Source organism: Roseococcus sp. SDR, from assembly GCF_019083995.1.
GTDB lineage: Bacteria > Pseudomonadota > Alphaproteobacteria > Acetobacterales > Acetobacteraceae > Roseococcus.
The window spans coordinates 165862-219879 of record NZ_JAHRCU010000001.1 but is presented as its reverse complement, the minus strand read 5'-3'; the positions used below and the strand labels follow the sequence as shown (position 1 = coordinate 219879).

At 71.0% G+C, this 54018-nt stretch carries 58 protein-coding genes (2 of these 58 cut by a window edge); 31 read left to right on the top strand and 27 right to left on the bottom strand.

All coding sequences use genetic code 11. From position 1 onward, the window contains the following. Positions 1–501 carry the 3' portion of a hypothetical protein gene (locus tag KTR66_RS01100; protein ID WP_249731755.1) on the top strand. The gene continues 804 nt to the left of window position 1, outside the view, so only the last 501 of its 1305 coding nucleotides appear in the window; the start codon falls outside the window, past its left edge; its stop codon occupies positions 499–501. 10 nt (positions 502–511) lie between these two features. Here KTR66_RS01100 and KTR66_RS01095 read toward each other — a convergent pair whose 3' ends face one another. From KTR66_RS01095 to dapA, 3 genes are read right to left on the bottom strand one after another with little or no spacing between them, the layout of a single operon-like run. Next, positions 512–1360 carry a S9 family peptidase gene (locus KTR66_RS01095; protein ID WP_213609478.1) on the bottom strand — a complete coding sequence of 283 codons (849 nt, stop codon included), beginning with the start codon at positions 1358–1360 and terminating at the stop codon, positions 512–514. Beyond that, a complete protein-coding gene (gene smpB, locus KTR66_RS01090; RefSeq protein WP_213609476.1) occupies positions 1360–1854 on the bottom strand; it encodes an SsrA-binding protein SmpB in 495 nt (164 codons plus the stop codon). The genes KTR66_RS01095 and smpB overlap by 1 nt, the downstream gene beginning before the upstream one ends. Continuing rightward, positions 1854–2750 (bottom strand): 4-hydroxy-tetrahydrodipicolinate synthase, encoded by an 897-nt coding sequence (gene dapA, locus KTR66_RS01085; protein WP_213609474.1) that lies wholly within the window; start codon positions 2748–2750, stop codon positions 1854–1856. Before dapA ends, smpB begins: the two co-directional genes overlap by 1 nt. A gap of 131 nt (positions 2751–2881) precedes the next feature. Between dapA and KTR66_RS01080 the strand changes: the two genes are divergently transcribed. From KTR66_RS01080 to KTR66_RS01065, 4 genes are read left to right on the top strand one after another with little or no spacing between them, the layout of a single operon-like run. After that, a complete protein-coding gene (locus KTR66_RS01080; protein ID WP_213609472.1) occupies positions 2882–4822 on the top strand; it encodes a lytic transglycosylase domain-containing protein in 1941 nt (646 codons plus the stop codon). Next, positions 4810–5268, top strand: a complete 459-nt coding sequence (locus KTR66_RS01075) for a phosphatidylglycerophosphatase A (RefSeq protein WP_213609470.1) — start codon at positions 4810–4812, stop codon at positions 5266–5268. Before KTR66_RS01080 ends, KTR66_RS01075 begins: the two co-directional genes overlap by 13 nt. Next, entirely contained in the window at positions 5268–5756 is a 489-nt protein-coding gene (locus tag KTR66_RS01070) for a CinA family protein (RefSeq protein ID WP_213609468.1), read from the top strand. Before KTR66_RS01075 ends, KTR66_RS01070 begins: the two co-directional genes overlap by 1 nt. A 37-nt stretch (positions 5757–5793) precedes the next feature. Further along, entirely contained in the window at positions 5794–6780 is a 987-nt protein-coding gene (locus tag KTR66_RS01065) for a S1C family serine protease (protein WP_213609466.1), read from the top strand. A gap of 439 nt (positions 6781–7219) precedes the next feature. On the opposite strand, the gene KTR66_RS01060 is transcribed toward KTR66_RS01065, so the two are convergent. Continuing rightward, positions 7220–7609, bottom strand: a complete 390-nt coding sequence (locus KTR66_RS01060) for a helix-turn-helix domain-containing protein (protein ID WP_213609464.1) — start codon at positions 7607–7609, stop codon at positions 7220–7222. A 781-nt stretch (positions 7610–8390) separates the two neighbouring features. Here KTR66_RS01060 and KTR66_RS25215 point away from each other — a divergent pair. The 4 genes from KTR66_RS25215 to KTR66_RS25210 all read left to right on the top strand — a co-directional run bounded on the left by KTR66_RS25215 (position 8391) and on the right by KTR66_RS25210 (position 13898). Then, the gene (locus KTR66_RS25215) at positions 8391–9107 is read left to right on the top strand and encodes a response regulator transcription factor (RefSeq protein WP_213609462.1); all 717 of its coding nucleotides are present in this window, start codon (positions 8391–8393) and stop codon (positions 9105–9107) included. Between the two features lie 4 nt (positions 9108–9111). Beyond that, a complete protein-coding gene (locus tag KTR66_RS01050) occupies positions 9112–11211 on the top strand; it encodes an ATP-binding protein (protein WP_213609460.1) in 2100 nt (699 codons plus the stop codon). Continuing rightward, a complete protein-coding gene (locus KTR66_RS01045; protein ID WP_213609458.1) occupies positions 11208–11630 on the top strand; it encodes a response regulator in 423 nt (140 codons plus the stop codon). The genes KTR66_RS01050 and KTR66_RS01045 overlap by 4 nt, the downstream gene beginning before the upstream one ends. A gap of 228 nt (positions 11631–11858) precedes the next feature. After that, complete coding sequence (locus tag KTR66_RS25210; protein WP_213609456.1) at positions 11859–13898, top strand: ATP-binding protein; 2040 nt, start codon at positions 11859–11861, stop codon at positions 13896–13898. Between the two features lie 20 nt (positions 13899–13918). On the opposite strand, the gene KTR66_RS01035 is transcribed toward KTR66_RS25210, so the two are convergent. Further along, positions 13919–14881, bottom strand: a complete 963-nt coding sequence (locus tag KTR66_RS01035; RefSeq protein ID WP_213609454.1) for a tripartite tricarboxylate transporter substrate binding protein — start codon at positions 14879–14881, stop codon at positions 13919–13921. A gap of 62 nt (positions 14882–14943) precedes the next feature. On the opposite strand from KTR66_RS01035, the gene KTR66_RS01030 reads away from it, so the two are divergent. The 6 genes from KTR66_RS01030 to KTR66_RS01005 all read left to right on the top strand — a co-directional run bounded on the left by KTR66_RS01030 (position 14944) and on the right by KTR66_RS01005 (position 18670). After that, on the top strand, positions 14944–15255 hold the full coding sequence (locus KTR66_RS01030) for a putative quinol monooxygenase (protein ID WP_213609453.1): 312 nt from the start codon (positions 14944–14946) through the stop codon (positions 15253–15255). A 54-nt stretch (positions 15256–15309) separates the two neighbouring features. After that, the gene (locus tag KTR66_RS01025) at positions 15310–15609 is read left to right on the top strand and encodes a putative quinol monooxygenase (protein WP_213609451.1); all 300 of its coding nucleotides are present in this window, start codon (positions 15310–15312) and stop codon (positions 15607–15609) included. Between the two features lie 63 nt (positions 15610–15672). After that, on the top strand, positions 15673–15963 hold the full coding sequence (locus KTR66_RS01020) for a YMGG-like glycine zipper-containing protein (protein WP_213609449.1): 291 nt from the start codon (positions 15673–15675) through the stop codon (positions 15961–15963). A 38-nt stretch (positions 15964–16001) separates the two neighbouring features. Further along, positions 16002–17072 (top strand): amidohydrolase family protein, encoded by a 1071-nt coding sequence (locus KTR66_RS01015; protein ID WP_213609447.1) that lies wholly within the window; start codon positions 16002–16004, stop codon positions 17070–17072. Continuing rightward, positions 17069–18172, top strand: coding sequence for an amidohydrolase family protein (locus tag KTR66_RS01010; protein ID WP_213609445.1), 1104 nt, complete (start codon positions 17069–17071; stop codon positions 18170–18172). Before KTR66_RS01015 ends, KTR66_RS01010 begins: the two co-directional genes overlap by 4 nt. A 102-nt stretch (positions 18173–18274) precedes the next feature. Next, positions 18275–18670: a Rieske (2Fe-2S) protein gene (locus tag KTR66_RS01005; protein ID WP_213609443.1), complete on the top strand. Its 396-nt coding sequence runs from the start codon at positions 18275–18277 to the stop codon at positions 18668–18670. 48 nt (positions 18671–18718) lie between these two features. Here KTR66_RS01005 and KTR66_RS01000 read toward each other — a convergent pair whose 3' ends face one another. From KTR66_RS01000 to KTR66_RS00990, 3 genes are all read right to left on the bottom strand, one after another. Further along, a complete protein-coding gene (locus tag KTR66_RS01000; RefSeq protein WP_213609441.1) occupies positions 18719–19882 on the bottom strand; it encodes an acyl-CoA dehydrogenase family protein in 1164 nt (387 codons plus the stop codon). Positions 19883–20035: 153 nt separating this feature from the next. Beyond that, entirely contained in the window at positions 20036–21379 is a 1344-nt protein-coding gene (locus tag KTR66_RS00995; RefSeq protein WP_213609439.1) for a HAMP domain-containing sensor histidine kinase, read from the bottom strand. Beyond that, entirely contained in the window at positions 21376–22032 is a 657-nt protein-coding gene (locus tag KTR66_RS00990; protein ID WP_213609437.1) for a response regulator transcription factor, read from the bottom strand. The genes KTR66_RS00995 and KTR66_RS00990 overlap by 4 nt, the downstream gene beginning before the upstream one ends. Before the next feature lie 102 nt (positions 22033–22134). On the opposite strand from KTR66_RS00990, the gene KTR66_RS00985 reads away from it, so the two are divergent. After that, positions 22135–23196: a bifunctional 2-polyprenyl-6-hydroxyphenol methylase/3-demethylubiquinol 3-O-methyltransferase UbiG gene (locus KTR66_RS00985; protein ID WP_213609435.1), complete on the top strand. Its 1062-nt coding sequence runs from the start codon at positions 22135–22137 to the stop codon at positions 23194–23196. Here KTR66_RS00985 and KTR66_RS00980 read toward each other — a convergent pair. Then, the gene (locus KTR66_RS00980; protein WP_213609433.1) at positions 23157–24305 is read right to left on the bottom strand and encodes a phosphoserine transaminase; all 1149 of its coding nucleotides are present in this window, start codon (positions 24303–24305) and stop codon (positions 23157–23159) included. The two genes, KTR66_RS00985 and KTR66_RS00980, sit on opposite strands and share 40 nt — an antisense overlap. A gap of 64 nt (positions 24306–24369) precedes the next feature. On the opposite strand from KTR66_RS00980, the gene KTR66_RS00975 reads away from it, so the two are divergent. The 4 genes from KTR66_RS00975 to KTR66_RS00960 all read left to right on the top strand — a co-directional run bounded on the left by KTR66_RS00975 (position 24370) and on the right by KTR66_RS00960 (position 28872). Next, positions 24370–25416, top strand: a complete 1047-nt coding sequence (locus tag KTR66_RS00975) for an adenosine deaminase (RefSeq protein WP_213609431.1) — start codon at positions 24370–24372, stop codon at positions 25414–25416. Continuing rightward, positions 25413–26381, top strand: a complete 969-nt coding sequence (locus KTR66_RS00970; RefSeq protein ID WP_213609429.1) for a tripartite tricarboxylate transporter substrate binding protein — start codon at positions 25413–25415, stop codon at positions 26379–26381. The genes KTR66_RS00975 and KTR66_RS00970 overlap by 4 nt, the downstream gene beginning before the upstream one ends. Before the next feature lie 77 nt (positions 26382–26458). Beyond that, the gene (locus tag KTR66_RS00965; RefSeq protein ID WP_213609427.1) at positions 26459–27733 is read left to right on the top strand and encodes a glycosyl hydrolase family 8; all 1275 of its coding nucleotides are present in this window, start codon (positions 26459–26461) and stop codon (positions 27731–27733) included. Continuing rightward, a complete protein-coding gene (locus tag KTR66_RS00960; RefSeq protein ID WP_213609425.1) occupies positions 27730–28872 on the top strand; it encodes an extracellular solute-binding protein in 1143 nt (380 codons plus the stop codon). Before KTR66_RS00965 ends, KTR66_RS00960 begins: the two co-directional genes overlap by 4 nt. Positions 28873–28876: 4 nt before the next feature. On the opposite strand, the gene KTR66_RS00955 is transcribed toward KTR66_RS00960, so the two are convergent. The 12 genes from KTR66_RS00955 to KTR66_RS00900 form a co-directional block, all read right to left on the bottom strand. Continuing rightward, the gene (locus KTR66_RS00955; protein ID WP_213609423.1) at positions 28877–29713 is read right to left on the bottom strand and encodes a metallophosphoesterase; all 837 of its coding nucleotides are present in this window, start codon (positions 29711–29713) and stop codon (positions 28877–28879) included. After that, positions 29710–30453 carry a phosphonate ABC transporter, permease protein PhnE gene (gene phnE, locus KTR66_RS00950; protein ID WP_213609421.1) on the bottom strand — a complete coding sequence of 248 codons (744 nt, stop codon included), beginning with the start codon at positions 30451–30453 and terminating at the stop codon, positions 29710–29712. Before phnE ends, KTR66_RS00955 begins: the two co-directional genes overlap by 4 nt. After that, positions 30450–31304, bottom strand: a complete 855-nt coding sequence (locus tag KTR66_RS00945; protein WP_213609419.1) for a phosphate/phosphite/phosphonate ABC transporter substrate-binding protein — start codon at positions 31302–31304, stop codon at positions 30450–30452. The genes phnE and KTR66_RS00945 overlap by 4 nt, the downstream gene beginning before the upstream one ends. Then, positions 31301–32059 carry a hypothetical protein gene (locus KTR66_RS00940; RefSeq protein ID WP_213609418.1) on the bottom strand — a complete coding sequence of 253 codons (759 nt, stop codon included), beginning with the start codon at positions 32057–32059 and terminating at the stop codon, positions 31301–31303. Before KTR66_RS00940 ends, KTR66_RS00945 begins: the two co-directional genes overlap by 4 nt. Then, positions 32059–33012, bottom strand: coding sequence for a radical SAM protein (locus KTR66_RS00935; RefSeq protein WP_213609416.1), 954 nt, complete (start codon positions 33010–33012; stop codon positions 32059–32061). The genes KTR66_RS00940 and KTR66_RS00935 overlap by 1 nt, the downstream gene beginning before the upstream one ends. Positions 33013–33030: 18 nt before the next feature. Next, a complete protein-coding gene (locus KTR66_RS00930; protein WP_213609414.1) occupies positions 33031–33810 on the bottom strand; it encodes a DUF547 domain-containing protein in 780 nt (259 codons plus the stop codon). Then, positions 33807–34508, bottom strand: a complete 702-nt coding sequence (locus KTR66_RS00925; RefSeq protein ID WP_213609412.1) for a TVP38/TMEM64 family protein — start codon at positions 34506–34508, stop codon at positions 33807–33809. The genes KTR66_RS00930 and KTR66_RS00925 overlap by 4 nt, the downstream gene beginning before the upstream one ends. Further along, a complete protein-coding gene (locus KTR66_RS00920; protein WP_213609410.1) occupies positions 34505–35962 on the bottom strand; it encodes an NAD(P)/FAD-dependent oxidoreductase in 1458 nt (485 codons plus the stop codon). Before KTR66_RS00920 ends, KTR66_RS00925 begins: the two co-directional genes overlap by 4 nt. Before the next feature lie 84 nt (positions 35963–36046). After that, positions 36047–36703 (bottom strand): DUF3047 domain-containing protein, encoded by a 657-nt coding sequence (locus KTR66_RS00915; protein ID WP_213609408.1) that lies wholly within the window; start codon positions 36701–36703, stop codon positions 36047–36049. Further along, positions 36700–37347, bottom strand: a complete 648-nt coding sequence (locus tag KTR66_RS00910; RefSeq protein ID WP_213609406.1) for an NrsF family protein — start codon at positions 37345–37347, stop codon at positions 36700–36702. Before KTR66_RS00910 ends, KTR66_RS00915 begins: the two co-directional genes overlap by 4 nt. Before the next feature lie 2 nt (positions 37348–37349). After that, on the bottom strand, positions 37350–38024 hold the full coding sequence (locus KTR66_RS00905; RefSeq protein ID WP_371818965.1) for an RNA polymerase sigma factor: 675 nt from the start codon (positions 38022–38024) through the stop codon (positions 37350–37352). A gap of 4 nt (positions 38025–38028) precedes the next feature. Further along, positions 38029–38580, bottom strand: coding sequence for a GNAT family N-acetyltransferase (locus tag KTR66_RS00900; RefSeq protein WP_213609404.1), 552 nt, complete (start codon positions 38578–38580; stop codon positions 38029–38031). 67 nt (positions 38581–38647) lie between these two features. On the opposite strand from KTR66_RS00900, the gene KTR66_RS00895 reads away from it, so the two are divergent. From KTR66_RS00895 to KTR66_RS00865, 7 genes are all read left to right on the top strand, one after another. Further along, the gene (locus tag KTR66_RS00895) at positions 38648–39655 is read left to right on the top strand and encodes an alpha/beta fold hydrolase (protein ID WP_213609402.1); all 1008 of its coding nucleotides are present in this window, start codon (positions 38648–38650) and stop codon (positions 39653–39655) included. A 40-nt stretch (positions 39656–39695) separates the two neighbouring features. Then, positions 39696–40517: a CoA transferase subunit A gene (locus tag KTR66_RS00890; protein ID WP_213609400.1), complete on the top strand. Its 822-nt coding sequence runs from the start codon at positions 39696–39698 to the stop codon at positions 40515–40517. Further along, entirely contained in the window at positions 40514–41254 is a 741-nt protein-coding gene (locus tag KTR66_RS00885) for a CoA synthetase (protein ID WP_213609398.1), read from the top strand. Before KTR66_RS00890 ends, KTR66_RS00885 begins: the two co-directional genes overlap by 4 nt. Positions 41255–41258: 4 nt before the next feature. Continuing rightward, the gene (locus KTR66_RS00880) at positions 41259–41936 is read left to right on the top strand and encodes a nitroreductase (RefSeq protein WP_213609396.1); all 678 of its coding nucleotides are present in this window, start codon (positions 41259–41261) and stop codon (positions 41934–41936) included. A gap of 275 nt (positions 41937–42211) precedes the next feature. Continuing rightward, a complete protein-coding gene (locus KTR66_RS00875; RefSeq protein WP_249731754.1) occupies positions 42212–43453 on the top strand; it encodes a CaiB/BaiF CoA-transferase family protein in 1242 nt (413 codons plus the stop codon). 10 nt (positions 43454–43463) lie between these two features. Then, positions 43464–44210, top strand: a complete 747-nt coding sequence (locus tag KTR66_RS00870; RefSeq protein WP_213609394.1) for a hypothetical protein — start codon at positions 43464–43466, stop codon at positions 44208–44210. An 8-nt stretch (positions 44211–44218) separates the two neighbouring features. After that, complete coding sequence (locus KTR66_RS00865; protein ID WP_213609392.1) at positions 44219–44563, top strand: hypothetical protein; 345 nt, start codon at positions 44219–44221, stop codon at positions 44561–44563. On the opposite strand, the gene KTR66_RS00860 is transcribed toward KTR66_RS00865, so the two are convergent. The 3 genes from KTR66_RS00860 to KTR66_RS00850 are packed head-to-tail and all read right to left on the bottom strand — an operon-like array spanning position 44547 to position 46496. Further along, entirely contained in the window at positions 44547–44936 is a 390-nt protein-coding gene (locus tag KTR66_RS00860; protein ID WP_213609390.1) for a hypothetical protein, read from the bottom strand. The two genes, KTR66_RS00865 and KTR66_RS00860, sit on opposite strands and share 17 nt — an antisense overlap. Positions 44937–44949: 13 nt before the next feature. Further along, the gene (locus KTR66_RS00855; protein WP_371818964.1) at positions 44950–45828 is read right to left on the bottom strand and encodes a phosphatidylcholine/phosphatidylserine synthase; all 879 of its coding nucleotides are present in this window, start codon (positions 45826–45828) and stop codon (positions 44950–44952) included. After that, positions 45825–46496 (bottom strand): phosphatidylserine decarboxylase, encoded by a 672-nt coding sequence (locus KTR66_RS00850; RefSeq protein WP_213609389.1) that lies wholly within the window; start codon positions 46494–46496, stop codon positions 45825–45827. Before KTR66_RS00850 ends, KTR66_RS00855 begins: the two co-directional genes overlap by 4 nt. A 48-nt stretch (positions 46497–46544) precedes the next feature. Between KTR66_RS00850 and KTR66_RS00845 the strand changes: the two genes are divergently transcribed. Next, positions 46545–46967 (top strand): hypothetical protein, encoded by a 423-nt coding sequence (locus KTR66_RS00845; protein ID WP_213609388.1) that lies wholly within the window; start codon positions 46545–46547, stop codon positions 46965–46967. 4 nt (positions 46968–46971) lie between these two features. On the opposite strand, the gene KTR66_RS00840 is transcribed toward KTR66_RS00845, so the two are convergent. Together KTR66_RS00840 and KTR66_RS00835 are read right to left on the bottom strand one after the other, a co-directional pair. Continuing rightward, positions 46972–49299: a xanthine dehydrogenase family protein molybdopterin-binding subunit gene (locus tag KTR66_RS00840; protein ID WP_213609387.1), complete on the bottom strand. Its 2328-nt coding sequence runs from the start codon at positions 49297–49299 to the stop codon at positions 46972–46974. A 64-nt stretch (positions 49300–49363) separates the two neighbouring features. After that, complete coding sequence (locus KTR66_RS00835) at positions 49364–50140, bottom strand: hypothetical protein (RefSeq protein ID WP_213609386.1); 777 nt, start codon at positions 50138–50140, stop codon at positions 49364–49366. A 66-nt stretch (positions 50141–50206) separates the two neighbouring features. On the opposite strand from KTR66_RS00835, the gene KTR66_RS00830 reads away from it, so the two are divergent. After that, positions 50207–50866, top strand: coding sequence for a cytochrome b/b6 domain-containing protein (locus KTR66_RS00830; RefSeq protein ID WP_213609385.1), 660 nt, complete (start codon positions 50207–50209; stop codon positions 50864–50866). A gap of 65 nt (positions 50867–50931) precedes the next feature. Next, on the top strand, positions 50932–52575 hold the full coding sequence (locus KTR66_RS00825) for an ABC transporter substrate-binding protein (RefSeq protein ID WP_213609384.1): 1644 nt from the start codon (positions 50932–50934) through the stop codon (positions 52573–52575). Between the two features lie 132 nt (positions 52576–52707). Here the strand turns inward: KTR66_RS00825 and KTR66_RS00820 are convergent, their stop codons facing one another. After that, the gene (locus tag KTR66_RS00820) at positions 52708–53601 is read right to left on the bottom strand and encodes a LysR family transcriptional regulator (RefSeq protein ID WP_213609383.1); all 894 of its coding nucleotides are present in this window, start codon (positions 53599–53601) and stop codon (positions 52708–52710) included. Positions 53602–53703: 102 nt separating this feature from the next. Here KTR66_RS00820 and KTR66_RS00815 point away from each other — a divergent pair, with 102 nt between their 5' ends. Continuing rightward, on the top strand, positions 53704–54018 hold the 5' portion of the coding sequence (locus KTR66_RS00815; protein ID WP_213609382.1) for a type 1 glutamine amidotransferase domain-containing protein. It continues 393 nt past the right edge of the window; the window shows 315 of its 708 coding nt (coding positions 1–315); its start codon is at positions 53704–53706; its stop codon lies beyond the right edge, outside the window.

The following is a 54018-nucleotide window of genomic DNA, read 5'->3' as shown; positions in this document are numbered from 1 at the left end:
GACGTCCCCTCCGGCCGGCTGCGCCACCGCCTCGACGGTCCGGGCCTGCCCGTCTGGTCCGTGCTCTTCGCCGCCGATGGACGCACCCTCTGGACCGGCGGGCAGGACCGCCGCGTGCGCCGCTGGGATGCGGGCAATGCCCGCCCCCTCGGCCCCCTCGCCCCCGAGGCCGAGGAGGCGCTGCCCGAGGGCGTGGACCGCCAGGGGGCGGAGGTCTGGCGCGCCTGCCAGGCCTGCCACGCGCTCCGCCCGGACCAGGGCCCCATGGCCGGCCCGCATCTGCACCAGCTCTTCGGCCGCCGCATGGGCAGCGTCCCCGGCTATGCCTATTCGGAGCGCCTCGCGCAGGGCGACATCATCTGGACGCCCGAGACGGTGGCCGACCTCTTCACCCGCGGCCCCGACATCGTCACACCCGGCACGCGCATGCCCGTGCAGCGCGTCGGCAATGCGGAGGAGATGGCGGCCCTTCTGCGCTTCCTGGAGCAGACGACGCGGTAGCCGCCGGGAATTACCGCAGGAAGGCCTCGACCTCCGGCCCCCAGATCGCGCTGCCGCCCCGGCCGAAAAACAGGCCATGCCCGTCCTGGCCGAAGGCGGGCTTCTGGCTGAGCATCACTGGCCCGCCCGCAAGCCGCCAGGCATGGGCCATGTCGCGCGCCAGATCGGGCGCGAAGAAACTGTCATTGGCGGCGTAGATCCAGAGCGTGGGCATGCGCGCCGTCAGGCCGAAGCTGCTCGCCGCGCGCACCAGATTGTCCGGCCGGCAAACATTGTTGGGCTGGTCGTTCTGCCGTCCGCCGCGCCCGCCCGCCATGTTCACGATGCGCGAGACCTCCGGCGGATCGCCCGCCGCCAGGGCCAGTGCGCCCCAGCCGCCGGCCGATTGGCCGACGATGATGGCGGGCCCCGCCGGCGTGCCCGGCCGCGCCTGCATGGCGCGCGTGGCGGCCAGGATGTCCCGCGCCGTCTCGCGCCCCGCGCGCAGGTAGTCGGGCGAAGCGCATGAGCCATAGCCCTCGGCCCAGGCGCCGCCCGTGCGGCCATAGCCGCGCCGCATCGGCAGCGCCACGAGATGCCCGCGCGCGGTGAACCAGCGCACCGCCTCGCTCTGGCAGGAGGCGGGGCGCATCGCCGGGCGGATCGCGGGGTCCCCCGGCGATCCATGGTTGATCAGGACGAGGCGCCCCGGCGGGCTGCCCGGCTGCGGCGCGCAAAGCCGCGTGTAGAGGCCGCCCGGCACATGCTCGGCCGGCAGCATCACCGTCTCGCCCGCCTGCTCGGCGCTGAGGTCGGATTCCGCGATGGCGCAGGCGCCCAGCAGCGGCAGCAGCAGCGCGGCCGCGGCGAGCCTGTGCATCAATCCATCCCCTTGTTGCGCATCACCCGCGCCTTGTCGCGCTGCCAGTCGCGCTTGGCGATGTCGGCGCGCTTGTCATGCATCTTCTTGCCCTGCGCGAGGCCGAGCAGCACCTTCGCGCGCCCCTTCTCGTTGAACAGGATCTCGAGCGGCACGAGCGTGGCACCTTCGCGCGTGATGGCACCCACGAGTTCGCGGATCTGCTTCTGGTGCAGCAGCAGCTTCTTCGGGCGCACCGGGTCGAACTTCGCCATGAAGCTGCCGGCCTGGTATTCAGGAATGTGGCAGCCGAAGAGGAACATCTCCCCCTCGCGCTCCCCCGCCCAGGCCTCGCTGATCGAGGCGCGGCCCAGGCGCAGGCTCTTCACCTCCGGCCCGTAGAGCACGAGGCCGGCCTCATAGGTCGGCCCGATCTTGTAGTCATAGCGGGCCCGGCGGTTCTGCGCCGCCGTGCCCGTGCTGATGATGGGCTTCTTGCGTGGCGCTTGAGCCATCAGTTCAGCAGGCCAGCGCCCCGCATCGCCGCCTCCACGCGCACGCGCGTGCTCTCGGCGATGGGCGCCAGCGGCAGGCGGCAGAAGGCGCTGCTCTTGCCCAGCAGGCTCGCCGCATATTTCACCGGGCCCGGCGAGGTCTCGCAGAACAGCGCGTCATGCACCGGCAGCAGCCGGTCCTGGATCTGCATCGCCTCGCAGACGCGGCCCTCGCGCCAGGCGCGCTGCAGATCGGCGCAGAGACGCGGCGCGATGTTCGAGGTGACCGAGATGCAGCCATGCCCGCCCGAGGCGTTGAAGGCCAGCATGGTGTGGTCCTCGCCCGAGAGCTGGATGAAATCCGCCCCGCAGGTCGCGCGCTGGTGCAGCGGCCGCGCGAGGTTCGCCGTCGCGTCCTTCACGCCCACGATGTTCTTGTGCCTGGCCAACCGCCCCATCGTCTCGGGCGTCATGTCGATCACGCTGCGGCCGGGGATGTTGTAGATCAGCATCGGCAGGTCCACCGCCTCGGCGATGGCCATGAAGTGCTGGTACATCCCCTCCTGCGTGGGCTTGTTGTAGTAGGGCGTCACCACCAGCGTGGCGTCCGCGCCGGCCTTCTTCGCATGCTGCGCGAAATCGATCGCCTCCGCCGTGCTGTTGCTGCCCGCACCGGCGACGACGGGCACGCGCCCGCGCGCGACCTCGACGCAGATCTCCACCACGCGCTTGTGCTCGTCATGGCTGAGCGTGGGGGATTCGCCCGTGGTGCCGACGGGGACGAGGCCATCGATGCCCTCGGCGATCTGCCACTCCACGAAATCGGCGAAGGCTTTCTCGTCCAGGCCGCCATCGGGACGCATGGGCGTGATCAGGGCGGTGAGCTGACCCTGCAGGCGCAACGGGGTGGCGGACATGGCGTGTTTCCTTATCGAAGCCGCTGAAAATAGGAGCGACCGGCCTTCGCCACAAGCACGCCCCAGGGAGGAACCACCACGGACGACCCGCCGCGGATGACCCGCTGCCCCGCCCGCGCTAGGATGCAGCCATGCGTTCCCTTCTTCCCGCCCTCGGCCTCCTCCTCGCCATCCACCCCGCATTCGCGCAGCCCGCGCGCGAGGCCGGCCGCCAGGCGCTGGCCGCGGCAGGGGCGCAACGCTGGGGCGAAGCGCAATCCGCCGCGCGCGAGGCCGATCCGCTGATCGCCAAGATGGTCACCTGGATGCGGCTGACGCAGCGCGGCGGCGCCGGCAGCGCCGCCGAGATCGTGGGCTTCATCGAGAGCGCCAGCGACTGGCCGAACCAGGACGCCCTCTCCCGCCGCGCCGAGGAATTGCTGGCCACTGACGGCGATGACGCACTCGCGTTGCGCTTCTTCACCGGCCGCCCCGCCCGCACGCTGGAGGGCGCGACCCGCCACGTCACCGCGCTCGTCAACACCGGCCGCACCGCCGAGGCCCGCGCCGCCGCCCGCCGCGCCTGGGGCGAGGACACCGGCCCCGATGCCACGGCCGAGGCCGCCTTCCTCGCCCGCGCCGGCGAGTTCCTGACGCCGGACGAGCATTGGCGCCGCTTCAACCGCTACTCCTTCGCCCGCGATTTCGGCGCGGCCCAGCGCGTGGTCCCCCTGCTCGACGCCCAGCGCCGCGCCCTGGCCGAGCTGCGCCTCTCCTACGCCACCTCCTCGGGCGCCGACCCCAACGCGCAGCTCGCCGCGCGTGATGCGGGTGCCACGCTGGAACGCGCCCGCATGCTCCGCCGCGCCGAGCGCGATGCGGACGCGGCCGCCGCCTGGGCCGCCGGCGCCGCCGCCCAGACCAACCTGCCGCCCGAAGCGCAGCGCGCCATCTGGACCGAGCGCCAGATCCTCGCCCGCAAGCTGATGCGCCTCGGCCAGCCGCAGCTCGCCTATCAGGTCGCCGCCCAGCACGGCCAGACCGTGGCGGGCGAACCGCGGCAGGAGGCCGAATTCCTCGCCGGCTTCATCGCGCTGCGCCTGCAGGATGACCCCGCCCGCGCCATGCCGCATTTCCAGCGCCTGGCGGAGGGCAGCCGCAGCGCCATCACCCAGGCCCGCGCCGCCTATTGGCAGGGCCGCGCCGAGCCGGATGCCGCCCGCGCCCGCGCCCATTTCGAGCGCGCCGCCGGCTTCCCCGTGACCTTCTACGGCCAGATGGCGGCACTCGCGCTCGGCGAGAACGGCGCGCAGATCTCGGCCCGCATCAACAACCTCGCCATCCCCCGCCCGACCGAGGCCGAGGCCCGCGCCTTCATGAACCGCGAGCTGCCGCGCCTGCTGCTGGCGCTGGGCGAGCTGGGCGAGGCGCGGCGCGGCCGTGTCTTCCTGCTGCGCCTCGAGGACACCGCCCCCAGCAATGCCGAACGCCTGCTCGTCGCCCGCCTCGCCACCGCACTGGGCCGGCCCGACCAGGCCGTCTGGGTCGCGCGCCGCGCCGGTGCGCATGGCGCGATGCTGGTCGAGGATGGCTGGCCCACCCCCTACCCCGCGCCCGCGACCGGCGCCGAGCCTGCCGTGGTCTTCGCCATCACCCGGCAGGAGAGCAATTTCGAGAGCGAGGCCGTCTCCAGCGCCAATGCGCGGGGCCTCATGCAGCTCCTGCCCGCCACCGCGCAATCCGTCGCGCGGCGGCTCAACATTCCGCACCAGGCGGCCTGGCTGACCAGCGACCCCACGCACAATATCCGCCTCGGCTCCGCCTATATCCAGGAGCGGCTGGATCGCTTCGGCGGCGTCATGCCCTTTGCCTTCGCCGGCTACAATGCGGGCAGCGGGCGGGTGGATGAGTGGCTCGCCACCTATGGCGACCCCCGCTCGGGCAGCATCCGCATGCTGGACTGGATGGAGATGATCCCCTTCGGCGAGACGCGGAACTATGTGCAGCGCGTGATCGAGAACGTCGCCGTCTATCGCGCCAAGGATCCGCGCGCCGCATCGCTCGACCACCCCATGGCCCAATGGACCCGGTAAGGGCGGACCCGGTAAGGGCGGACCCGCTGAGGGCCATCGCGTCCCTGGGTGGCATCGGCTTCCTGAAGCCGGCGCCGGGCACATGGGGCTCGGCCGCCGTCCTGCCGCTCGCTTTCCTGCCGCCCTGGGTCGCGCTGCTCGCCGCCCTGCTGTTCACCGCGCTCGGCTATTGGGCGCTGACCCGCCTGCCCGATGCCGCGGCCGACCCGGGCTGGGTCGTGGTGGATGAAGCGGCCGGGCAATCCCTGGCGCTGGCCGCCGCCAGCGGCTGGGTCGGCGTGGTCCTCGCCTTCGCGCTCTTCCGCCTCTTCGACATCACCAAGCCCGGCCCCGTCGGCTGGGCCGATCGCCGGAAGGGTCCCTTCGGCGTCATGGCCGATGACGTGATCGCGGGCGCCATGGCGGGCCTCGTGATCCTCCTCCTCGCCCCATTCGGAATCCGCTGATGCTGCCCGAGACCACGCTGGACGCCGCCGCCGCCCTCCTCACCGCGCTTCAGGCGAGGAACCTCACCATCGCCACCGCCGAAAGCTGCACGGGCGGACTGATCGCGGCCGCGCTGACCGCCATCCCCGGCTCCTCGGCCAGCGTCGAGGCCGGCTTCGTCACCTATTCCAACGCTGCCAAGTCCCGGATGCTGGGCGTGGACCCGGCCTTGATCGAGCGTGTCGGCGCCGTCAGCGAAGAGGTGGCGCGCCACATGGTGGAGGGCGCGCTGCGCGCCGCGGGGACCGATCTGGCGCTGGCCTGCACCGGCGTCGCCGGGCCCGGCGGCGGCTCGCTGCTGAAGCCCGTGGGTCTCGTCTGGATGGCGGCCGGGCGACGCGGCGGCACCATCATCGCCGAGAGCCGGATCTTCCCCGGCGACCGCGCGGCCATCCGCGCCGCCACCGTCGCCCGCTGCTTCGAGATGGCGCATTCGCTCCTCGACTGAGGCCTGATATAAGGGCGAATGACCAGGACCGCCCCTCATGCCCGATGATGACGACGATGACTGGGAGGTGCCCGAGGCCTTCCAGCCCGACCCGACCGAGTTCGCCTTCGACCTGGAATCGCGCCTCGCGACCGTCGTCGCCCTCAAATCCTTCGTGCCGCCCGACGCCACCTCCGCCGCCGCGCTCGGCGTGGAGCGGGAAGGCTCGGGCGTGGTCATCGATGCGGGCGGCCTCGTGCTCACCATCGGCTACCTGATCACCGAGGCCGAGACGATCTGGATCACCAACAACGAAGGCCGCGTGGTCGAGGGCACGCCGCTCGCCATGGATTTCGAGACGGGCTTCGGCCTCGTGCAGATGCTGGGCCGCATCCCCGGGCAGAAGGTGGCCGAGATCGGCGATTCCGAGGCCATGCGCCATGGCGCGCAGGGCGTGCTGGCGGCGGCCGGCGGCCTCAGCCACGCGCTCGCCTGCACCGTCGCCGCCCGCCAGCCCTTCGCCGGCTATTGGGAATACCTGCTGGACAACGCGATCTTCACCGCCCCCGCCCATCCGCATTGGGGTGGTGCGGGCCTGTTCGACGCGACGGGGCGCCTCGCCGGAATCGGCTCCCTCATCCTCCAGCAGGGGCAGCGCGGCGGAAAGCGGCTCGACCTCAACATGGTCGTCCCCACCGGCGAATTGCTGCCGATCCTGGAGACGCTGCGCCGCACCGGCTCCTCCGGGCGCCCCGCACGCCCCTGGCTCGGCCTCTACGCCACCGAGGATGACGAGGAGGTAGGTGTGGGCTCCCTCGCCAAGGGCGGCCCGGCCGAGCGGGCGGGTGTCAAGCCGCGCGACCGCATCGTGGCGGTGGATGGCCGCAAGGTGAACGACCTCGCCTCGCTCTGGACCGCGGTGCGCGCCGCCGGCCCCGCCGGGGCGGAGGTGCGGCTCACCCTGGCGCGCGGCGCCCGCCAGCTCGACCTCGCCATCACGAGTACGGACCGCGCGCGGCACCTGAAGACGCCCCGCCTGCATTGACCGGCACAATCCGGCGTCGGGCGCCGGGCCCATCGGCCAGGCCGGGCCGGGATTGCGGCCCGCGCGCGGCGCATCGCCCGCGCCCTGATGTCCGGCGCATGATCGCCCGGGATGGAACCGCCCAGACGGTGCATCATCCTCGCGGCGAGGGCGACATCATGATCCACGCCTCGATATCCACGCCTCGATATCCACGCCTCGATCAGGGCGGATCGCGGCCCAAAGCGTGACCGACACAGAGTGATCACGCTCCGGACCGTGTTGAGAGGCCGGTTCACGCCTTCGTTGATTCCACCAAGAACGATCGGACCCTAGAGCAGCGTCCGATCAAGTTGAACCGCTCGTCGGTTCAACTCGATCGGACATAAGCTGCTCTGGCAGTTACGTTTCTAGAGCACGACCTTCCGATCAGCTTGATTCAAGCTGATCGGAACGTGCTCTAGCGCGACCCGTCGCGCGTGCTCCCCTGCTTCCAGAGATACTGCGCGAGGCCGAGGGCAAGGTCATGGGCGGTGGCGCGCTGCTGGTCATCCGTCTCCGCTTCAGGAGCCTTCTCGGGCGCGATGACGGGCAGCAAGGCGAGGGGCGGCGTCTGCAAGGCCTCGGCCAGGCGCAGCAGGACAACGACGGTGACGCGCGCAGCGCCCGATTCGCTGCGCTGGATCTGCTGGACGGTGAGACCGGAGATATCGGCCAGTTGCTGCAGCGTCAGCCGGCGTGCGCGGCGACGGGCGCGGAGGCGACGACCGATCTCCACGTCAAGTTCATGGTCCAGGCGCTGACGGCGGGCGCTGCCACCGGGACCGGCGGAGGCCATCATGTCGGACATGTCTCATTTCCCCTGCAGTGCCGCTGCACAGCACGGCATATGGCCTCGATGAGGACGGAACGTCGCCGCGCGCCGCGGAGCGGAGCCGGCTCGGCGCTCCTCCGAAGCGGGAAGGCGGCCGGCTGCATCACAGACAATAATTCCCTGACAAGCATTGAGTGAAATTGCGCAGTGCGCCGCGTCGGCACAAGCAGAGGTACAAAAATCCACAATCCGCGACGCGAAGCTTTACGGTTTCTGAACAAGATCGGCGCATGATTGCCATTTTGCAACGAAATTCCGGGCGCGAGCAGGACGCATCTCACGACCGGACCGTCAGGCATCTGCCCTGACATGCTGCGCCAAGCCTTGCATAACCGCCAAAGCGCGCGACGAACGGCAGGTCTTTCCGCCCGGCCCCGGGCCGGCCATCATGGGCCGCGCCAGCCCGCAACCGCACCGCTGGCGCCACGCCTGCGGCCAAGCGGGCCCGTTCAACTTCAGTTCAGGTCAAGCAGGTGATTAAAATCGAGATCGATCAGGAAAAAAACTAAGGGCAACAAAACAATAATGCTGCACAATTCTGGATTGAGCACGCACCATTTTTTTCGTCATGGAAATTGTTCAAACCGATTTCCCAACCCAGAAAGTCCTAACCCAGCGTTGTCGCGGACTTTCTTCTTATGGCAAGCTTGTCAGCGCGTATTCACGCGGGCTCCAGGTGACCTTACCATGACAGCCGGCCCGTTCCCGGCGCCAAGCCCCACCGGTTTTCACCCCTCCCTGGATTCCTCCGGACACCGTGACCGCCAAGATCGCCGTTGTGGATGACGACCCGGCCTTCGGCTCCCAGCTCGCACGGCTCCTGAGCCGCGAGGGCTTCGTGGCCGTGGCGTATGATGGCGGCGAAGCCTTTCTCGAGGCCCTCCCCGAGGCCGCGCCGGATCTCGTCATCCTCGACCAGATGATGCCGGGCGCCACCGGCATGGAGGTGCTCCACCGGCTTCGCGCCGGTTCGGACGTGCCCTGCATCATGCTCACGGGCAGCGAGGACGAGGCCATGCGTATCGCGGGCCTTGAGGGCGGCGCGGACGACTACATCGTGAAATCCGCCCCCCCGCGCGAGATCCTGGCCCGCATCCGCATCGCCCTGCGCCGGGGCGCCGCCCTGCCCCCGCCACCGCCTGCCGCCCGCTGGGAATTCTCGCCCAGCGAGCGCACGCTGCGCGATCCGCAGGGCCAGATCGTGCGGCTCACCTCCTCCGAGTTCGAGCTGCTGCACCTGCTCCATCAGCGCCAGGGCGAACCGGTCAGCCGGGAGGAATGCCACCGCCGGGTGCTGCGCCGCCCCTATCGCGTCGAGGACCGCGCGATCGACACGCTGGTGGCCAAGCTGCGCGGCAAGATCGAGCCGGAGCAGGGCGGCCCGCGCCGCATCCATGCGCTGCGCGGCGTGGGCTATGTCTTCGTGGGCTTCGACACGGCGGCCAGCCCGCCGGCGAAGCCCCGGCACGGCTGAGCCATTGTCGGCGCCACGTCTGACCGGACGGACGACCTGGATCGCCGCCGCCGGCCTCTGGCTCATCATCCTCGCCGCCGGCTCAGCCGCCATCATCATCTTCCTGCGGCATGAGGCGGGGCAATTGTCGCGCGAGGTGACAGCCCGGTGCCTCTCCACCGTGGATGCCTTGAACCAGACGCTGCTGCGCACGCTGGAGGCTGTGCAGCGCGTCCATGCCCTGCAGCAGCTGCAGCGCGACCTCGAGGGCCGTGGCGAGGCGCAAGCCGCGCGCGCGATCAGCGATCACCTGACCAACATGCCGCTGGAGGAACCCTCCGCCGGCATCCTGCAGATCGCCGCAACCGATGCCTCGGGCAGCCTCGTCTTCTCCAGCGTGCCCGGCTGGGCCCCGCTGTTCCTCGGCGACCGCCAGCATGTCCGTGTGCATGCGGGCCGCGCGCCGCAGCTCTACGTCAGCGAGCCGCTGGTCGGTCGCATCTCGGGCCGCTGGAGCCTGCAGCTCACCTACCCGCTGCGCGACACCGAAGGGCGGTTCGGCGGGGTCTCCATCGTCTCGCTCGACGCCCTTCTGCTGTCCCGGCGGCTGGCTGAGATCTCGACCGCCGAGGGTGCCCTCTCCGCACTGATGCGGCTGCAGGATGGCGCCCTGCTCGCGCGCAACCGCGATGCCGAGGCGCAGCTCGCACGCCCGGCCCTGACCGACCATCCTGCCATCCGTGCCGCGCGTGAGAGCCCTCGCGGCAGTTTCCGCGCACCCAGCGCGCTGGACGGACGGGAGCTGCTGTTCTGTTTCCGCACCGTGCCGGAGGCCGAACTCCTGGTGGCCGCGGCCGAGGACTGGGGCGTCGTCTCGCAATCCTTCGTGGCCCTGCGCCAAGGGGCCTGGTGGTCCTTCGCGCTCATCCTCCTGCTGCTGGCCGGCGGCATCATCGCGCTGCTGCGGGGCATCGGGCTGCGCGCCACCCGGCGCCTGCTGGCCGATGCCCAGGCCGAGCGCGCCGCCACCGCCTCAGCCTGGGCACGGCTGGAGCAACTGCTGGAGGCCGCACCCGCCGCCATCTATGCGGGCCGCCTGGACGAGGCCGGCTTCCGCGCGGAGTTCGCCTCGCCCAACCTGCGCCGCGTGATCGGCTGGCCGCCCGAGGTGTTTCTCGACCCGGTCCAGGCGCAGCGCCGGATGGACTCGAGCGCTCCCGCCGCGCGCGCCGATTTCCAGCGGCGCCTCCAGGAGGAGGGACGGGCGCTGATGGAGTATCGCTGGCACCGGCCGGATGGCAGCTGGCGCTGGCTGCGCGAGGAAGCGCGGCGCGCCGGGCCTGACATCGTGGGCTACCTGCTGGACGTGACCGAGCAGCGCGAGACCGCCGCCTGGGCGGCCGCCAGCGCCCGGCTGAACATGCTGGGAGAGCTGGCCGCCAACATGGCGCATGAGCTGAACCAGCCGCTCGCCGTCATCTCGCTGGCCGCCGAGAACGCCGCCGCCGCCCTCGACGAGGACGGCCCGGCGGGCATCCCCGACGCGCGAGAGACACTCGACCTCGTCGCCCAGCAGGCCGCGCGCTGCAAGGAGGTGGTGCAGCATCTGCGCCTCTTCAGCAGCCCCGACGAGCGGCAATCCCTCGCCGATGTGCGCCTCGAGACGGTGGTCCAGGGCGCCATGCTGCTGGTGCGGGGCGCGCTGCGCGATGCCGGCATCACGCTGCACAACCGCCTCCCCGCCGGCCTGCCCCCCATCCGCGCCAATGCCGTCGGCGCCGAACAGGTCTTCGTCAACCTCTTCCTCAACGCACGCGACGCCCTCGCTGGCCTGCCCCGCGACAGCCGGCGGGAGATCTGGATCACTGCGGCGGTCGAGGCGACGGACGGGCGGCTTGTCGTCCGCTTTGCCGATTCCGGCGGCGGCATCCCGCCCGAACTGCTCGGCCGCGTCTTCGAGCCCTTCTTCACCACCAAGGGCAGCGACAAGGGCACGGGCCTCGGCCTCGCCATCTGCCAATCGGCGATGCGCGGCTTCGGCGGCGACATCCGCGTGCGCAATGGTGCCAGCGGCGCCGAATTCACTCTCGATTTCCCCTTGGCCGCGCCGGAGCCCGACGCATGACGAAGGATCCGGTCAGCCTGCTGCTGGTCGAAGACGAGCCGCACATCCTGCGGGAAATGGCCCGCGCCCTCGCGCGCCGCTGGAGCCCGGTGCTGCAGGCGAGTTCGGCCCAGGAGGCGACGGCGCTGCTGGCCACGCATCCCGAGATCGCGGTGCTGGTGACCGACATCCGCATGCCGGGGGAAAACGGCCTCGATCTCGCCCTGCGCATGCTGGCCGGCCGCGGCGACGCCGACGCGCTGGAGGTGGTGCTGATCTCGGGCCATGCCATGCCGCGCGACCTGGACGGCACGGCCCAGGCCGGCGGGCAGCCCGGTGGCCGGCTGGAGTTCGTCCAGAAGCCCTTCCGCCTCGCCGAGCTGGAGGCCGCCATCATGCGCGCGCATGAGCGTGCCGTCGCGCGGCGGGGCGCTGCCTGACGCCGCTGCAAGAGAGGCGGCTTCGCCGGGCGACCTGGAACACGCGCAAGACCCAGCGCCAGGGCCATGTCGCCGTCTCCGCTTCAGGTGAAGCGGCTCCAGCCGGGCACGGGCGCCAGCCGGCCGCTCAGGGCGCGGGCTTTACGGAGAATTGTGGACGAGGCGCATTCCGGCTTGCGAAGACGCCCCGTCGCGGCACCATCCGGCCGGTCAAGCCGAAAGCGACCCGTGCCGCCCGCAGCCCCCATCATCGCAGCCCCCGCGATCGAGGCCCCCGCGATCGAAGCCCTGGAGGCCAACAAGCGCATCGAGGTCAATCGCCTCTGCGCCGTCCTCGCCCTGCTGCTCGGCCTCTTTGCCTTCCTTGCCGCCGCGGTCAGCACCAGTCTCTCCGCCTATCGCAGCGCCGAGCATGCGCGCCTCGCCGACACCGCCCGCGCGCTCGCGGCCGCCGTGGATGCCGAGCTCGGTCTGCTCGAAGCCGCCCTCAGGACGCTCGCGGCCTCGCCCCTGCTGCTGCCGAGCGAGCCGGACGCGGTCACCCTGCGTGCCCTGCACCAGATCGGCGAGGAGCTGGGCGGGCGCCTGACGATCCACCCTCCCGGCCCTGCCGCGCTCCTCGCCGCCCGCCAGCCGGCTCTGCCCGTCGTCTCGGACCTGCTGGAGCAGGAAGGGCGCCCGCTCAGCCTCGCCATCTCCCTGCCCGTGAGCCGCGACGGCCAGGTGCGTCACCTGCTGCGCTTCGAGTTCCCGCCGGTCCTGCTGCGGCCCCTGGTGCTGCGCCTCATGTTGCGCGGCGAGAGCTTCGCCGCCATTGCGGGCGGCGATCAGCGCATCATCGCCCATTCGCGTGACGCGACGGGGCGCAGCACCGGCCTGCCCGCCCCCGCCTGGGTCGGTCCCGCCGTCGCGGGCCAGCAGCGCCTCCTGATCACCGGCCCGGGCTGGCAGGAGCAACCCAACGTCTATGCGATGGAACGCCTGACCGCCGCCCCCGGCTGGACCGTGGTGGTTGCGCAGCCGGAGGCGGAGATCGAGGCCACCGCCTGGGCAGCCCTGCGCTGGCTGCTGCTGGGCAGCGCGGCGGTCGCCATCGGCCTCGCCCTGGCCGCCTGGTTCGCCCGCCGCGCCGCACTCATCGCCGCCCGGCAGGAGGCGGCAGCGCTCCGACAGGGCCGCGCCGAGCTCGCCCGCATCCTTGGCGCGCTGCCCGTCGTCGTCACGCTGCGGCGCGTGGCGGCGGATGGCGGTTCCGTCCTGCTCTTCCGCGAGGGCGACATCACCGCCGTCACCGGCTGGCCGGCCGGGCGGCTGCGCCATGACGATGAGGTGCGGCACCTGCTCGGCCCCGATGCGCCGGACCTGCCGAGCCTGCTGCTGCGCACCCTCCGCGAGGGCGCGCATCACGACGAGGTGCGGCTGCGCCGGCCAGATGGCGGCTGGAGCTGGGTGCGGCGTGGCGCCATCCGCCTCGGCCGCGACGCCGGCGGCGGCGCAGAGGTGCTGACCTACACCCTCAACATCGACCGCGAACGCCAGGCCGAGGCGCGCGCCATCTCCTCCTCGCGCCTCGCCTCTCTCGGCGAGATGTCCTCCGGCCTCGCGCATGAGCTGTTGCAGCCGCTGACCGCCATCCTGCTCACCGCCGAGAATGCGCAGGCCGCCCTCTGCGAGGATGCGGAGGATGGGGCGCGGCGGGGCCTCGACGTCATCATGGACCAGGCGCTGCGCGCCTCGCGCATCATCGAGGACCTCAGGCGCTTCGCAAGCAAGGCGGAGCACCACCCGCGCATCCAGCCGCTCCGGCTCGATGTGCCGGTCAGCGGTGCGCTCACACTGACCAGCGGGCTGCTGCGGGAGGTGGAACTGCACGTGGAGCTGGGGCAGGAGCCGCCGGTCGTGCTCGGTGACCGCACCGTGCTGGAACACATCCTGGTGACATTGATCGGCAATGCACGTGACGCCATGGCCGGCCTGCCGCCCGGCGCGCCACGCCGCCTCACCCTCCGCGCCGAGCGGATGGCGGGCGCGGTGCGCCTTAGCGTCGCCGATACGGGCGGCGGCATCGCGCCCGAGGTGATGGACCGGCTCTTCGAGCCCTTCGTGACCACCAAGGGGCCGGACCGCGGCATCGGCCTCGGACTCTCGGTCGCCGCCGGGCTGGCCGAGACGCTGGGTGCCCGGATCGAGGCGCGCAACGAGGCGGAGGGCGCCTGTTTCACCCTCACCCTGGCGGCGGCGGAGAGCACGGCAGAGGCGGCGGGCTGAGCCGGTTCAGCCCGGCGGCCTCAGTTCAGCGGCACTTCCATGCGGCTCAGCACCGGGCGCCAAGCCTCGAGCTGGGCAGCGAGAAAACGCCCGAACTCCGCGGGCGTGCTGCCCTGCACGAATTGCGCGTCATTGGTCAGCCGGTCCCGGATTCGCTCGTCGGCCAGCGCGGCCACGGCGGCCGCGTTCAGCGCTTCAATGGCGGCCGGCGGCGTGCGGGCCGGCGCCAGCAGGCCGAACCAGCTCAGCGCCTCGAGCCCCGGCGCGAATTCCGCGATGGTCGGCACATCGGGGGTGGAGGGCACGCGCTGCGCGCTGGTCCAGCCCAGCAGGCGGCCCTGATTGTTGCGGAAGACCGGCAAGGCGGTGCTGCCGGCGACCACCAGCAGGTCGAGATTGCCGGCGAGGAAGTCGTTCAGCTGGGCCGCGTCGCCGCGATAGGTCACGTCCTGCATCGTGACGCCGAGGCGCTCCAGCACCATGAGCATGGCCACGTTGGTCAGGGTGGTGGGGCCGTTCGTGCCATAGGTGATGCGGCCCGGCCGCGCGCGCGCGGCGGCGACAAGTGCGGGGATGTCGCGCGGGCCGTCATGCCGCGCGATGATCGCGAAGGGGAAGGTGGAGCAGAGCGTGACCGGCGCGAAATCCTCGATCCGGTAGGAGAGGTTGCGCTGGATGATCGGGTTCACCGTCAGCGTCGTGCCGGCCGCCATCAGCAGCGTGTGGCCATCGGGCGCGGCGCGCGCCGCGGCCTCCGCCCCCACGATGGTGTTGCCGCCCGGCCGGTTCTCCACCTGCACGGGGCGGCCCAGTGTCTGCGTCATGCGCTCGGCCATCAGCCGCGTCAGCACATCGGTGCTGCCGCCCGGCGCGAAGGGGACGATGATGGTGACGTTGCGCTGCGGAAAGCCGCCCTGCGCGAGGGCGGGGGTGGCGAGCAGCGCGGTGCCGAGGCCAAGGGTCCGGCGCGTGATATGGGACATGTGTTCCTCCTGTTGCGCCGTGATATGCCATCCCTGCTCACGCAGCGCGAGACGCATTCCACATGTCCAGCATCGCCCTCATCGTCGAGTTCGAGGTCCGCCCCGGCTGCCATGCCGCGCTGCTGGCGGTGATGCGCCGCCACGCCGCCGCCTGCCTCGCCGACGAACCGGGCCTCGAGCGCTTCGACGTGCTGGAGGTGATGGACGCCGAGGGCCGGCCCGACCCGTCACGCCTGATGCTCTACGAGGTCTTCCGCGACCAGGCGGCCCGCGAGGATCATTGGGCGCGGCCGCGCCACGAGGCGACCAAGGCGGAATTCGCGCCACTGATCCACGGGCGTTCGTCCCGCCTGCTCCGGCTCGGCCCCGATTGACGCGCGCGCGCGAACCCCGCGCAATGGCCACCGGCAAACAACCGGAGGAACCCCATGGCCAAGATCGCCCTCGTCGTCGAATTCAAGCTGAAGCCCGGCGCGCATGCCGCCTTCGACGCCATCATCCGCGACCATGCGGCGGGCACCCTCTCCGACGAGCCGGGCTGCGAGCGCTTCGACGTGCTGCAGCCAGGTTCCAAGGAAGGGCCGGACCTCTCCCGCGTCATGCTCTACGAGGTCTATGCCGATGATGCGGCCTTCAAGGCGCACACGCAGAATCCGCGCCTCGCCCGCACCCGCGCGGCCTATGAATCGCTGATCGAGGACCGCACGATCCACATCTGCAAGTTGTAGAACCCTTCCATCATTTCGCCTTCTTCGCGAGGGACACCTGCCGCATCAGAAACGGAGGTTCCCATGCGCGCACGCGCGATCCCGATGACCCTGCTGCTGGCGACCCTGGCCTTCGGCACGATGGGCTGCACCAATCCCTATAGCCAGGGCCAGCGCGCCGCCGGCGGCGCGCTGATCGGCGCCGGCGGCGGTGCGGCCATCGGCGCGCTGGCAGGCGGCGGCCAGGGGGCCGCGATCGGCGCGGTGGCCGGGGCGCTGACGGGTGCCGCTGTCGGCGTCGTCACCACCCCGCAGCCTCCGCCGCCGCGCCGCAATTGCTGGCGCCGCGACGATGGCCGGACGGTTTGCCGCTGAGCACGCCGCATGCGAGACTCGCCGGCGGAGGACAAGCCATGGACCTGCCCGCCGGCGCGATCGACGCCGATCTCCATCCCATGGTGCCGGGGCTCTCGGCCCTGGCACCCTACCTGCCGGATCTCTGGCGCGACCAGATCACGCTGCGCGGCATGGAGGGCTTCGACACCCAGGCCTATCCGCCGAAAGCCCCCAAGACGGTGCGCGCCGATTGGCGGCCCCAAGGCGAATGGCCCGCCTCGCGCATCGGCCATCTGCGCGAACAGGTATTGGACCCCTGGCGCGTCTCGCGCGGCATCGTCACACCCCTCTACGGCGTGCAGCTCGTCTTCAACGAGGATATGGGCCATGCCTTCACGGCCGCGCTGAACGACTGGACGCGCGCCGAATGGCTCGATGCCGATCCGCGCCTCGCCGGCTCCATCGTGCTGCCCATGTTCAACGCCGAGCATGCGGTGGCGGAGATCGAGCGTTGCGCGCCCGATCCGCGCTTCGTGCAGGCCATGGTGCTGGTGATGGGCGAAACCCCGCTCGGCCGCCGGCACAACTGGCCGGTCTTCGAAGCCTTGGTGAAGCACAACCTGCCGCTCGCCATCCATGCCGGCACCGCCTATCGCAACCCGGTCACCTCGCTCGGCTGGCCCTCCTGGTATGCCGAGGACTATGCCGCGAACCAGCAGGCCTTCCAGAGCACCATGGCCTCCCTCATCACCGAGGGCGTCTTCGTCCGCTTCCCGACGCTCAAGGTCGTGCTGCTCGAATCCGGCGTCTCCTGGCTGCCCGCCTTCCTCTGGCGCCTGGTGAAGGGCTGGAAGGGTGTGCGCTTCGAGGTCCCCTGGCTCGACCGCAATCCCTTCGACGTGGTGCGCGAGAATGTGCGCCTCTCGATCCAGCCCTTCGACGCGCCGGAGGATGCCGAGACGGTGCAGCGCGTGATGGATCACCTCGGCAGCGACCAGATGCTGCTCTGGTCCAGCGACTGGCCGCATTGGCAATTCGACGGCCCGCCCCGCCTGCCGCCCGGCATCGATGCTACGCTCGCGCGGAAAATCTGCGTGGAGAACGCGCTTTCCACCTTTGATCGGCTCGCCCTGGAGGTGACCCCATGAACGTGATCCGCCCGCAGGCCGCCCCCGGCCGACCTCTTGCCGCCACGCAGGGGCTCGTGGATGTGGACATCCACCCCCGCCCGCGCTCCATCAACGACTATGAGCCCTGGCTCTCGGCCGAGATGCGCGAGCGGCTGAACACCTTCGGCATCCGACCGCGCCACGGCTTCGTGAAGGGCACGCCCTATTTCAAGTCGCAGCCGCTCGCCTGCCGGCGCGACGCCTGGCCGGCCGAAGGCACGCCCGCCTCCGATCTGGCTTTCATGCAGGAGCAGATGCTCGATTTCCACGGTGTGGATATCGGCGTGCTGAACCCGCTGCAGCCGACCGCCCAGGGCGACCAGAACAACCCCTTCTCCGTCGCCATGGCCCATGCCGTGAACGAGTGGCAGCTCGCCACCTGGGTCGAGCGCGATGCGCGGCTGCGCGCCAGCGTGGTGGTGCCCTATGAGGACCCCGAAGCCAGCGCCCGCGAGATCCGCAAGCGCGCGGGCGATTCCCGCTTCTGCCAGGTGCTGCTGATGAGCCGCACCTCCCACCCGCTCGGCAATCCGAAATACTGGCCGATCTTCGAAGCCGCGCAGGACGCCAACCTCCCCATCGGCATCCACGCCTTCGGCTATAGCGGCTGGGCGATGACCAATGGCGGCTGGCCCAGCTTCTACATCGAGGAAGTGAGCGAGCACGCCACCTCCTGCCAATCCCTCGTCAACTCGCTCGTCATCGAGGGCGTGCTGGAGCGGTTCCCCCGCCTGCGCATCATCCTCATCGAATGCGGCTTCGGCTGGCTGCCGAGCGTCGCCTGGCGGCTCGACAAGCACTGGCCCATGCTGAAGAGCGAGCTTCCCGCCATGAAGCGCCTGCCCTCGCAGCAGATCCGCGACCAGATCTGGGTCAGCACCCAGCCCATCGAGGAACCGCCGCGGCCCGAACACCTGCTCGACTGCATGAGCTGGATCGGCTGGGAGAAGATCCTCTACGCCAGCGACTATCCGCACTGGGATTTCGACGACCCGCGCACCGCGATCCCGAGCTTCATCCCGGAGGACAAGCGGGCGGCGATCTATGGGGGGAATGCGCGGAAGCTCTATGGGTTTTAGAAGAAGAAGGGCCTCCGGCGGCTGGGGCCGAGGGGCCCCAGACCCCTTCTTTGGGCCAGCGCCCGACAGCGCAGGCCAGGTGGTCAGGGAGTTTGGATCGAGATGAAGCACATCGTCGCACCCGTCGCCGAAATTCCCCCTGGCGAACGCCGCCTGGTCGAGGCCCATGGCAAGCGCGTCGTGGTCTTCAACCTCGCGGGCGAGTTCTTCGCGCTCTCGGACCGCTGCCCGCACCAGGGCGGCTCGCTCGCCGCCGGCCCTGTCATGGGCCTCGTCGAAAGCCCCTGCCCCGGCGAATACCACTACGGCCGCGCCGGCGAGATCATCCGCTGCCCCTGGCACGCCTGGGAGTTCGACATCCGCACCGGGAAATCCCGCTTCGACCCGCGCCGCATGAAGGTCCGCGCCTTCCCCGCCTGCGTCGAGAAGGGCGAGGCCCTGCAGGCCGAAACCTTCCCGGTGCTGATCGAAGAAGACTACGTGGTGGTCGAATTGTAGCGGGGTCTGGGGCCTGAGGCCCCAGCCGCCGGAGGCCAATTTTCTTGACTACCTCTTCTCCAGCCCCATCCGTCGCGCGATGACCTGCAGCATCACCTCATCCGCGCCGCCGCCGATCGAGCCCAGCCGGTAGTCGCGATAGGCGCGGCTCACCCAGCTCTCCCAGGCATAGCCCTGGCCGCCCATGAACTGCATGCACCAATCCGCCACCTCGCGCGACAGCCGCCCGGCCTTGAGCTTCGCCATGCTGGCCAGCTCCGTCACATCCTGGCCCGCCACATAAAGCTCCGTCGCGCGATAGGTGAGTGCGCGCAGCGCCTCGATCTCGGTCTTGAGCTCGGCCAGCCGGAACTGGATGTACTGGTTGTCCAGCAACGGCTTCCCGAAGGCCGGCCGCTGCCGCAGATAATCCGCCACATGCGCGATGAGCTGCCCCATGGCGAGCCGCCGCGCGGCCGCGTTCAGCCGCTCCTCCTGGAACTGCTTCATCTGGTAGGCGAAGCCCTGCCCCTCCTCGCCGATCCGCTGGCGCACCGGCACGCGCACCTCATCGAGAAACAGCTGCGCCGTGTCGCTGCACCACATGCCGAATTTGCGGATCTTCTGCCGCGTGACGCCCTTCACGTCTCGCCCGCCGGGGCTCTCGCGCAGGGGCAGCACGATCAGGCTCTTGTTGCGATGCGGCGCGCCGTCCGAGGTATTGGCCAGGAGGCAGACCCAATCCGCCTCCATCCCGTTGGTGATCCACATCTTGCCGCCGGTGATGACATAGTCCTCGCCATCGCGCCGCGCCCGGGTGCGGATGCTCGCCACATCGGAGCCCGCCCCGGCCTCCGAGACGCCGATCGCCACCACATGCTCGCCCGCGATGGCCGGCGCCAGGAAATCGCGCCGCAATTGATCGCTGCCGAATTCCGCGAGCGCCGGTGTCGCCATGTCGCTCTGCACCGAGAGCGCCATGCCCACGCCCTGCGCCTGCATCGTCCCCAGCGCCTCACCCGCCGCGACGGACCAGCTGAAATCCAGCCCCGCGCCGCCGAAGGCCGTGGGCTTGGTGATGCCGAAAAGGCCCAGCGCGCCCGCCTTGCGGAACAGCGCGCGCGAGGGGAAGGCCTCCGCCGCCTCCCAGGCTTCGACATGCGGATCAATCTCTTCGGCCACGAAGCGGCGGATGCTCTCCATCCAGGCCTCGTGCTCCGGCGTGTAGATCATGCGCCCCTCCCCCTTTTGGGGCAGGCTAGAGCAGCGTCCGATCAAGTTGAACCGCTAATCGGTTCAACTCGATCGGACATAAGCTGCTCTAGCAGTTACGTTTCTAGAGCACGACCTTCCGATCAGCTTGATTCAAGCTGATCGGAACGTGCTCTAGCCCGCCGTGGCTGAAACCGGCAGCGTGATCCGCACGCAAAGCCCGCCCCATTCGCTCGCGTCCAGCTCCAGCGTGCCGCCATAGGCCGCCACGATGTCCTGCGCGATGGCGAGGCCGAGGCCCGTGCCGCTCACCGAAGCATCGAGCCTGACACCCCGCGTCAGCGCCGCCCGCCGCTCCTGCGGCGCGATGCCGGGCCCGTCATCCTCCACACGGATCACGGCGCCCGGCCCGGCCGTGACGCGCACGCGGCCGCGCGCCCATTTCCCGGCATTGTCGAGCAGCGAGCCCAGCAGCTCCAGCAGGTCGCCCTCGTCACCCAGGAGCGTCAGCGCCTCCGGCACCGCCACCTCCCAGGCGAGGCGCGCGCCGGCCGGCGAGCGCGCCAGCGCCTCGGTGATGCGGCGCGCGAGCGGGGCCAGGACCACGCGCCCGCCGAGGCGCGCCGGCCCATGGATATGGGCGCGGGCCAACTCGCGCGCGATCCGTGCCTCCATCGCGGCCGCGAGGTCGTGCAGCTCCTTTGCCGCCTCCGCCTCGCCACGCCCCTCCAGCTCCCGCGCCCGCGCGCCCAGCAGCGCGAGCGGCGTGCGCAGCCCATGCGCGAGGTCCGCCGCCCGCTCGCGCGCGATGCGCGAGGCGCGACGCTGCCCCTCCAGCAGCGCGTCGAAATCCTGCGCAAGCCCGTCCAGCTCGGCCGGCAGCGCGCCGCTCAGCCGCTCGCGCTGGCCCGCCCGCAGCGCCGCGAGCGCCCGCCGCGCATCGGCGATCGGCCGCAGCGCGATGACGCCCTGAACCAGCGAGGCGAGCAGCAGGGCCAGCGCGAGCAGCCCCAGAACCGGCAGGAACTCCCAGAGGAAGGCGCGATTGGCCGCGCGCAGCACCTTGCGGTCCACCGCCACCACCGCGCGCAGATCGGCCCCCACCGCCTCGCCCAGCGGGCGCTCGAGCGCGATCATCTTGCCGCCTTCCGGCCCGCGCAGGATCAGCCGGTGCACCTCGCCCGGGCGCGGCGGCGTGGCCTGCATCTCCAGCGTGAAGCCGCCCAGCGAGGGCGAGCGCCAGGTCTCGCCCGTCCGCGCATCGCGCACCTGCCAGTAGAGCCCGGAATAGGGCTCCAGGAAGCGCGGGTCGGGCAGCGGCGGCAGCCGTGTCCAGACGCCCTCGCTACTCGCCACCACGCGGCCCAGCACGCGCAGATCCGCCTCCAGCTGCGCCTCCGCCTCGCGCTCCACATGCCGCTCGAAGAGGCCCTGCAGCACCAGGCCCAGCACCAGCATGACCATCGCCGTCATGGCGAGGCCCGCCCAGGCGAAGCGCGCGCGCAGCGAGCGTGTCATGGCTCGATCACATAGCCATGGCCGCGCCGCGTGCGGATGGTCGCCGCCCCGATCTTGCGCCGGAGCCGCGCGACCAGCGCCTCCACCGCATTGTCCGCACGGTCCGCCTCGTCGGCGTAGAGATGTTCCATCAGCTCGGTCTGGTGCACGGCGCGGCCGGCATGGTGCATGAGATAGGCGATGAGGCGGAACTCGAGCGGCGTCAGCTCCACCGCCCGCCCATCCCGCGTCAGCCGCCGCGCGCGCGTGTCGAGTGCCAAGCCGCCCGCCTGCAGCACATTGCCGGCAAGCCCCGCATGGCGGCGCAGGATGGCGCGCAGCCGCGCCAGCAATTCCTCCATGGCGAAGGGCTTCACCAGGTAGTCATCGGCGCCCGCATCAATGGCCTCCACCCGCACCGCCCAGGTGGCGCGGGCCGAGAGCACGAGGATCGGAAAACCCACCCCCTCCGCCCGCCAGCGGCGCAGCAGCGAAAGCCCGTCCACGCCGGGCAGGTTCAGGTCGAGGATGGCGGCGTCGAAAGGCTCGGTCCCGCCGCGCTCCCAGGCGGCGGCGCCGTCGGCCACATGCTCGGCCGCGAAGCCGGCATGCGCCAGCGCGCGCAGGACGTCCCGCGCGATGCCCGCCTCATCCTCCACCACCAGCACCCGCATGCGTCCCCTCTAGCCCGGATTTCCTGACATCGCGCTGACAGGCCGCGTCAGCCCGCCGGGGCGGAGCCGGAATATTGCGCCCGCCGAACCATGGAGACGCGCATGCCCCTCGGCCACGAGTTCCCCGCCCAACCCTGCCGCCTCTGCGGCACCGCCACGCGCCGCCTGGTGGCCGATCGCGGCCGCGGCGGCGCGCCGCTCGAGACCGCTCTCTGCACCGGCTGCGGCCTGGTCAGCCACGCCGAGATCCCGGCGGAGGCCGAGGTCAGCGCCTTCTACGCCACGCGCTACCGCCTGGAATACAAGGGCGGCTTCGCGCCCAAGCGGAAGCACGCGCTGCGCGCATTGCGCGGCGCCATGGCCCGCGCCCGCCGCCTCGCCCCCCTGCTGCCCGCCCATGCCCGCGTGCTCGACATCGGCGCCTCCTCCGGCGAATTCACCTTCGTGATGCGCGAGGCGGGCTTCACCGCATCGGGCCTCGAGCCCAATTGGGGCTATGCCGAATTCGCCCGGCGCGAATATGGCGTGGAGATCGGCCAGGGCGGCTGGGACAGCGCGGATTTCCCGCGCGAGGCGCTGCACCTCGTCACCATGAATCACGTCATGGAGCACCTGACCGACCCCTGGGCCGCCATGCGCCGCATCCATGAGGCGCTGGCGCCGGAGGGGCTGCTCTTCATCGAGGTGCCGAACCTGGAAGGTGTGCGCAAGCAGCTGACCAACACCTTCCACGCCGCGCATATCTGGAACTTCACGCCGGCCACGCTGATCGCCGCCGCCTGGCAGGCGGGCTTCACGCCCCGCGCGGGCGAGAACCTCAGCCACACCTCCATCGTCTTCCGCAAGCGCCGCGCGGAGGATGCACCGCCCCTGGGCGCCGATGCCGCGCATGCCGAGGCCCTCTGGCGCCAGATGACGCAGGAACAGTCGCGCCGCGCCTATTTGCTCTCCGCCGCGCCCATCACGCGGCGCTGGCAGCGCCTGATCCGCAACATCGGCGAGCATGTGACGACGCGCCGCCACGCCACCATCCGCGCGATGGGCGAGGCGCTGTTGGATGCCGCCGCGCTCGAACCCGCCTCGCCCTGGGCCGCGCGCCATGGCTGGCGCATGGGCGGCCGGCGTCAGCCCGCGAATTCCGCGGCGACGCGCGCGAAGGCCTGATCGAGCCAGGGGAGCAGCGCCGCCACATCGGCCTGCTCCACCGTGGCCCCGCACCAGATGCGCAACCCCGGCGGCGCGTCGCGATAGCTCGCCGCATCCAGCGCCACGCCCTCGGCCTCCAGCAGCGCCGAGAGCCGCGCCGCCGCCTTCGCCTGGCCCGACGCATCGAGTGCGGTGAACCAAGGGGCCACGATGCGCAGGCAGACGCTGGTGCAGGAGCGCGTGGCCGGCTCCTCCGCCAGGAAGCGCGCCCATTCGCTCTCGGCGACCCAGCCCGCGATGGTGGCGAGGTTGCCCTCGGCGCGCGCGATCAGCCCACGCAAGCCCCCCACGCTTTCGGCCCAGCGCAGCCCGTCCAGCGCGTCCTCCACGCAGAGCATGGAGGGCGTGTTGATCGTGTCGCCCTTGAAGATGCCCTCGATCAGCTTTCCGCCCTTGGTCAGGCGGAAGATCTTGGGCAGCGGCCAGGCGGGCTTGTTCGATTCGAGCCGCGCCACGGCGCGCGGCGAGAGGGCCAGCATCCCATGCGCCGCCTCGCCCCCCAGCACCTTCTGCCAGGACCAGGTGACGACATCGAGCTTGGGCCAGGGCAGGTCCATGGCGAAGGCGGCCGAGGTCGCGTCGCAGATGGTCAGCCCCTCGCGGTCGTCGCGGATCCAATCGGCGTTGGGCAGCCGCACGCCGCTCGTCGTGCCGTTCCAGACGAAGACGCAATCCCGCGCCGGGTCCACGGCCGAGAGGTCCGGCAGCTGGCCATAGGGCGCCTTGAGCAGCCGCACATCAGAGAGCTTCAGCTCGGCCTCAATGTCATGCGCCCATTCGGCGGAAAAGCTCTCCCAGGCCAGCACATCCACGCCACGCGGCCCGAGCAGGCTCCACAGCGCCATCTCGACGGCGCCCGTGTCCGAGGCCGGCACGATGCCGAGGCGATAATCCGCCGGCATGCCGAGGATGGCCTTGGAGCGCTCGATCACCTCGGCCAGGCGCTTCTTGGGGTCGGCCGCGCGATGGCTGCGGCCGAGCAGCGCGGCTTCCAGCGCCTCCAGCGCAAATCCGGGGCGCTTGGCGCAGGGGCCAGAGGAGAAACGGGGATTGGCGGGCTTCTGCATGGGCGCTTCGTGGCACGCGCGGCCGGGCCTGTCATCTCCCCGCCGGCATGGCAGGATGGCTGCCATGACGGACAAGCTCGAAACCTTCTGCCACGCCATGCCCAAGGTGGATCTGCATGTCCATCTGCTGGGCGCGGTGCGGCAATCCACCTTCGCCGAGATGGCCGCCCGCTGCGGCATGGGCCCGGCCGAGGTCGAGGCGCTCTACGCCCGCGACGCCAAGCCCAAGGGCGTGCTGCACATCCTGCGCGCCCTCGAACAGCGCATCCTGCGCGATCCGCGCGACCTGCACCGCATCACCTATGAACATCTGCAGGACCAGGCGGCGCATGGCGTGCGCCATTCCGAGATCTTCTGGAACCCGACCGGCACGGCCCACCTGTTTCCCTATGCCAAGGGCGCGGATGCCATCCTCGCCGGCTTCGCCGATGCGGCGGCGGATTTCGGCGTCTCCGCCCTGCTGATCCCCGCCATTGACCGCGAGGCCCCGCCCGAAGCCGCGACCGAACTGGCCGAATGGATGGTAGCGCACCGGCGCGATCCCATCATCGGCCTCGGCATCGACTACCGCGAGACGGACCGCCCGCCGGAGCTCTTCTGGCGCGCCTGGCGCATCGCGAAACAGGCCGGGTTCAAATTGACGGCCCATGCCGGCGAATTCGGCTGCCACCCGCGCAACATCGCGACCGCCATCGACCTGCTGGAGGTGGACCGGATCGACCACGGCTACACCATCCTGGAGGACGCCGCACTCACCGCACGCTGCGCCGAGCGCGGCCTGCTCTTCACCGTGGTGCCCACCAATTCCTACTACCTCCGCACGCTGGAGAACTGGCCCGACGGCCACCCGCTCGCCCGCATGCCGGCGGCCGGGCTGCTGATCCACCCCAATACCGACGACCCGCCGCTGCATCAGGTCACGCCCACGCGCTGCTGGCGGATGATGGTGGAGGATTTCGGCTTCGGCCTCGGTGATCTGCGCGGCTTCATGCTGAACGGCATCCGCGGCAGCTTCCTGCCCGAACCCGCACGCCGCCACCTGGAGGGCGCCTTCGCCCAGGAATTCGATGCCCTCGCCGCCGAGACCTTCCCCGAAGGAGTGATCGCATGATCCCCCGCCGCGCCCTGCTGCTCACACCCCTCGCCACGCCGGCAACCATGCGCGAAGCCGGGGCCCAATCCTGGCCGACGCGCCCCGTGACGCTCATCGTGCCCTTCGCGCCCGGCGGCAATGTGGACACGGTGGCGCGGCTGGCCGCCGCCGAACTCTCCCGCCGCCTCGGCCAGAGCGTCGTCGTCGAGAACGCGCCGGGTGCCGGCGGCACCATCGGCACCGAGCGCGTGGCCCGCGCCGCCCCCGATGGCTACACGCTGCTGGTCGGCGTGGAGAGCCCCTTCACCATCTCGCCCTTCGTCACGCCCAATGCGGTGCGCTACGAGCCGCTGCGCGACTTCGCGCCGATCGGCATGCTGGCCTCCCTGCCGCTCACGCTGGTCGGCCGCCCGGACCTGCCGGCCAATGACCTTCCCAGCCTGCTGGCCCTGGCCCGCTCCCGCCCCGATGGCCTCACCTTCGCCACCTCCGGCAATGGCACCTCGCTGCATCTCTGGGGCGAGATCATCGCACGCGGCGCGGGCGTGAAGCTGGAGCACGTGCCCTATCGCATCGCCGCGCAAATCCCGACGGACCTCATCGCCGGCCGCCTCGACCTCGCGGTGCTCACCATCACCACCACGGCGCCGTTGCTGCGCGAGGGCCGCATCAAGGGCTTCGCCAACTCCTCCCTCTCCGCGATCGACGGACTCCCGCCACTGGCGAGCCTGCCGGCCTTCCAGGGGCTGGAAATGCTGGCCTGGCAGGGAATCTTCGCACCCGCCCGGACGGATGCCGCCATCATCGCCCGCCTCGCCGCGGCGCTGGACGCGATGCAGGCCGAGCCCGAGTTCCGCCAGCGCCTCGGCCAGATCGGCATGACGCCCTGGCGCAAGACGCCCGCGGAGATGACCGCCCTGCTCCAGGCCGAGTTGGCGCGTTACCAGGAGGTGGTGCGGGCGGCCAATATCCGTTCGGACTAGGCGCGCGCTTAAACATTGAACCTGCGCTTGAAGCCTGGTCGTCCGCATGCAACCGTCCGGGGTCTGGAGAAGCCCGCATGCCATTGGCCACCATGCTCCGCGTCCTCACCCTGCTGGCGGCCCTCCTGCCCAACCTCGCCCATGCCGCGCCGCCGCCCGCGCCCGGCCCCGCCGAATGGCAGGCCTATCTCCGGCGCTACCTGGCCCCGGAGGGCCGCATCATCGACACCGCCAATCGCGGCATCTCGCACAGCGAGGGCCAGGGCTATTCCATGCTCTTCGCCGTGCATTTCAACGACCGCGCGCGCTTCGACCAGATGTGGAACTGGACGCGCCGCACGCTGAGCCGCCCGAGCGACAGCCTCTCCGCCTGGCGCTTCGACCCCAATAGCCGCGCCGGCGTGACCGACCAGAACAACGCGACGGATGGCGACATCTTCATCGCCTGGTCGCTGCTGCTGGCCAGCGAACGCTGGGACGCGCCCGCCTATCGCGAGCAGGCGCAGCGCATCACGGCCGACATCCTGCGCTGCTGCGTCATCGAATTCCGTGGCCGCACGCTGCTGCTGCCAGGCATTCATGGCTTCCAGGATGCGCAGGGCGTCATCATCAACCTCTCCTACTATGCCTTTCCCGCTCTCCGCGCCCTCTCGCGCGTGGTGCCCGATGCGCGCTGGGCGGCGCTGGAACGCGACGGGCTGCAACTGATGAACGAGGCCGCCTTCGGCCGTTGGCGCCTGCCGCCCGACTGGCTGCTGCTGCCCACCCACGGCGGCCCGCCGGTGGCGGCCAGCCGATGGCCCAACCGCTTCGCCTGGGACGCGGTGCGCGTGCCGCTCAACCTCGTCTGGCAGCAGCTCGACGCCGTGCCTCTCCCGTCCTCGCGCGGCTTCTGGGACTTCCCGAACCATCCGCGCCGCCCACCCGCCTGGGTGGATCTGAACACGGGGGAAATCGCGCCCTATCCCGGCCATGCCGGCATCCGCGCGATCCATGCGCTGGTCCGCAGCCGCTTCAACGAGAGCGTGGGAGCGCCGCTCGGCGTGGCCGATGCGCCGGATTATTTCGGCGCGGCACTGGTGCTGCAGACCCGCATCGCGCCGCATATGGCGATCGAGCCACCCGCCATCGTGCCGCCGACACCCGCCACACCCCCCAGCCGCACCGAGCGCCTGATGGGCGCAGCCCAGGCCGCCTGGTCCCGCTGGCGCGGCGACCCGGCCGAGGAGGAGGCCGAACCCCTGCCCGTCATCACCCCCGCCCAGGCGCAATGGGCCCGCAACCTGCATGCCCACCAGCATGAGGTGCGCGGCGTGACCCCCGGCCTGCGCGGCCTGGTGCCACCGCGATGAGCGCCCTCACGCGCCGCGGCCTGATCGCCGCCACCCTGCCGCTGGCCGCCGCGCGCGCCCAGAACGCTGCGCCGACCGCGGCGGGCCTCAGCCTCGTCATCGCCGGCGAGGCGCCACGGCTGAACTCCAGCGTGCTGGAGGAGCTGAACGAGCAACCTGACTTCACCCTGCCCGCCGGCACCGTGCGGACCGAGCCCCTGCCCTGGATCGCGACCGAACTCCAGGAGGAGGTGGAGGCCGGCCTGCCCGGCGCCGAGGCGGTGCTGACCAACATCACCGGCCATGCGCTGGGGGCGGCGCGTGACCTCTGGTCCGAGGTGCCGGCTGCCATGCTCGCCGCCAATACGCCGACGCTGACCGAGGTCGGCCAGTTGGTGCAGGCGCGGATCGGCACGACCGGCCTCGTGCTCGGCGCCGTGCCGGGGGGCCCGGTGCTGCTGCACCGCCGCTCCGTCCTGCCCGTGGCGCCGCGCAACGCGGCCGAGCTGATGGATTACGCCCGGCAGAACCCCAAGCGCTTCCAGTACACGCGGCCCGGCCAGTCGCGCTTCGGCGAGGCCTTCGTGCTCGGCCTGCCCTATCTGCTGAACGACGCCGATCCGCTCGACCCGCGCCGCGGCTGGACCAACAGCTGGGCCTATCTGGCCGAGCTCGGCCGCCACGTCGCCTATTATCCCAGCTCCGGCCAGGCGGCGGCGGCGGAATTCCTCGATGGCGGCGTGGACCTCGCCCCCGTGATGCTGGTGCCCTACCTGCTCGCCATGGCGCAGGGGGGCCTGCCGGATGACACGCTCTGCACGCCCTTCGCGGCGGCGCCGCTGCTGCCGCACAGCCTGATCCTGGCGATCCCGCGCGGTGTGCCGGAGGAACGGCGCAACCTGGCCGAGCCGCTCGCCGCCTTCCTGCGCCAGCCGAGCATGCAGCGCCGTGTCTTCGGCCGCGGGCTGCTGCCCGGCACCGGCCCGCTCGTGACCGATACCGAGCCGACCGACCGCCTGCTGACGGCAGCCCTGACCCCCGCGCTCAGGGACAGCCTGACCGGCCGCGCCGTCGCCACACCCGTCAGCCCTTCGGCCCGCGCCTATATGCTGCGCGCCTGGGATGACCTGATCGGCGCGCGCTACGGCGAGACGCCCTGAAGCCTCACCAGACCAGGCGCTGCGGCGCCAGCGCCCTTGCGCGCGCGGCCAGTTCGACGCTCGGCAGCACGTCGCAGGAGGGCCAGAGCCCGCTCTCCAGCCCCGCCGCATAGCCCTCCGGCAGGCCCGCCGCGCGCATGGCGGCGGCGGCGGCCGCATGGTCGTAGTCGAGCGGCAGGATCTCGACGGTGAGCGAACGCGGCCCCGGCGTCAGCAGCGAGAACCAGGTGCGCGGCGTGCCGTCATTGGCCGGCATGCCGACGGCCCCCGCATTGAGCCAGAGCCCGCCGCCGGCCAGCCGCCGCGCGAAGGGAATGCCGCAATGCCCGGCGATCACGCCCTGGCAGGCGGTCTCGGCCAGCTCCTCCAGCAGCACCGGCTCGGGCGCCGAGGCAAAGAGGAAGCGACTGATCTCCGTCGCACCGCCATGCAGCACGGCCAGCCGCCGCCGGTCGGGCAATTCGAGGTGCAGCTGGCGCGGCAGCCCGCCCATCCAGGCGCGGTGGCGCGGCGTCACCTGCCGGTTGGCATGCGCGTACCAGGCGCGGGAGAGCAGGTCACAGGCCGTGTCCTCCTCGAAGCCGCAGCCGCAATCCTCGGCCTCGGCGGCCAGGTTCTCCTCGCAATTGCCCATCAGCACCAGCGCGCCGCTCTCCATCATCAGCTCGCAGCAGGCCGCGGCATCGGCCGCATAGGCCACCACATCGCCGGTGCAGAGGATGCGGTCCCCCGCGATGCCGCGCCGCGCGGCTTCGGCCAGCACGGCCTCCGTCGCCTGGAGGTTGGAATAGGGGCCGCCGAAGACGAGCATCGGCGCATCGAGGCGAATGAGCGGGATCATGCGAGGCTTCTCCGCAGCGCGCCGCTGATGCGGTCCGCCGCCAGGGTCAGTGCGACAATGACGATGAGGATGGCGAGCACGCGGTTGAAATCCAGCAGGTCCACCGCGTTCTTCAATTCCTGCCCCAGGCCGCCCGCACCCACGAGGCCGAGCACGGTGGAGGCGCGGATATTCGCCTCCCACACATAGAGCAGCCCGCCCAGATTCTGCGGCAGCGTCTGCGGCACGAGCGCACAAAGCGCCACATGCCAGCGCGAGCCGCCCACGGCGAGGATGGCCTCGGCCGGGCGGGGGTCGGCCTCCTCCATCGCCTCGGACCAGAGCTTCGCGACGGAGCCGGCGGAATGCAGCGCCACGCCCAGCATGCCGGCGAAGGGACCGAGGCCGACGGCGGCCACGAAGAGCAGCGCGAAGACGAAGCCATCCACGCCGCGCAGCGCATCCAGCACGGCGCGCAGCGGGTGGTAGAGGGCGAAGCTCGGCGTCACCTGGCGGGTCGCGACCAGCGCGAGCGGTGCGGCCATCAGGGCGGCCGCGAAGGTACCCAGTGTCGCGATGCCCAGCGTCTCGCCCGCGCGGCGCGCGATGTCGCGCGGTTCCGAGAAATCGGGCGGCCAGGCGCCGGCGAGCCACCCCGCGAGGCGCGGCAGCCCGGCGGCGAGCCGCGCGGGGTCCGGCGCCACCACCCAGGCCGAGCCCAGCAGAAGTGCCAGGAAGGCAAGCCAGCCGACAGGCTTCACGAGGTGCGCAGCCGCCCCAGCGAACGCCCCGCCGCCTCGATCAGCGCATAGGTGGTGGGTGTGGCCGGGACCCAGCCCGTGTAGTTTGGCGGCATGACGCGCGCCGCCTGCTCGGGCGTGATGGCGAGTGCGGCGGCCGAGAGCGCCGATTTCGTCGCGGCATCCAGGTCGTGGCGCACCGCCAGCGCGTCATTGGGGAGCGGCTCGCTCTGCCAGACGATGCGCGCCTGCTCCGGCCGCACCCGGCCCGAGGCCAGCATGGCATTGAAGTTCCGGTCGAAATCGGTGGCGAGATCCACCTGGCCCGAGGCCACCGAGATCACATTGGCCGCATGGCTCGCGCCATCGCGATACTGGAAGAAGCGGCGCACATCGATGCCCTGCTGCGCGAACCAGTGATGCGGGATGAGCCAGCCGCTGGTCGAGCCCGCATCGGCGAAGGAGATGGAGAGCCCGCGCGCATCATCCGGGAAGCGCGCGATGGTGAGGCCGGCGCGGGCCAGGATGATGGCGTGATAGGTGGGCCGCCCCTGATAGAGCACCGTCGCCAAGGCCTCGGCCCGCGCCCGGTCCCGCGCCAGCACATAGCCCCAGGGGCCCATCCAGGCCGCATCCACCTGGCCCGAGCCGAGTGCCACGGCAATGCCCGCCCAATCGGTGGTGACGGTCAGTTCGTAGGGCCGGCCCAGCGCCTGGGCGAGATGCGCGAAGAAGGGCTCGAAGGCGCGGCGGGTATCGCCCGCCGTCGGCTGGAAGGGGCCGACGGCGAAGCGGATCGGCGCGCGGGACTGGGCGGCGGCCAAGCCCGGCAGCAGAAGCGGCGCGGCGAGGAAGGAACGGCGAGAGGTCATGCGGCGGGGCCTTTCATCGGATGCTCGATCCAGAGATTGGGTTCGACATAGACGGCGTGGTCCTGCTCCAGGCTCACATGCAGCGGCGTGAGCCCGCCCTCGATGGCGACAAGACCGGAGCGATCGAGCGGCAACCCCGTCCAGCTTCGCCATTCGGCGAGCGTGCCGGGGATGACCATGCTGGTCGGCGCGATCTTCACGATGCGCCCGCCGATGCGCTCATGCGACCGCACCCAGGGATCGACCGAGAAACCCTCCGGGGTGCGGCGTGCGAGGTAGTCGGCCATGGGCGTGAAGGGCTCGCGCGCCTTCGCCGTGGGGCGCACGGGCGCGAAGAGATGGCTGAGGCCCCGCGCCTCGGCATGGCGACGCATCGCCTGGATCATCAGCGCGGATTGCCCCTGCCCGCGATGCGAGGGCATCAGCGTGATCTCGAGCGCGCTCAGCGCATTGGGCGCGCGGCCGGCCGCCGCATCCAGATGCGCCATGCGGATCACGCCATCCCAGCCGGAATCGGGCAGTTCGCCCGTGTAGCGGAAGGGCACGGAAAAGGCGCGACCGACCGGCCGATCAGGCGCGGCCGGATCGAGGATGGCGAAGCTGAAGTCGAGCCAGCGCGCGAAGGCCGCCTCGCTGAAGCGCAGATCGGCCGCCGGGTCATGCATCATGAATTCCGGCCAGAGCGCGCGGAATTCCGGCGTGTCCAGCGCATCGGCCAGGTCCGGCCGCGCGCTGAGCGGCACGAAGTCCAGCATCACCGGCTGCAGGCCGCCCCGCCCAGCACGCAGAAGGTGGCGCAATGCGGATGGTTCAGCGAGACGGGCCGCGCCGCTTCGGTCAGGGTCGCGCCCAGTTCGAAGCGCTCGTCATAAGCGAGCAGCGTGCAGGCCAGAACGGCGGGGCGCGCGGCGCCCTTGCGCTTCACCACCATGCGGGAGGAGGCGCACATCATCGAATCCGGAGATTTCTTGAGGATGCCCCAGCAGGCCTCGGTGATCTCGGGCACGTCGCGCCCCGCATCCATCTCGGGGAAGAGCATCAGCGCCACGGGATCATGCGCGTCCACGGGGATGCCCCATTCGGCGAAGAGGCCCGCGAAGCCCGCGCGCATCGCCGCCTCATCCTCCGCGCCGAAGCCCGCGCGGCCCGCGACGTGCAGCTGGAACCCCTCGCGCGCCAGCCAGACCAGCCCCTCCATGGTGCGCGCGAAGCTGCCCGCGCCGCGCTCGAGGTCATGGATGGCGGCGTCGTGATGATCGAGGCTGACGCGCAGGATGAGGTTGTCCGTGCCATGCTTCGCGCGCAGCGCCAGGAGCTGGGCGGCATAGCGCCGCATGGGCTGCATCGCATTGGTCAGCACCAGGGCCCTCAGCCCGCGCGAGAGCACATCGTCCAGCATCGGCACGAGGTCGGGGTTCATGAAGGGCTCGCCGCCGGTGAAGCCCACCTCGCGCACCGGAAAATCCGCGGCCTCGTCCAGATACGCCCGCACCTCGGCAGCGCTCAGATAGACCAGCGCATCATTGCGCGGGCTGCTCTCGATGTAGCAATTGGCGCAGGTGATGTTGCAGAGCGTGCCGGTGTTGAACCAGAGCGTCTCCAACGCAGTGAGCGCGACCGTCGCGCGCCGCTCGCCCTTCAGCGTCAGCACCGGGTCCTGGAACTTGCCGGGCAGGAGCGGCGTCGTGGTCTGGCTGCGAAGGGACAAGGCGGTGCTCTCCGGGAATCAGTTCGGTGTCGCGTCGTTCAACGCCCAATCATAGGCATCTTCCGTGACGCGGGTGAGATTTCGCAGCGCGCCGGCCAGTGGCGGCGCGGCGTAGCGTGCGAGATGCGTGATCACCCCCGCATCATCGCCGCCGAAATCCTCGCGGAACCAGCGATAGATGGAGGAGACGCGCAACCCCCCGCCAGGGAGCAACGCGGCCCCACGCGGATGGTTCACGAAGGCGCGGGCGGCGGCGTCCAGATCCGCCTCCAGGCTCGCCGCGCGCCAGGCGCGCAGCGGCAGGTTGGGGCAGCCGATGGAGGCGCAGTTCACCGCGTAATGCACGCGCGGGTCCCGGAAGGTCGGGCGCATCGTGCCATGCTCGATATCGTCGAGCGATAGCCGCGCCCCCTCGATGGTGACGAGGCGCGTGCGCCAGGGCCCGAGGAACTGGCGCGGATCGAGGCCCACGCCGGTCGAGCGGATCTCCTTGATCGAGCGCACGGGATAGCGCTCCAGCACGACCTTGAGCGTCAGCGCATTGTAGAGATTGGCCCAGAAGGCGAAGGCCTCCTGGCGCGGCATGGCGGAGGGGCGGCGCGTGGCCGCCTCGGCGATCCAGGCATCGAGGGCCGCCATATCCGCCGCATTTGCCTTCCAGCGCGCATAGGCGACGCGCGTCACGCCATCGGCCGGCGTGGCGGCGTAGCGGGCGAGCAGCGCGTCGAGCCCCGGCTCGGCGGCGCCGGCCGCGGCCGGGATCAGCAGCGCGGCGGCCAGGCTGCGACGGCGGATCATTTGGCGGCAAACCTGTTCTTCAGCGGGATGGCGGCGAGCGAGAGCGCGGCCAGCCCCAACAGCGCGCCCAGGATCTGCGGCGTGAGCACGGAACCGAGGTCGAGCGTGCCGCCCGCATCCAGGATGGAGCCCAGCCCCGCGCCGCTGAGGCTGAAGACGAAGGTGCCGGGCATGATGCCGAAGAAGGTGGTGAGCACGTAGATCGGCAACCGCACGCCGACGAAGGCCGGCACGAGATTGACGAGGAAGAAGGGAAACAGCGGCACGAGGCGCAGCACCAGCAGGTAGGAGGCGGCGTTGCGGCGGATGCCCTCGGCCAGGCGCTGCGCCGGCGCGCCGAAGCGGTCCAGCGCGTTCTCGCCGAAGATGGTGCGCGCGAAGAGAAAGACGAGCGTGGCGCCGATGGTGGCGCCCAGCACCGTGAGCAGCGTGCCCAGCACCGCGCCGAAGAGAAAGCCGCCCGCGAGCGTCAGGATGATCGCCCCCGGGACGGAGAGCGCCACCGCCGCCGCATAGACCAGCACGAAGCCGCCCGCCGCCAGCAGCGCGTTGCGCGCGACGAATCCCGCCAGCGCCTCCCGGTGCCGCGCCAGCGTATCGAGCGAGAGCAGCTCGCCAAGGCCCGCCGCGCGCAACGCGAGGAGCAGGGCCAGCACGCCCAGCGCCAGCCAGAGCCGCTTGTCCCGCAGGAGCCTCATGGCAGCAGCCTCTGGATCCAGCCCACGATGCGCCGCGTCCGCGCCGAGAACAGCGAGGGCGTGTAGAAGCCGCCCGCCGCGCGCTTCGAAAGCTCCGACATCGTCGGATAGGGCGCCATCATCTGCGCGACCGCGCCGATCTTCAGCCGCTGCTGGATGGCGAGGCCCCAGAGGCCGATCATCTCGCCCGCGCGGGGTGCGAGGATCGTCGCACCCAGGATGCGCCCGCCGCCGCCCAGGATGATCTTGGCCAGCCCCTCCGTGCTGCGCTCGGCCACCGCGCGGTCATTGCCGGCGAGCGGCTGCAGCAGCACCTGCACCGGGTGGCTCGCCAGCCGCGCCTCGGCCTCGGTCAGGCCCACATGCGCGAGCTCGGGGTCGCAATAGGTCACCCAGGGCAGGGCCGCGTAATCCACCTTCGCGGGCAGGCCGAAGAGGATGTTCCGGATCAGCACGCCCGCGTGATAGCCCGCCACATGGGTGAATTGCGGCCCGCCCGCCACATCGCCCGCCGCGAAGACGCGCCTGTTGCTGGAGCGCAGCCGCGCATCCACCGTGATGCCCCGCGCCGTGGTCTCGACGCCCGCGAGCGGCAGGTCCAGCCCATCCAGATGCGGCTTGCGCCCCGCCGCCACCAGCAGATGCGAGCCGGCGATCTCCGTGCCATCGGCCAGCGTCACCCGCAGGCCGGGCGCGATGCGCGCCACCTCCGCACCCTCGATCAGCGTGATGCCCTGGCGCGTCAGGCCCTCGCGCAGGATCGCCACCGCCTCGGGCTCATCGCGCGGCAGGATGGGGCCGCGCTGGATCACGGTGACTTCGGAACCGAGGCCGCGAAACGCCTGCGCCATCTCGATGCCGATGGGGCCACCGCCCAGCACCAGCAGGTGCTCCGGCCGCTCGGTCAGCTCGAAGATCGTCTCGTTCGTCAGATAGGGCGTCTCGGAGAGGCCCGGCACGGGCGGGATGGCGGGGCTCGAACCCGTCGCCACCACGAAGCGCCGCGCGCGGATGCGCTGGCCATCCGCCGCCACCTCGGCCGGGCCGGTGAAGCGCGCCGCGGCGCGGATCACGGTGCAGCCCAGCCCCTCGAAGCGCTCCACGCTGTCATGCGGGGCGATGGCCGCGATGACCCCCTGCACATGCGCATGCACGCGGGCGAAATCCACCACGGGCGCGGCCACATCCACGCCGAAGCGCGCCGCTCCACGCGCCGCCTCCGCCGCATGCGCCGCCGCCAGCAGCGCCTTGGAGGGGACGCAGCCCGTGTTCAGGCAATCGCCCCCCATGCGGTGCTTCTCGATCAGCACGACCGAGGCGCCCATCTGCACCGCGCCCGCCGCCAGCGAGAGCCCGGCCGAGCCCGCGCCGATCACGCAGAGATCGGCGTGCAGCACGTCGCCCTTCAGGCGCGGCCGGCGGGCTGCCGCCGGCGGAATGTCATCATGGGTCATGCGGGGCCTGTCGCTGCGCTGTGCCGGGTTCGCCGGCTCCGGCGGCAAGGTTACGCGCCTTCGGCGGGCATCGCAGCACGATCGTCACAGCCAGCGCGGCGGCATGATGCGCGCCACCGCGAGGCCCCCACGATCATCCGTATCGGCCGAGAGCGCGATATGCGTCACGGCCGGCGCCTCCTCGCCGAAGGCCAGCCGGTGATCGGCGGCGACATCCACCACCTCCTCCAGCCAGGTCGCCAGCGGCGCCTCCGTGCCCCGCAGGATGATCACCGCGCCATCGCGCGGCGCATAGGGGTTGGGCAGCCGCCGGCCGGGCGGCCCGCCGCCCCAGCAATAGGTCAGGCCGCGCCCGGCCATGCCCTCGGGCGTCAAGCCACGGCGCATGAAGGAGAGCGGGCCGCTCGCGGCGAAGAGCACATGCACGGCGGCGGAGCGATCATCGGCGCCACGGATCGCCGCATCGCTCGGCGGGGCCGCGCTCTCCACCCGCCAGCGCCAGGCGAGGCGCCCGGGCGGGCCGGGAAAGGGGCGCAGCAGGAAGCCCACGGCATCCCGCGCCGTGACGGTGATGGAGCCCGCCTCATCCCAGGCGAAATGCGCGACCGCGCGGCCACGCACCGGCTGCAGCCGCCAGCCCGCGCCGCTGAGGCGCGGGTCCAGCGGTTCGGCCGCGGCGGTGCGAGGCCTGGCCAGCAGGGCCGCAAGCGGCAGGCCGAGCGCGCCGCGCCGGCTCGTCAAACCGCGGCGCGCTGCATCAGGAGCGGCCCGGCCAAGGCGCCCAGCGCCGTCACCACCAGCACCGCGATCCCATGCCAGACCAGCACCATCACCGCCGCGTTCAGCTCATGCACCAAGGTCAGGCCCAGGCTCGCGAAGGCCGCCGCCGAAAGCCCGCCCAGCGCCGCGACCGGCACCGGGCGCAGCAGCGCCGCATGCCGCGTGAGAAAGACGATGGCGACCGTCATCGGAACGCCGAGCCCGATGATGAAGCCAAGACAGGGCAGGCTGATGCCGAGTTGCAGCGCCTCCGGCCCCAGCCGCGCCAGATCCTCGAGGCAGCCCCAGCCCATGGTGACGAGCCACCCCACCACGGCCGGCACCGGCAGCAGCGCCCAGCGCTGGTCCCGGTCGGGCAGGGCGAGCTGGAAGGCGGCATAGCCGGCCGTCAGCGCCACCAGCGCGGCGGACATCAGGTGATAGAGGTCGAACCCGTCCATCAGCCAGGCGGCGAAATCGGCGCGCAGGCCAGAGACGAGCAGGGCCGCGCCGATCACGCCCGCGCAGAACAGGCACCAGAGCCCGAGCATCGCGAGCGGCGAAGGCAGCCGGTGCACCGGCTTCAAGCCGCGGCTCAACTGGGTGATGAGCTCTTCGGTCCGCATGGTCATGGCTCCTTGCCGATTTTGCGGCGCAAGGTCTGGATGGCGCGATGGGTGGCGACCTTGAGCGCCCCCATCGACATGCCCGAACGCGCGCTGGCCTCGGCGAGCGACAGGGCCTCGATCTTCGTCAATTGCAGCGCGGTGCGCTGCGAGGCCGGCAATTCGCCGACCGCGGCACGCAGTTCGGCCGCGTCCAGCCGCCGCTCGGCATCGCCCTCGGCGCCGACATGCTCGGCCGCCTCCAGCACCGTGTGGCGCGACAGGCCACGCGCCACGCCCCGCCCCCGGTCCAGCGCCCGCCGCTCGGCGATCGCGGCGATCCAGGGGCGGAAGGGCCGCGCCGGGTCATAGGTGGCGCGCACCCGGTGCAGCGTCAGCAGCGTGTCCTGCACGGCGTCCTCGGCCTCGGCGGGGTCGCTCAGCCGCCGCCGGCAGATGGCGCGCAGCAGCGGCAGGCATTCGCGCAGCAGCGCGTCATAGGCGCGCGCATCGCCGGCCTGCGCGCGCGCCATCATCTGCGACCAGCGGGCATCGCGCGCGGGCCGCTCCTCGGCCTCGCTCATGCCGGCGAGGCCATCCCAGACAAGGTCGGACGTGACACGGTCATCCTCGGCCGCGCCCGCCCGGCCCGATGCCGGGCCCGAAAGCGCCTGCCCGGTTACGGGCGGGGTGGGCACAGGGTTACGCCGCCCGAACAGAATTTCTCTCCCCCGCACGCAGGCGATAGAGAAGGTGCCTCCGCATGGGGTGCCCCTCGGGCAGGTTCGGGTGATCGAACCCGCCATCCCGCGCCATGCCAAGCTTCTCCATCAGCGCCCAGGAGGGGGCATTGGCCGGGATCGTGAAGGCCACGATCTCATCCAGCCCCAGAACATCGAAGCCATGGGCCAAAGCGGCCCGCGCCGCCTCCTCCGCATAGCCCTGGCGCTGATGCGCGGCCGCGATGCGCCAGCCGATCTCGACGGCGGGCGTGAACCACGCCGTCCAGGGGATGTTGAGCAACCCCACCAGACCGACCACCGCCCCCTGCCGCTCCACCACCCAGAAGCCGTATCCATGCTCCGCGAAATGCCGCGCGATGCGTTCGCGGAAGGCCTCGCTCTCCGTCACGTCCAGCGGCTTCGGAAAATGCCGCATCACCGCCGCATCGCCGTTGATGGCGGCGAGTGCAGGGCCATCGGCCGCGACCGGTGGCCGCAGGACCAGGCGGTTGGTGTGAAGGATGGCAGCCATGCCTGACCCTATCCGCCCGGGCGCCGCCTCGGCTACACCAAGCCAGTCTCAAAAACAGGAGAGTGCGATGGGCTGGCCGACGCGGACGGGCCTCACTTCGCTGGGCGACGTGACCACCCTCTCGGGCGAGGTGATCCGCGACGCGAAGCTGAGCTGGAAGACCCATGGCACGCTCTCCCCCGCGCGGGACAACGTCATCCTCTACCCCACCAGCTATTCCGCCCAGCACCAGGAACTGGAATGGCTGATCGGGCCGGAGGGCATCCTGGACCCGACGCGCTGGTTCATCCTCCAGCCCGACATGTTCGCCAATGGCCTCTCCTCCAGCCCGTCCAACGACCCGGACTACCCCGCGCTCGTCACCTCCTGGGACAATGTCCAGGCGCAGCGTCGGCTGCTCCTGGAGCAGTTCGGCGTGGAGCGGCTCGCCTGCGTCTATGGCTGGTCCATGGGCGCGCAGCAGGCCTATCACTGGGCCGCGATCTTCCCCGAGGCGGTGGAGCGCATCATCGCCATCTGCGGCAGCGCGCGCACCGCGGTGCACAACCAGGTGTTTCTCCGCAGCCTGATGGCGGTGCTGGAAGCCGCCCCGGAACACATCGGCGGCGGGCGCTTTTCCGCCCCGCCCATGGCCGCACTCCGCGCCTATGGCCGCATCTACGCAAGCTGGGCGCTGAGCCAGGATTTCTATCGCGCCGGCCGCCACCTGGTCAGCGAACCCAGCCTCGAAGCCTTCCTGGTGAACCAGTGGGAGGCGCGCTGGACGGCGCGCGACGCCGCGAACCTCTACGCCCAGGCGCGCTGCTGGGATGCGGGGGACATCGCCGCCAACCCGATCTACGGCGGGGACCTGACCCGCGCGCTGGCCGCCATCCAGGCGCGCGTGCTGCTGATGCCGGGCGAGACGGACCTCTATTTCCGCGTGGCCGACAATGCCGCCGAACTGCCGCATCTGCGCCAGGCCGAGATGCGCGTCATCCCCAGCATCAATGGCCACCGCGCCGGCAATCCGCTGGGCTTCGCCGAGGACACGGCATTCCTGAAATCCGCGACACGTGCCTGGCTGGAAGCCTGAACCCAACCGGTCTAGCCTCCTCCCCCGGAAGGAACGCCCGATGACCCTGATGAGCCTGGACGCGATGGCGGCGAGCATCCCCGATGGGGCGATGATCGCGCTGCCGCCCGACAACTCCCTGCCCTCCGTCGCCTTGGCCAAGGCGCTGATCCGCCGCGGTGCCAAGCGCCTGCGCCTGGTGGGCGTGCCGATCTCCGGCTTCGCGACCGACATCCTGATCGGCGCCGGCTGCGTCGAGCAGGTGGAGACCAGCGCCGTGACGCTGGGCGAAGCCGGCTTCGCGCCGCGCTTCTCGGCGGCGCTCAAGGCCGGGAAGCTGCGCATCCTGGATGCCACCTGCCCCGCCATGCACACCATGCTGCAGGCGACCGAGAAGGGCGTGCCCTTCATGCCCCTGCGTGGCCTGATCGGCAGCGACATCCTGGCCAACCGCCCCGATTGGAAGGTGATCGAGAGCCCCTTCGGCACGGGGGAAAAGATCACCCTTCTCCCCGCCCTCAACCCCGATGTCGCCGTCTTCCACGCCGTGATGGCCGACAGCGCCGGCAATGTCTGGGTCGGGCGGCGCCGCGAATGCGCGACGGTCGCCCATGCCAGCAAGCGCGCGCTCGTCACCGTCGAGCGCGTGGTGGAGGGCAATTTCCTGGAGGATGAGCGCCTCTGCCCGGGTGCGATCAACGCCACCTACATCTCGGGCTACGCCATCGCCGAGCGCGGCGCGCATCCCTCCGCCCTGCTCGACGAATACGGCTTCGACACGCAGTACGTCATGGACTACGCCCGCGCGGCCAAGACCGAGGCCGGCTTCGCCGCCTGGTGCGCGGAACATGTCTTCGGCAATCAGGCGGTGGCCGCGGAATGAGCTACCGTTCGGAAGAATTATTGGCCGTCTGCATCGCGCGCCTGATCCGCGCGGTGCCGACCTCGCATATCGCCGTCGGCGCCGCCTCGCCCATCCCGGCCGCCGCCTGCTGGCTCTGTGTGAAGCAGGGCGTGCCGCTGCGGCTCTCGCTGCTGCACAAGCGCACGGGCAACCCCTTCACCGATGGCTCGCGCGAGCTCTTCGACCTGACGGGCCAGGGCCGCGTGGACCTCTTCTTCCTGGGCGGCGGCGAAATCGACGGCCAGGCGAACCTCAACCTCATCGGCACGGGTGACTGGCCCGGCATGGAAGTGCGCTTCCCCGGCAGCTTCGGCTCGGCCTTCATGTATTTCATGGCCGGCCGCACGATCCTCTTCCGCGAAGAGCACAGCCCGCGCGTGCTGGTGGACCGCGTGGCGCATATCTCCGCCCCCGGCGTGTCCGAGCCCGGCGTCTATCGCCGCGGCCACGCCCAGGCGCTGGTCACCGGCCGCTGCGTCTTCCATTTCCACCCGGACCGCGGCCGCTTCTCGCTCGCCTCCATCCATGCGGGCGAGACGCTGGAGAGCATCCGCGCCATGACCGGCTTCGATTTCGACGTGGCCGATGATGTGGGCGAAACGCCGGCGCCGACGGAGGAGGAGCTCGCTTTGCTGCGCGGCGCGGTCTGCGACGAGATGCTGGAGACCTATCCGGATTTCTGCGCCCGAGTCTTCGGCCGCCAGCGCGCGGCCTGAGCGGGTGGATTTCGAGACCCTCGCCCGCACGCGCCGCAGCGTGCGGGGCTACAAGCCCGACCCGGTGCCGCGCGCGCTGATCGAGGAGATCATCGAGGTGGCCAAGCGCGCCCCCTCCTCCATGAACACCCAGCCCTGGCACGTCCATGTGCTGACCGGCGCGCCGCTCGAGCGCGTCCGCCAGCGCAACATGCAGACCATGGCGGGCGGCGCCAAGGCGAACCGCGACATCATCAGCCACGGCGAATATGAGGGCGTGCACCGCGCCCGCCAGGTGGCGATCGCGGTGAAGCTCTTCGGCGCCATGGGCATCGCGCGCGACGACAAGCCGATGCGGCAGGACTGGGTGATGCGCGGCTTCCGCCAATTCGACGCGCCGGTCTCCCTCGTGCTGACCTATGACCGCGTGCTCGATCCCGGCGCGGTGGTGCATTTCGACCTGGGCGCGCTGAGCTATGGCATCTGCCTCGCCGCCTGGGACCGCGGCCTGGGCACGGTGGTGAACGGCCAGGGCATCATGCGCTCGGAGATCGTGCGCGAGGAGGCGCAGATCCCCGAGGACCAGGTGATCATGACCTGCATCGCGCTGGGCTGGCCGGAGGAGAGTTTCGCCGCCAACGGCGTGACCTCCGACCGCGAGCCGAACGCAAATTTCGTGCGCTTCGTCGGCTTCGAGGATTAGCAGGCTGCTGAAGAAGGCCAAAAGACGAAAGGGCTCCGCCCTCTCGTACTCTCCCGCCAAGAAACTCAGTTTCTTGGATCTTCAATTGTTAAATTAAATCAAATACTTATCGGAGATGCAAGAAGCTGAGGTTCTTGCCGGGGTGTCCGAGGGGCTGGCCCCTCGGTCCCACAGCGGAGTTTTTCAGCAGCCTGTTAGGCCTCCCACGGTTCGACAAAACGCCGCCTTTGGCGCATCTTCCGCCGCCATACGAAACGACCCCGAGGAGATCCGCCATGGACATGCCCACCCCCGTCGCGCCGACCGGCGCGGGGAATGCGCCGGGTCCCGGCGCGCTCTCCGGCCTGCGCGTGGTGGACCTGACGCGCGTGCTGGGCGGCCCCTATTGCACGATGATCCTGAGCGACCACGGCGCCGAGGTCATCAAGCTCGAACCACCCCAGGGCGACGAGGTGCGCGACTGGGGCCCGCCCTTCAACGCCGATGGTGACGCCAGCTACTTCATCGGCGTGAACCGCAACAAGCGTTCCGTCGGCCTCGACCTCAGCAAGCCCGAGGGGCGCGAGGTGCTGCTGCGCCTGCTGGAAGGCGCGGACATCCTGGTCGAGAACTTCAAGCCGGGCAGCATGGAGAAATGGGGCCTGGGCTATGAGGAGGTACTCTCCAAGCGCTTCCCGCGCCTGATCCATTGCCGCGTCTCGGGCTTCGGCGCCACGGGGCCGCTCGGCGGCTTCCCGGGCTATGACGCCATCCTGCAGGCGATGGTGGGCCTCATGTCCATCAACGGCACGGAGAATTCAGGCCCGACGCGCCTTGGCACACCGATCGTGGACATCGCGACCGGGCTGTTCAGCGCCATCGCCATCCTGATGGCCGTCGTCGAGCGCGAGAAATCGGGCCGCGGCCAGTATTGCGACATGACGCTGCATGATTGCGGCATGGCGCTGCTGCACCCGCATGCCGCCAATTATTTCCTGAACGGCAAGCGGCCCGTCGCCACCGGCAACCCGCACCCGAACCTCGCGCCCTACGCCAAGTTCACGACGCGGACCTGCGAGATCTTCGTGGGCTGCGGCAATGACCCGACCTTCCGGAAGTTCTGCGCCTTCCTCGGCCTCGACGGCCTCGGCACCGATCCGCGCTTCGCCACCAACGGCCAGCGCGTCATCAACAAGGCGGCCCTGACCGAGATCCTGAACGCGCGCTTCGCCGAGGAGGACGGGCATGACCTCTGCCAGCGCATGCTGGCCGCGGGCCTCCCCGCCGGCCCCGTGCTCGGCGTGGACGAGGCGATGGCCGCCGCCCACACCGCGCATCGCCAGATGGTGACCGAGAAGGACGGCTTCGTCGGCCTCGGCACGCCCATCAAGCTGAGCCGCACGCCGGGCGGCACGCGCGCCGCCCCGCCCCGCTTCGGCCAGCACACGCAGGAGGTGCTGGCGCGCCTCGGCTTCTCCGAGGAGGAGATCGCGAAGCTGCATGATGCGGGCGTGCTGGTGGAGAAGCGCCGCAAGTGATGCCCGCCCCATGATGCTGACGGAGATCAGGGAGGCCGACGCGCCGCCCGAGGTGGATGCCATCTACGGCCGGCTGCGCACGGCCTATGGCCTGCCCATGGTCAACCTGATCTGGCGGCATTTCGCGACCCTGCCTGGCGTGCTGCCCTGGGCCTGGGAGAGCATCGCGCCGGCCACGCCGCTCCTGCCGGCGGCGACGGCCCGTCTCATGGCGGCGCTGGAGCCCCTGCCCCGCCTCGCCATGGGGCCGGACGCGGCCGGCATCGCCGCCCTCTACAACCGCGGCAACCTCAGCAACCTCATCATGCTGACCGCGCTGCTGCGCGGCCCCACCGGCAGCGCGGCCGGCCCGGTGCCCGCCGCCGCGCCGCCCGCCATGCTGCCCAAGCCCCCGCCCCTGCCGCGCTTCGAGGCCCTCACGCCCGAGGCGCAGCGCGGCGTGCTGGCGCTCGCCCGGCTGCATTGCCATGCGGAGGGCATCATCCCGACGCTCTACCTGCATCTCGCGCATTGGCCCGCGCTGCTGACGCCACTCTACATGGCGCTCTCGCCGCTCTTCGGCATGGGCAAGGTCACGGCACTCCGCCAGAAGGCGCTGGCGGCGGCAAGCCTGGAGGCGGAGGCGATGCGCCCCCACCTCGCCGCTCCGCCGCCGCCCCCGCCCGAGGCGCTGGCGGCGGCGCGTGCCGTGCTGACACCCTTCACCGGCCAGGTGATCGCGGACATGGTGCCCATCGGGCTGATGCTCGGGCGCTAGGCGAAGCGGTGGGGCGCCTCCTTCTCCTCCTCGCGGTGCTGCTGGCGCCCGGCCTGGCCCTGGCGCAGCCCAACCGCAACTGCGTCGGCACCGGTGCCCTCCAGCTTCAGCCCATCGTGGTGGTGCCCGAGGCGACGGGCTTCAGCTACCGGCTGATGGTCTACAATGCCGGCGCCCGGACGCGCAGCTTCTCCTACCACTTCCCACTGCCGCTGCTCATGCCGCCGCCGGGCGCGGTCTATGCCTTCCAGATCCAGCAGCGCCAGACCGTCCGCATCGAACTCGGCACCACGCAGCAGCGCGCGTCAGAGGCGGCGCTGCGCGACGCGCTCCGGATCACCTGCCACAACTGAGCCAGGCGCGGGCGAAGCCTTCCTGCGCGGGCGTCTCCACCGCGCGCGGGTCGTGCTGCGCGCGCACCCAGGCGACCGGGTCGCCCTCGATGCCCGCCTCGGCCGCGAGGCAGGCCAGCACCGTGCCGGTGCGCCCCAGCCCCGCCCGGCAGCCCACATAGAACAGGCGCTCCGGCTCCGCCGCCATGGCGGCGCGCAGGGCGTCGAGCGTGGCACGCAGGGCGGCGGGGTCGGGCAGGCCGTAATCCACGATGTCGAGCGTCAGGCTCGCCTCGGCCCGGTTGGGCGCCTCGGGGTCCAGGCAGAGGCCGAAGGCGCCCTCGGGCAGGTTGCGGAAGGGGCCGGCCGCGATTTCGACGCCCAGGATCTTCACGATGTCGGGCTCTTCACGCGACGGGCGCCTTGGCGGGCTCAGCCTCCGTGCCGTCGCGCATCGCCTCCGCCTCGCGCTTCAGCCGCGCATAGGAACGGGCGGAGAAATACAGCATGCCGAAATACATCAGCCCGCCGAGCGAGAGCGCCGCCCAGGGCTCCGTCACCAGCACGGCGATATAGGCCCCGGTGCCCAGCAGCAGCGGCAGCACCATATTGGCCGGCACCTTGAAATTCTTGAAGGACCAGGAGGGCAGCGTGCTCACCATCAGCCCGCCCACCAGGAAGAGCATCACGGCGCTGAACATCGGGTGGCGCACCGCCTCCGCCATGCCGGACCAGCCCCATTCGGCGAAGCCGAGCGAAGCGAAGAGGGGCAGCAGCGCGAGGCCCGCCCCGGCGGGCGCCGGCACGCCCGTGAAGAAGTTGTAGGCATAGGCCGGCTTCACGATGGGAATGGCGCCCGGCTCGGCGATGCTGGCTGCGTTGAAGCGCGCGAGGCGCAGCGCGCTGCACACCGCGAACATCATGCCCGGGATGAAGCCCATCGGCCCCGCCTCGTTCAGCGTCCAGAGATAGAGGATCAGCCCCGGCGCCACGCCGAAGCAGAGGAAGTCGCTCAGGCTGTCGAACTCGGCCCCGAAGCGCGACGTGCCCTTGAGCAGCCGCGCGATGCGGCCATCCAGCCCGTCGATCACGCCCGCCGCCACGATGAAGGCCGCGGCCTGGGCGAAACGCCCCTCCAGCCCGAAGCGGATGGCCACGAGGCCCGCGCAGAGCCCCATCATGGTCAACAGATTGGGGATCAGCCGGTTGAAGGAAGGCCCGCGATAGCGCGGCCGCGCGCGCGTCTGGAAGCGCCCCAGCCGGGTGCGCAGCCCCGCGCGCGTCACGCCAGCTCCGCCAGGATGCTCTCGCCGCCGATCATGGTCTGGCCGACCAGGACGAGGGGCTTCACGCCGACCGGGAGATAGACATCGGTGCGGCTGCCGAAGCGGATGATGCCGAAGCGCTCGCCCGCCATCAGGCGATCGCCCTCATGAACAGTGCAGACGATGCGCCGCGCGACCAGGCCCGCGATCTGCACGCAGGCGAGGTCCCGGCCATCGGGCAGGTCGAAGCGGAGCGCATTGCGCTCATTCTCCTCCGACGCCTTCTCCAGGCTCGCATCCATGAACTTGCCGTGCCGGTAGGAGATGCGGGAGATGCGCCCCTGCACCGGGCTGCGGTTCACATGCACGTCCAGCACCGAGAGGAAGATGGCCACGCGCCAGCGCGGCTGATCGCCCATCTCGAGCTCGGCCGGCGGGATGGCGGGGCCGACCAGCACCACCTTGCCATCGGCAGGGGCGAGGACGAGGTCATGCCGCGCCGGCGGCACGCGCTTCGGGTCGCGGAAGAAATAGAGGCAGAAGAGCGTGAAGGCCGTGCCCAGCCAGAACAGCCAGGAGCCGAGCACGAGCCCGCCCAGCAGCGCGACACCCGCGCCCGCATAGATGAAGGGACGCCCGGCCGGGTGCGGCGGGGCGAGGACGAGGGAGAGGCTGTTCGCGAGAGACATCGGCCGGTTTATCCTCCCTTCACCCTTTCGCGGCAAGTTGGGAGTTGCATGAACACGCAGCCCCCTCCTGCCCTCCCCAGGCTGACGCTCGGCCCCTTCGCCGTCGCGGCGGACGGGACGCTCTCGGCCCGCGCCCCCGGCCTCAGCCCGGCCATCCGCTTCATCTGGCGTGGCCGCGCCTGCGAGGCACTGGTGCAGGAGGGCGCATTGCGCCTGCGCGCCATTGCCGGGCGCATCCCCTCCACAGCCGAACCGGGCGCGGACCGCCATTTCACCGCCCGCGCGGTCGCCGAACTCCCAGCCGCCATGCCGCCCGGCTGGCTGTTGCGGCTCACCGCCGACCACCGCGTGGCGCTGGAGCACCAGGTGACCCCGCGCGCCACGGCCGTCGCCCTCCTGACCGAGATGGTGCGCTTCGCCCTGGCCCTCGACCCGCATCTCGACAGGCTGGAGGGCGTGGGCGCGCGCTGACGGCTTACGCCAGCAGCGACCAGACCTGCTCCGCCGTCAGCGGCATCCTGAGCCTGTCCGCCGCCCCAGCCCGGCCGGCGCGGGCCAGCGCATCGGCCACCGCATTCATCACGGCCGGCGTCGCCCCGATGGTGCCCAATTCGCCCACGCCCTTCACGCCGAGCGGATTGGTCAGGCAGGGGATGCCGGTGTCGAGCTTCGTCGCGTAATCGGCCACCATGTCGGCCCGCGGCAGGCAGTAATCCATGAAGCTCGCCGTCAGCGGCTGGCCGGTCTCGGCGTCATAGATGACGTGCTCGCACATGGCCTGGCCGATGCCCTGCAGCGCGCCGCCCACCACCTGGCCCTCCACGATCATCGGGTTCACCACGCGGCCGGCGTCATTCACCGAGGCATAGGAGGCGATCACCACCTCGCCCGTCTCGGGGAGGAGTTCCACCTCGCAGATATGGCAGCCATTGGGCCAGGTGGGGCCCGAGACGCTGCTGGTGTGGTCGATGAAGATCCGCCCCTCGGGCTGGCGCGCCGCCAGTTCGAAGAGGCCGATGGCGCGGTCGGTGCCCGCCACGGTGAAGGCGCCGGCCCGGTATTCGATATCGGCCGCCGCCGTCTCCAGCGCCTCGGCGGCGAGGTCGCGGGCCTCATCCACCGTCTTGTCGGCGGCGAGCTTCACGGCCGAGCCCGCGGTAAACAGCGAACGCGAACCCGCCGAGCCGAAGCCGCTGCCGCGATCGCTGTCGCCGAACACCACCTGGATGCGCTCCAGCTCCACGCCAAACACATCCACCGCGAGCTGCGCATAGCTGGTGGCGATGCCCTGCCCCATGCCCTGGGTGGTGGCGTAGATCTCGATGCTGCCATCGCCCTTCACCGCGATGGTCACGCGCTCCTCGAAGACATTGCCGCCGGTCCATTCCAGGAAGGTCGCGATGCCGCGCCCGCGCAGGCGCCCGGCCGCCTTGGAGGCCGCCTCGCGCGCGGCGAAGCCGCTCCAGTCGGCGAGAGCGAGCCCCTGGTCGAGGATGCGCTCGAAGGAGCCGCTGTCATAGGTCATCGCCATGGCGTTCTTGTAGGGCATGGCGCTGGGGGCGATCATGTTGCGGCGGCGCAGTTCCGCGGGGTCCAGGCCCATCTTGCGCGCCGCCGTGTCGAAGAGGCGCTCCACCAGATAGATCGCCTCGGGGCGGCCGGCGCCGCGATAGGGGCCGGTCGGCGCCGTGTTGGTCAGCAGCGCCTGGAAGGTGAAATCCACCAGGGTAATGTCGTAGATGCTGGTCGAGACCCAGGGGCCGACCAGCAGCTGGATCGCCACACTCGCATTGCGCGGATAGGCGCCCATATCGGCCAGCGTCCGCACCCGCAGCGCCAGGACGCGGCCATTGGCGTCCAGCGCCATCTCGGCCCGGCTCTCGGTGGCACGGCCATGCAGGGCGGAGAGGAAATCCTCCATCCGCGTCGAGGCCCATTTCACCGGCCGGCCCAGCATGCGCGCGGCGAAGGCGACCACGCCCTCCTCCGGGTTCAGGCCCGTCTTCATGCCAAAGCCGCCGCCCACATCGCCCACCAGCACGCGCAGCTTGTCGGTCGGGATGTCGAGCAATTCCTTGCAGATCGCGTCCCGCACGCCGGACGGCATCTGACTCGAAAGGCGCAGCGTGATGCGCCCGCTGGCCGCGTCATACTCGCCGAGCGCCACGCGCGGCTCCATCGAGACGGGGGCGAGGCGCTGATTCTCGATATCCAGGCCCACCACATGCGCGGCCTTCGCGAAGGCAGCCTCGGCGGCAGCGGCGTCGCCATAGCGGCTCTCGGCCACGAGGTTGCCGGGCGCGCCTTCCCAGACCAGCGGCGCGCCGGGGGCGGCGGCACGGCCCGGGCCGATCGCGGGCGCGAGCTCTTCGTATTCCACCTCGATCGCCTCGGCCGCGTCGCGCGCCTGGCCCAGGGTTTCCGCGATGATGGCGGCCACCGGCTCGCCCACGAAGCGCACTTCCTCCACGGCCAGGCAGTGGCGCGGCGGGGCCGTCAGGGCCGAGCCGTCGGGCCGCTTGAAGGGCAGCGCCACATACATGGGCTTCACGCCGGCGGCGACGAGATCGGCCCCGGTCAGGATGGCCACCACCCCCGGCAGGGCGCGGGCGGCGGTCGTGTCGATGGACACCAGCTTCGCATGCGCGTGGGGCGAGCGCAGGAAGACCATCTGCGTGACGCCGGCCGGCGCGAAATCATCGGTGAACTGCCCCTGCCCCGCCAGCAGCGCGCGATCCTCGATCCGGCGCACCGCCTGGCCGCTGCCGAAGCGGCCGATCTGCGGGGTGTTTCCATCGGGCATGGTCTGGCTCCTGGCTTTGGGAAGCCTGGAGCCTAGCAGCCGGTTGCGCCGGGTGACGAGGGGTTCACCCGAGCCGCGCGAGACCCCAGGCGGCGGCCACCGGAACCGCCGCCAGAAGGACGATGATGAGGCTGGCCCGCCAGCCCTTGAGCCGCCCGGAGAGGCGCGGGCCCAGCAGCAAGGGGGCCAGGGGCGCGATCGCCGCCGCCCAATCCGCCGCCGCCCCGCGTGCCAGCAAGGGCCCGGCGACCAGCGCCGCCAACAGCATGGCGAAGGGCAGCCGCGCCGTATCCGCCATCGCGCCGCCGCCCGCCACCTGCTGTCCGAAGGCGGCCGAGAGCAGGATCAGCCCCAGCATCACCCAGGGTCCGGGCACCCCCGAGGCCAGCAGCCCGGCGACCAGCGCCACCGCCGCCAGCACCCCCCGCCAGGGCGGCGCGGCCTCGATCTGCACCAGCGGCACCAGCAGCATCAGCGCCAGCCCCGCGGGTGCCGCGCGCAGCAGATCCGCCTCGGTCAGCGGCCCGCCCGCCATCCACCAACCGGTGAAGACAGCGCCCGACAGCCCGAGCAACGCCGCGAGCCAGCCCCGCCTCCCCCAGGCCAGCGGCAGGGTGAGGCCCAGCGCCACCAATGACAGCACCGGCAGCCGCTCGGCCAATTGCCGGGGCGAGGCCAGCATGACCCCCAGAAGCAGCAAGACCGCGAAGGCGGCGGCGAGCCCGAGGCCCAGCCCCGCCGTCATCGGCCGCCGCCGCCAGCGGAGCAGCCCCGCCCAGGCCAGCGCCAGCATCAGCGCCGCGAGCGGTGCGGCGGCCTCGGTCATCGAATCGGGAAGCATGCGGCCAACTTGCCTCACTCCCCCGGTGGGAAGCTATGCTGCATCGCGAAGCGAAAAGGATGCGAGATGAACGAGACCCGCGTAAAAGTCTGGGATGGCTGGGTGCGGCTGGTCCACTGGTCCATCGTCATCCTGATCCCGACCTCCTACCTCACCGCCCGGGCGCACAAGATGGATCTCCATATGCTCAGCGGCTACACGCTGCTGACGCTGGTGATCTTCCGCATCCTCTGGGGCCTGGTCGGCTCCGAGCCCGCGCGCTTCCTGACCTTCCTGCGCTCGCCCTTCGCGGCGCTGGCCCATCTGCGGCACATGAAGGGCGATCCGGGGCCGGACCGCGAACTCACCCACAACCCGGCCGGCGGCTGGATGGTGGTGGTGATCCTCTCGCTGCTGCTCACCCAGGCCGTCACCGGCCTCTTCACCGACGACCAGATCTTCACCCGCGGGCCGCTCGCGCAGCAGGTCAGCGGCGCCACCAGCGACTGGGCGGGCTGGATCCATATCCGCCTGATCAACGTGATCGGGATCGTGATCGTCCTGCACATCGCCGCCGTGGTCTGGTACCGCGTGAGCCTGGGGCATGACCTGGTCCAGGCCATGATGATCGGCAGCAAGCCCATGCCCGAGGGCACCCGCGCGCCGAAGATGGGCCACCCGGCCCTGGCCCTGGCGCTGCTCGCTGCCAGCGCCGGCCTCGTGAACTGGATCTCCCGCTTCGGCTGAATCGCCGCCCGTCTGGCCCCGGTCTTGCTCTGCGCCCCGCAGGCAACAACCGGGGTCTTTCCTGAATGTCATCGAATTCCTTCTCCCGTCGCGATCTTCTGGCCCTGACGGGTGCCGCATCCACAGTCACCCTGCCCTTCTCCTGGGCGGAGATGGAGGCGCATGCCCAAACTGTGGGCGGTGAGCGGGTGCTGCGCTACGGCATCTCCATGGCCGATATCCCCCAGACCACCGGCCAGCCCGATCGCGGCGCCGGCGCCTATCAGTTCACCGGCCATACCCTCTATGACCCGCTGGTCGCCTGGGAGATGGACGTCGCCGACCGCCCCGGGAAGCTGATGCCCGGCCTCGCCACCTCCTGGGAGGCCATGCCGTCCGATCGCACCAAGTGGATCTTCCGCCTGCGCCCCGGCGTCACCTTCCATGACGGCTCGCCCTTCAACGCGGATGCCGTGATCTGGAATTTCGAGAAGGTGCTGAACGCCCAGGCGCCGCATTTCGACAACCGCCAGGCCGCCCAGGTCCGCCCCCGCCTGCCCTCCGTCGCCAGCTATCGCAAGCTGGACGACATGACGGTGGAAGTGACCACCCGCACGGTGGACAGCTTCTTCCCCTACCAGATGCTCTGGTTCCTCATCTCCTCGCCCGCGCAATATGAGCGCCTGGGCCGTTCCTGGGAGCGCTTCGCGCAGGAGCCCTCGGGCACCGGGCCCTTCCGCCTCGCCCGCCTCGTCCCGCGCGAGCGCGCGGAGCTGGTGCGCAATCCCACCTACTGGAACCCGGCCCGCGCGCCGAAGGTGGATCGCATCATCCTGATCGTGGCACCCGAGACGGTCACGCGCACCAACGCCATCCTGACCAACCAGGTGGACATCATCGAGAGCCCGGCGCCGGACCTGCTGCCGCGCCTGCGCCAATCCGGCGCGCGCATCATCGAGAATGTGACGCCCCATGTCTGGAACTACCACCTCAGCCTCGCCGAGGGTTCGCCCTGGCGGGATCTCCGCCTGCGCCAGGCCGCCAACCTCGCCATCAACCGCGACGAGGTGGTGGCCCTGCTGGGCGGCCTCGCCAAGCCCGCGGTCGGCGTGGTGGACCCGACCTCGCCCTGGTTCGGCAACCCGACCTTCCGCATCCGCCATGATCCGGCCGAGGCGCGCCGCCTGCTGGCCGAGGCCGGATTCTCGCCCCGCAACCCGTTGCGCACGCGCTTCATCGTGCCCTCGGGCGGCTCGGGCCAGATGCTCTCCATGCCGATGAACGAATATATCCAGTCGGCCTGGCGCGAGGTGGGCATCCAGGTGGAGTTCCAGGTGGTGGAGCTGGAAGTGCTCTACACCGCCTGGCGCCAGGGCGCGCTCGGCGAGATCAGCCGCGCCGGCAACATCACGGCGAACAACGTGGCGTATCTGACGAGCGACCCGCTCTACGCCTTCATCCGCTTCTTCCACTCGGACCAGATCGCGCCGCGCGGTGTGAATTACGGCCATTACCGCGACGCGGAGATGGACCAGATCCTGAATGCCGCGATGAACAGCTTCGACGAGCAGGAGCAGAACCGCCTGATGCAGCGCGCGCATGAGAAGGCGGTGAACGAGGCGCTCTGGGTCTTCGTGGTGCATGACACCAACCCGAAGGCGGCGGGGCGCGCGGTGCGCGGCTATGTGCCGGCGCAGCACTGGTTCCAGGATCTGACGACGCTGTCTTGAGTTACCGCGAGGGGGCTTTGCCCCCTCGACCCCCAGCAGGGAACCAGTTCCCTGCACCCTTTCTCAGGTGCTGGGGGACATAAGCCGTCGCCCATGACTGAAGCGTCGTTCTCGGCCTTCCCAAGCGCCCATTCATCCCGCCCCAGCCCGGAGGACCCGGACCAACGCGTCTCGCGCCGCCGCGACGCGGGGATGGCGCAGGGCGGAGCGCACCCATGCGAGGTAGAAGGCATTCTCCGGCGTCGCGATGGGTGCCGGGATCTCGACCAGCACGCCATCACGCAGGTCCTGGGTGAGAAGGTAGTCCGGCATGACCGACCAGCCGAGCCCGGCGCGCAGCATGGCGCGGATCACACGCAGGTCAGGTGCGGTAGCGCCTGGGAGATGGGCAGGCGCATCAAGCGCGTTGGCGTCGAGCCAGGTCCGGATGAGCGGCCGTTCGAGATCATAGGCCAGATGCGGGCACAGGTTCAGACCATCGGCCAGGGTAGGTCCCGCCAGGATCCGGCGCGCCTCGGTGGGCGCGGCGACGGCGAGCAGCCGCTCCGTGCCGACCTGCTCGTAGGCCAGCCTGGGGTCCTCGATGCGCGATGCGGTCAGAGCAAGGTGGACCCTGTCGTCCAGGAGCATGGCGTACAGCGCCTCCTTGCCCCCGACATGCAGACGGAGTTCCAGCCCAGCAGCGAGAAGCGGCTTCAGCCGACCAGCCACCTGTTCGGCCAGGTACTCCGAGGGCGCGGCAAGGTGGACGGTGCCTGACAGGCGGCTCGACCGCGCCCGGACCGAGGCCAGAGCGGCCTCAGCCTGATCAAGCCTGTCTCCAAGGCTCGCCGCCAGATCATCGGCAACCGCGGTTGGCCGCACACCCCGCGCATGGCGCTCGAAGAGCGGCCGTCCCAACAGCGACTCCAAGGATGCGATCTGCTGCGACACGGCGGGCTGCGTGAGATCGAGCATTCGCGCCGCAACGGTCAGGGAACGGCGGCGATAGACCTCGACGAAGGTCCGCAGATGCGACAGGGACATCCCCTACAAATAAAACTTCTTATGGGTCCTGTCATTTCCCCTTTGATGTTCTGATGGGTTGGTGCCGCTAAACCCGGGCCCACCACCAAAGGAGGCCATGACATGGCACGCAATCCGAAGATCCTGATGATCGCCACCTCTGCCGCCAGGATGGGCCGCACGGACGAGCCGACCGGCGTCTGGCTCGAGGAGCTGACCACCCCCTACTACGCCTTCCGCGACGCGGGTGCCGAGGTGACGCTCGCCTCGATCGCCGGCGGCCCGGTTCCCGTGGACCCGCGCAGCGTGAAGGAGGCAGGCGAGAACGACGCCTCCGTGGAGCGCTACCTGCGCGACGCGACGTTGCGCGCGGCCGTGGCCGGCACGCCGAGCTTCACCACGCTGGACCCGGATGGCTTCGACGCGCTGTTCCTGCCA

What these genes read in the sequence shown, in the direction of transcription:
- KTR66_RS01095 (WP_213609478.1), bottom strand. Translation starts at nt 1,360, where the DNA reads ATGCACAGGCTCGCCGCGGCCGCGCTGCTGCTGCCGCTGCTGGGCGCC.
- smpB (WP_213609476.1), bottom strand. Translation starts at nt 1,854, where the DNA reads ATGGCTCAAGCGCCACGCAAGAAGCCCATCATCAGCACGGGCACGGCG.
- dapA (WP_213609474.1), bottom strand. Translation starts at nt 2,750, where the DNA reads ATGTCCGCCACCCCGTTGCGCCTGCAGGGTCAGCTCACCGCCCTGATC.
- KTR66_RS01080 (WP_213609472.1), top strand. Translation starts at nt 2,882, where the DNA reads ATGCGTTCCCTTCTTCCCGCCCTCGGCCTCCTCCTCGCCATCCACCCC.
- KTR66_RS01075 (WP_213609470.1), top strand. Translation starts at nt 4,810, where the DNA reads ATGGACCCGGTAAGGGCGGACCCGGTAAGGGCGGACCCGCTGAGGGCC.
- KTR66_RS01070 (WP_213609468.1), top strand. Translation starts at nt 5,268, where the DNA reads ATGCTGCCCGAGACCACGCTGGACGCCGCCGCCGCCCTCCTCACCGCG.
- KTR66_RS01065 (WP_213609466.1), top strand. Translation starts at nt 5,794, where the DNA reads ATGCCCGATGATGACGACGATGACTGGGAGGTGCCCGAGGCCTTCCAG.
- KTR66_RS01060 (WP_213609464.1), bottom strand. Translation starts at nt 7,609, where the DNA reads ATGTCCGACATGATGGCCTCCGCCGGTCCCGGTGGCAGCGCCCGCCGT.
- KTR66_RS01045 (WP_213609458.1), top strand. Translation starts at nt 11,208, where the DNA reads ATGACGAAGGATCCGGTCAGCCTGCTGCTGGTCGAAGACGAGCCGCAC.
- KTR66_RS01035 (WP_213609454.1), bottom strand. Translation starts at nt 14,881, where the DNA reads ATGTCCCATATCACGCGCCGGACCCTTGGCCTCGGCACCGCGCTGCTC.
- KTR66_RS01030 (WP_213609453.1), top strand. Translation starts at nt 14,944, where the DNA reads ATGTCCAGCATCGCCCTCATCGTCGAGTTCGAGGTCCGCCCCGGCTGC.
- KTR66_RS01025 (WP_213609451.1), top strand. Translation starts at nt 15,310, where the DNA reads ATGGCCAAGATCGCCCTCGTCGTCGAATTCAAGCTGAAGCCCGGCGCG.
- KTR66_RS01020 (WP_213609449.1), top strand. Translation starts at nt 15,673, where the DNA reads ATGCGCGCACGCGCGATCCCGATGACCCTGCTGCTGGCGACCCTGGCC.
- KTR66_RS01015 (WP_213609447.1), top strand. Translation starts at nt 16,002, where the DNA reads ATGGACCTGCCCGCCGGCGCGATCGACGCCGATCTCCATCCCATGGTG.
- KTR66_RS01010 (WP_213609445.1), top strand. Translation starts at nt 17,069, where the DNA reads ATGAACGTGATCCGCCCGCAGGCCGCCCCCGGCCGACCTCTTGCCGCC.
- KTR66_RS01005 (WP_213609443.1), top strand. Translation starts at nt 18,275, where the DNA reads ATGAAGCACATCGTCGCACCCGTCGCCGAAATTCCCCCTGGCGAACGC.
- KTR66_RS01000 (WP_213609441.1), bottom strand. Translation starts at nt 19,882, where the DNA reads ATGATCTACACGCCGGAGCACGAGGCCTGGATGGAGAGCATCCGCCGC.
- KTR66_RS00995 (WP_213609439.1), bottom strand. Translation starts at nt 21,379, where the DNA reads ATGACACGCTCGCTGCGCGCGCGCTTCGCCTGGGCGGGCCTCGCCATG.
- KTR66_RS00990 (WP_213609437.1), bottom strand. Translation starts at nt 22,032, where the DNA reads ATGCGGGTGCTGGTGGTGGAGGATGAGGCGGGCATCGCGCGGGACGTC.
- KTR66_RS00985 (WP_213609435.1), top strand. Translation starts at nt 22,135, where the DNA reads ATGCCCCTCGGCCACGAGTTCCCCGCCCAACCCTGCCGCCTCTGCGGC.
- KTR66_RS00980 (WP_213609433.1), bottom strand. Translation starts at nt 24,305, where the DNA reads ATGCAGAAGCCCGCCAATCCCCGTTTCTCCTCTGGCCCCTGCGCCAAG.
- KTR66_RS00975 (WP_213609431.1), top strand. Translation starts at nt 24,370, where the DNA reads ATGACGGACAAGCTCGAAACCTTCTGCCACGCCATGCCCAAGGTGGAT.
- KTR66_RS00970 (WP_213609429.1), top strand. Translation starts at nt 25,413, where the DNA reads ATGATCCCCCGCCGCGCCCTGCTGCTCACACCCCTCGCCACGCCGGCA.
- KTR66_RS00965 (WP_213609427.1), top strand. Translation starts at nt 26,459, where the DNA reads ATGCCATTGGCCACCATGCTCCGCGTCCTCACCCTGCTGGCGGCCCTC.
- KTR66_RS00960 (WP_213609425.1), top strand. Translation starts at nt 27,730, where the DNA reads ATGAGCGCCCTCACGCGCCGCGGCCTGATCGCCGCCACCCTGCCGCTG.
- KTR66_RS00955 (WP_213609423.1), bottom strand. Translation starts at nt 29,713, where the DNA reads ATGATCCCGCTCATTCGCCTCGATGCGCCGATGCTCGTCTTCGGCGGC.
- KTR66_RS00945 (WP_213609419.1), bottom strand. Translation starts at nt 31,304, where the DNA reads ATGACCTCTCGCCGTTCCTTCCTCGCCGCGCCGCTTCTGCTGCCGGGC.
- KTR66_RS00940 (WP_213609418.1), bottom strand. Translation starts at nt 32,059, where the DNA reads ATGCTGGACTTCGTGCCGCTCAGCGCGCGGCCGGACCTGGCCGATGCG.
- KTR66_RS00930 (WP_213609414.1), bottom strand. Translation starts at nt 33,810, where the DNA reads ATGATCCGCCGTCGCAGCCTGGCCGCCGCGCTGCTGATCCCGGCCGCG.
- KTR66_RS00925 (WP_213609412.1), bottom strand. Translation starts at nt 34,508, where the DNA reads ATGAGGCTCCTGCGGGACAAGCGGCTCTGGCTGGCGCTGGGCGTGCTG.
- KTR66_RS00920 (WP_213609410.1), bottom strand. Translation starts at nt 35,962, where the DNA reads ATGACCCATGATGACATTCCGCCGGCGGCAGCCCGCCGGCCGCGCCTG.
- KTR66_RS00910 (WP_213609406.1), bottom strand. Translation starts at nt 37,347, where the DNA reads ATGCGGACCGAAGAGCTCATCACCCAGTTGAGCCGCGGCTTGAAGCCG.
- KTR66_RS00900 (WP_213609404.1), bottom strand. Translation starts at nt 38,580, where the DNA reads ATGGCTGCCATCCTTCACACCAACCGCCTGGTCCTGCGGCCACCGGTC.
- KTR66_RS00895 (WP_213609402.1), top strand. Translation starts at nt 38,648, where the DNA reads ATGGGCTGGCCGACGCGGACGGGCCTCACTTCGCTGGGCGACGTGACC.
- KTR66_RS00890 (WP_213609400.1), top strand. Translation starts at nt 39,696, where the DNA reads ATGACCCTGATGAGCCTGGACGCGATGGCGGCGAGCATCCCCGATGGG.
- KTR66_RS00885 (WP_213609398.1), top strand. Translation starts at nt 40,514, where the DNA reads ATGAGCTACCGTTCGGAAGAATTATTGGCCGTCTGCATCGCGCGCCTG.
- KTR66_RS00875 (WP_249731754.1), top strand. Translation starts at nt 42,212, where the DNA reads ATGGACATGCCCACCCCCGTCGCGCCGACCGGCGCGGGGAATGCGCCG.
- KTR66_RS00870 (WP_213609394.1), top strand. Translation starts at nt 43,464, where the DNA reads ATGATGCTGACGGAGATCAGGGAGGCCGACGCGCCGCCCGAGGTGGAT.
- KTR66_RS00850 (WP_213609389.1), bottom strand. Translation starts at nt 46,496, where the DNA reads ATGTCTCTCGCGAACAGCCTCTCCCTCGTCCTCGCCCCGCCGCACCCG.
- KTR66_RS00845 (WP_213609388.1), top strand. Translation starts at nt 46,545, where the DNA reads ATGAACACGCAGCCCCCTCCTGCCCTCCCCAGGCTGACGCTCGGCCCC.
- KTR66_RS00840 (WP_213609387.1), bottom strand. Translation starts at nt 49,299, where the DNA reads ATGCCCGATGGAAACACCCCGCAGATCGGCCGCTTCGGCAGCGGCCAG.
- KTR66_RS00835 (WP_213609386.1), bottom strand. Translation starts at nt 50,140, where the DNA reads ATGCTTCCCGATTCGATGACCGAGGCCGCCGCACCGCTCGCGGCGCTG.
- KTR66_RS00830 (WP_213609385.1), top strand. Translation starts at nt 50,207, where the DNA reads ATGAACGAGACCCGCGTAAAAGTCTGGGATGGCTGGGTGCGGCTGGTC.
- KTR66_RS00825 (WP_213609384.1), top strand. Translation starts at nt 50,932, where the DNA reads ATGTCATCGAATTCCTTCTCCCGTCGCGATCTTCTGGCCCTGACGGGT.
- KTR66_RS00820 (WP_213609383.1), bottom strand. Translation starts at nt 53,601, where the DNA reads ATGTCCCTGTCGCATCTGCGGACCTTCGTCGAGGTCTATCGCCGCCGT.